Genomic DNA, 57,318 nt, shown 5'->3' with positions numbered 1-57,318 from the left:
GTCGTCGGCGCGGTGCTCAACTGCCTCGGCACCGGCATGCTGTTGCCCTCGCTGCTGACCATCGCGATGTCCAGGCTCAGCTACGCCGACCGGGGCCGCGGCACCGGACTGTGGACGGCCGCCTTCTTCGCGGGCGAGTTCATCAGCCCGCTCGTCCTGATCGGCCTGGAATCGGCCACCGGCAGCATGGCCCACGCCGTCGGTCTCCTCGGTCTCGCCTCGGCCCTGGTCGCCGGCGGGCTGCTGCTCGGCCGTCGCCGGTAACCGCTGTCCGGACTCCGAGGGGGATCCGGCGGGCCCACGCCGCCCGCCCGTCGCCAAGCTCGTCTCGATGCCTCCTGTCGGACGTCAGCCGGCCTGGACCAGGTGCTCGGGGTTGGGATGGGCGGTGAAGGTCGGGCTGCTGACCCCACCGTCGAAGTCTCATTCTCCGTAGGTCTCCAGGGAGTCGGTGTCGATCCGCGTGGGGCGGGCGTCCTCCTTCAGGACCAGGAGCTTCCCGGCGTGCAAGGCGACGCTGGTGTTCACCGCCCCCCGGCTCTTGCCCGCCACGGTGACGTGGTCGGTGTAGGGGTTGCGGTAGGCGCCGAACAGCGAACGGGGGGCGGCGCGTTCCAGCTTCAGCTTCTCGGTCCGCACATAGCGGCTGCGGTGGTCGACGTGGCCGTCGGCGAAGGTGAACATGCGCAGCATGCCGTCGCCGTTGCTCGCCGACCTGCTGAGTATCTCCACCGCGAGCGTCACATCGGCACTGCACACCCTGGAACGGGCCGGCCTCCTCACTAGGACGCCCCAGCCCGACGACGGACGCATGCTCGTCGTCGCCCTCACCGAGCAAGGCGAGACCGTCATCGACGAGTTCTTGCACTGGTGGACCGCGCATCGCCAGAAGAGCTGGCTGGAGCACCTGCCCCCCGAGGAGGAGCTCACCCTCGCGCGTCTGCTCGCCAAGGTCTCCCGGCATCAGCCCCAGCCGCTCACCGAACGCCAGCGACGGCTGATTCCGCCGCACTGACGCCCTCAGCGCGGGGCGCCCGGCCGCCGGGAGTGCCTCGCTGGGCGGCGGGAGCCGGACACCGCACGTCAGCGGGCCACCGCACCACTCCCCCGCTCCCCCACTCCGCCGCCGTCGCGGATCCGGCGGAATCCCAGCTGTCGAGCGGCGTGAGCGCCGCCGCGAAGGAATCGGCGAGCGGTGCGTTCAGGACGCCAATGGGTCGGACGGCCGATGAGGCGCGAGAGATCGCCGGTGCGGACGGCCAACTCGCCCTGACCCACCACGTCGCCTCGGAGAAGGGGGAACTGATCCACAGCGAGGACGTGCCGGACGCCTGTGCGTCGCTCAAGCACGACTTCGCCCTCACCGAGCGGTACGTGGTCTTCGTCGAGGGAACGGTGACCTTCGACCCCACCGAGACCTCGGGCATCCCCTACGCCTGGAAGGACGAACAGCCCGCCCGGATCGGTGTGCTGTCGCGTCGTGCTGGAGGGGCCCACCGTGGACCGGGAGGGCTTCCGGCGGTCCTGGAACTGGTGGGTGGGCGCACCGGGGCGCGGAGCCACCCCCAACTCCCGTTCCTTCAACCGGCAATGGGCGAACGGATCGTCGACGACCTGGTCGTGGAGTTTCCCACCATCAACGAGGAACTCACCGGCCGCAGGCACCGCTACCAGTACGCGATCTCCTTCCCGGACGACCGAGGTGCCGGGAACTTCGGCGTCGTCAAGTACGACCGGACCACCGGAACCCGCTCCCTTCTGAACGTCGGCGACGGGCGGCTGCCCAGCGAGGCGGTCTTCGTACCCGCCGAGCACGGCACCTCGGAGGACGACGGCTATCTGCTGACCGTCGTGAGCGACCTGCACGCGGACACCGCCCAGCTCCTCGTCCTGGACGCCACCGACATCAGGGCCGCGCCCGTCGCCACCGTGCACCTGCCGCGCCGGGTCGCCGCCGGAATCCACGGTTCCTGGATCCCGGACCAGGACTGACGCCTCGTAGAACCCAGCCGACACCACCTGAAGAGAAGGAAACCGTGAAGGACATCGACCGCTCGGCCCCCGTCGTCGAGCTGACCACCACCATCGAGGCCGCCCCCGCAACCCTCTGGGCCCTGCACACCGACGTCAATGCCTGGCCGAGCTGGAACGCGGGTATTGAACCGCCCCGGTTCGAATGGAGACTCGATTTCATGAAGGGATCGAGTCGTGGCACGACCTTCCCGTTACCCGCTCGAGCTCCGCCGTCGCGCGGTGCGCATGGTCGCCGAAGTAGGCGACGACTACCCGAACGAGACGGCCACCCTGCAGGCGGTGGCCGAGAAGCTCGGCATCGGCTCCCGCGAGACGCTGCGGAACTGGGTGAAGCAGCACGAGATCGACGCGGGGACACGTCCGGGGACGACGACGGAGGAGTCCGCCCAGCTCAAGGCGTTGAAGAAGGAGAACGCCGAACTGAAGCGGGCCAACGAGATCCTGAAGGCCGCGGCGAGTTTCTTCGCGGCCGAGCTCGACCGGCCACACACACGCTCGTAGCGTTCATCGACGAGCACCGGGACCGTTTCGGCGGCGTCGAGCCGATCTGCAGGACGCTCACCGAGCACGACTGCAAGATCGCCCCTTCCACCTACTACGCCCACCACAGACGGCGGAGCACGCCGTCGGCCAGGACCGTGCGGGACGCCGAACTGAAGGAACAGATCAGCGAGGTCTTCGAGGCCAACTACCACGTCTACGGGGCGAGGAAGATCTGGCGTGAGCTGAACCGGCAGGGACGCCGCGTGGCCCGCTGCACCGTCGAACGCCTGATGCGTGAACTCGGCATCACTGGGGCGGTCCGTGGTAAACGCGTGATCACTACGCTGCCCGGCGGGCAGGCCGAACGGGCGCCGGACCTGCTGGACCGCGACTTCGTCGCTGCCGCCCCGAACCACTGCTGGGTCGCGGACTTCACCCACGTGAAGACCTGGGCCGGTGTTGTCTATGTCGCCTTCCTCGTGGACACGTTCTCCCGCCGGATCGTCGGCTGGTCCGCGGCCACCGTGAAGGAAACGGTCTTCGTCCTGGACGCTGTGGAGATGGCGATCTGGCAGCGCGACCGCGACCAACACCCAGTTCAGCCAGGCGAGTTGATCCACCACTCGGATGCCGGGTCGCAATACACGAGTTTCCGGCTCGCCGAGCACCTGGACGCCCCCGGCATCGCCGCCTCGATCGGATCGGTCGGCGACGCCTACGACAATGCCCTGATGGAGAGCACGATCGGCCTGTACAAGACCGAGCTCATCAAGCCCCGACGGCCCTGGAAGTCGCTCTCCCAGGTCGGGTCGAGTTGGCCACCGCAGAGTGGGTCGACTGGTACAACCACCGCCGACTCCACGGTGAGATAGGGCACGTTCCGCCCGTCGAGTACGAAGCCAACCACTACATGGAATCCACGAAACCCCAGGTCACAACCATAATCTGAGATCTCTATCGAACCCGGGGCGGTTCAACGCGCGGTGGCGCTGTTCCCCGACGTCGCATATCTGGCCGAGGTAGGCGAGCCGATCAGCGGGATCATGGCCATGTCCGGCATGGAGAGCAGACACCGGCGGTTCGTGATCGGCGGCCGGCCGGTGGCGACCGGAGTGCTGAGCGTCGGCGACGCCTGGGCGACCACCAACCCACTCTTCGGCCTGGGCATGTCGATGGGCGCCCTGCACGCCACCGCCCTGCGTGACCTCCTGCGCACGTCGGGCCCCGACGAGCCGGCGAAACTCGCCCTGCGGTTCGACGAGTTCACCCGGACCTCCCTGGCCCCGGTCCAGCAGGCCCTGGCCGACTGGGACCGGCACCGGCTCGCCGAGATCGACGCCGCCATACGCGACGTCCCGATCCCGTACGAGACCGACGACCGCGACTGGCACTTCAGGAGGGCGCTGGACACCGCCAAGCTGCGGGATCCCGAGCTGCTGCGGGCCTTCGCGGACACCGGCTCGCTGCTGGCGACCGCCGAGGAGACGTTCACCGACCCCGGCCTGGCGGAAAAGGTCGCCGAACTCGGCCGCAAGGCGCCGCACTACTCCGACCCGGGCCCCTCACGCGCGGAACTCCTCACCGCGATCGCCGGCCCGGTCACGTGAGCCCCTGAGGGCCGGGCCGGCGCCCGCCGGTGGACGCCGGCCCGAGTACTGCTCAAACCGGTCCTCTTCGACATCGCCAGACCCTGGCCCCGAGGTCATGCCGATGTCTTGCGATGCGCTGCGCTGCGCGGCCGTCGGTGGAAGACCAGGCTCGCGAACTAGGCCCTGTCTGGAATTCGAATCACGAGTGTGGTGCGATGCTGCGGAGCCAGAGCATCGCACCACACAGGTGCAGTCCGGCCTCGTAGCTCTCCGGGGTCTTGTCGTACCGGGTAGCGATACCGCGCCAGTTCCGCAGCCGGTTGATGCACCGTTCCACGGTGTTGCGCTCTTTGTAGAGTGTCGCGTCGTGCGAGACTGGCCGCCCGCCGGCCCTGCCACGCTTCTTGCGGTTCGCAGCCTGGTCGGCCTTCTCCGGGATCACGGCTCGGATCCCGCGTTGTCGCAGGTAGCGGCGGTTGCGTCGGGACGAGTACGCCTTGTCCGCGGCCACTGCATCCGGCCGGGTCCGCGGGCGCCCGACCGGGCCGCGCACTTTCACCCGTTCCAGGACCGGGGCGAACTGCGGACTGTCGCCGGCCTGCCCGGGCGTGAGGACGAACGCAAGCGGGCGACAGCGTCGGTCGTCCGCCACATGGATCTTGCTCGTCAGTCCGCCCCGGGAACGCCCCAGCTCGGCGGCTTTCAAGCGGGCCCGGTGTCGTCGGTGGACCCGTCGCCGCTCGACGCGCGCCTCGTCCTCGGCCTGTCCGTCCTGCGTTCTTTGCTCCTTGTCCTCGCCCCCTTTTCGGCCTCGACGGCCATTTCCAAGGCCGCCAACTGCTCGGGGTCCAGGGCCATCCCGGCGGCGTGGTGGTGGGCCCGGGCGGTCGCAGAGTCCACGCTGACCAGGCCCAGATCAGCCTGGCCGCGGGCAGCGGCCTCGGCGATCACTGTGTGCATCAGGTCCTGGAAGACGCCACGCGTCGCCCAGATCCGGAAGCGGTCGTACGCGCTCTGCCAGGGCCCGAACTCGGTCGGCAGGTCACGCCAGGGGCTACCGGTCCGGAACCGCCACATCACCGCGTTGAAATGTTTCCGCAGGTCGGGGATGGGCCCAACCGCGGCAATCGGGAGATGGGGCTCGATCAGGGCCCACTGCTCATCGGTGAGATCGCCTCGCGCCATGACTGACGGCCTATCAAGACCGAGCCCCCGCGCGCAGGCGATCTACCGAACTCCTGATCCGAGCTCCAGACAGGACCTAGGGGACGTCCGATGGGTTGCCTGACCGCGCTGTTGGGCGGCACTGCCCGCACGGCCATCCTGAGTGGTGGTGACCTTGAACAACCCCCGCCAAACTCCCTCTTGGATGAGTCTCTAATCGTCGCGGAGCCTCAGCAGGCCATCGCATATGGTGGTCGAGCTGAGGTGCCCGCCGACTGGTCGACCACCTTCGTGGAAGGTGATCGACTGTTGAGGCCGACGTTTCCTGTTCAGGTGCTTCTTGTGATCTTGTCTTTAGTATCGGCGCTGCTGGTCGCGGTGGTAGCGGGCGTGCTTTCACACGCGGCAGGGGTCCAGGCGGCCGGTGCGGTGCTTTACAGCGGCAGCGCGTTCACCGCCTGGATGACGTTGTGCGTCACCGTGCTGACCGCGCTCGGCTTGCTCGGGGCCCCGGGAGAGAGCGGGCATCCGCACAGTCCCGGCGAGTGAGAGCTACCCGGCGTTCAGGAATGTAGGACGGATGCTGCGCGGCGCTCTCCGCGAGGACGTCTGGCCGGCGGCCGACCCCCAGAACGTGAGCGCCCGCGCCGGCGAACATGGCTGCGGTCGCGCGTCCGATCCCCGATCCGGCTCCGGTCACGATCACGACTTGATCGGCGAAGTGACTGTTCATCGGCTCTGGTACGGACACAGCACACCCCAGTGTTCGATGTTCGTCGAATATCGATTGACGTTGCATGTGGGTACGAGAGACCCCCAACACCCCGACCCCGGCGACATCACACTCATCCGCGTGCTCGCCGCGCTCAGCGACCCGATCCGGCTCGGTCTCCTGCGGCTACTGGCCGATGGCCAGAACGTGGCTGGGGGAACTGCGGACACGCGTTGGTAAATCCACCTTGAGTCACCATCTGAAAGTCCTGCGGGACGCGGGCATCACCCGCACCCGTCAGGAAGGCACCCGCTGCTTCGTCCAACTGCGCCGTACCGACCTTGACACCCGGTTCCCACACCTGATGGCAGCACTGCTCTCCGTGGCGGCCGCCGACCGTATCGGCGAAGACGTCACCGCGACCAAGTGATGGTCATCCGGGGCCGACCACTCAGTTCCCATCATTCGGTTCGGGTCGCAAGGTCGTGGCCGCCCCGGGGGCCATGTCCTCGGGGGCCGACGCCGCAGAACCCTCGTGCCGCGGCGGAGCGATCACGAGACGGGACGGTGCGGGGACGAACGACGCCTGGGATGCCGGGGCTTTCTCGCGGCCCCCGTTGGCGATGACGACGGCGATGTAGGGCAGGCCGATACCAAGGACCAGCGCGACAAGCGCAACGGGCCGTTCGACGTTCCACAGAGTGGCAGCCAGGATCACCGACACCGTACGCACCGACATGGCAATGACGTAGCGTCGCTGCCGACCGCGGACGTCCTCGTTCAGCCCCTTCCGCGCCGCGGTGATCCGGAAGACCTGGACGTTGTTCTGCTTGCTGATCACGCTTCATCGCCTGCCTGTCTTGGCACTTCCTGGTCACTGGATCCTGTGCTGCGCACGCTGGGTTGAGCTTCCTGTCGACGAGGACATACCTGCTGTACGTATTGACAGCATCGCCGCCGCATCTGTGACAGCGGTCCCCGCGAAGGCCCTCGTCACATGCGGACGAGCTGTCCGGTCGGCGTGCTGTGAAGGCGCAGGTACTCGTCGTCACCAGGGGCGGGCCGGGTTGACCGAACTCGCCGTCCCCTCCGCGATGGGCAGCAGAGACAGGAGTTGCAGGTTGGTGTGGCTCTCCGTGCCCGGTACCGCTGTGTAGACGACGAGCCGCTGCGACTGCTCCGGGTCCACGAGCGTCTGGCAGTGCAGTTCAAGCGCCCCGACCTGTGAGTGCAGAAAGCGTTTGGAGGCGCAGTGGGGCCCCAGGACAAGGTGCTCGTGCCACAGGCCGACGAATTCGGGGCTCTCCTGGTTGAGTGCGTCAACCAGCTTCGCGGCACGGGAGTCTTCGCCGTCGTGTGTATAAGCGACGTGGAGGTCCGCTGCCATCAGACGGCTCTGTGCGGCGTGATCGCTCTCGGGATGTACGAGCCGGGAGGCCGGGTCGGTGAACCAGCGGTAGTGGGCGCTGCGCGCCAAGCCCGTGTAGGCGGTCTCGTTGCCCAGGAGCGCAACCGCGGGCCGTGTTTGCTTCAGGGTTTCGCCAAGGTGGTTCATCACCTGGGCGGGGGTGTCTTCCAGACGGTCCAGGATGCGCATGATTCCTGGACTGATGTGGTCACCGCGCCGCACCCGGCGAGGTGCGGTGTGGCCGGCGATCCAAAACAGATGGTCTCGCTCTTCCAACGACAGATGCAGACCTCGGGCTATTGCGGCAAGCACCTGTTCAGACGGGTGAGGACCCCGCGGTTGTTCGAGCCGGCTGTAGTAGTCGACTGATATGTCGCCCAGGGCCGCGACTTCCTCGCGGCGCAGTCCACCCGTGCGCCTGCGACGTCCACGGGGCAGACCCACGTCCTCAGGCTGCAGTGCCTCTCGGCGCGCCCGCAGGAACGCCGCCAGTGCTGCTCGGTCTGCCATAGCTTCCCCTTCTCATTCACACGGTGCCATGCCGACTTCGACGAGTGTGTCGGCGCCGGGGGGCTGGGGGGCCGGGGGCCGGGGGCGAGCCGGCCTGAATGGATCCGGTGCGTGGAAGGCGGCTGCGGCCGGCGGGTGGGGTGCCGCGTGCCGAGCCGGTTCGCGGCGGCTTCCACGGTCTGCGCTAGCAGGACGGCAATGGTCATCGGCCCGACACCGCCGGGATCCGGAGTGAAGGAGCATCCCGGCCGGTTTGCCGGGAATCGCGCTGCGACCCACCACGACTGCATGCTTGCCGGCGAGGCCGACGTCGTACGCCTGCCCACCTCTGCCCGGTGACGTCAGTGCACGTCAACATTCCTGACGCATCCACACGCCAGATGCCTCCCGAACTCGCAGACCGGTACTGCTGCTGGAAGCGAACGAAGCCGCCGCCAGCATGATCACCGAAGGACGACCTTGCTGGCGGCAGTCGGACATCGTTGTGTCACGCGGTCAAAATTTCCGCAAACACAGACTAGTGCCGCATCAGGCATCGTTCGCCCTGTTGTGACGCGCCGTCCGGGTGTCGGTCCGGGCGGCGCGGACACGCCATGCTGTCCTCGTGGCAGAACGAGTACAGGTTCGGGAGATCGATGACGACGAGGGCCGGCGGCTGCTGCGGATCATCCGCAGAGGCACCGGGTCGGTGGTGACCTGGCGGCGGGCCCAGATGATCCTGCTGTCCGCGCAGGGCATGCCCGTGGCGAGGATCGCCGAAGTGTCGTTCACCAGCGACGACCGGGTCCGCGATGTGATCCACAACTTCAACACCGATGGCTTCGACTCCCTCTACCCCAAGTACAAGGGCGGCCGGCCGAAGACCTTCACGCTGCCCGAGCGCCGCGAGATCAAGAAGATCGCCAAGTCCAAGCCCACCGAGCACGACCTGCCGTTTTCCACCTGGAGCCTGACCAAGCTGGCGGACTTCCTGGTCGCCGAGGGGGTGGTCGACGACATCAGCCACGAGGGCCTGCGCATCCTGCTCCGCGAGGAAGGCGTCTCCTTTCAACGCCTGAAGACCTGGAAGACCTCCCGAGACCCGGACTACGCCGCCAAGAAGGCCCGCGTCGAGCACCTCTACGCGATCGCCGACGGCGAGGTGATACCCGAGGACGACGAGCCCGAAGTGGTCTTCTGCATGGACGAGTTCGGTCCGCTCAACCTGATGCCCCACCCCGGCCGGCAGTGGGCCGAGCGCGGCGGCAGGCACAAGGACCCCGACCGCGACCCCCGCCGCAGACGCCGGGCCACCTACAACCGCTACGGCGGAGTACGGCACCTGTTCGCCGCCCTGGACCTGGCCAAAGACAAGCTCTACGGCCACATCAAGCCGATCAAGAGGCGGACGCAGTTCCTGGAGTTCTGCCGCTACCTGCGCACCCTCTACCCGGTCGACGTCCGCATCGCGATCGTCTGTGACAACTTCTCCCCGCACCTGACCACGAAGAAATGCCAGCGGGTCGGCACCTGGGCGGCCGCGAACAACGTCGAAATCGCCTACACCCCGACCAACAGCTCCTGGCTCAACCGCATCGAAGCCCAGTTCACCGCCCTGCGCTACTTCACCCTCGACGGCACCGACCACGCCACCCACAAGGAACAGGGCAGCATGATCCGCCGCTACATCATCTGGCGAAACCACCACGCCGACGACCAGCGCCTACGCGCCGTCGTCGACAGGGCGAACGTTGCCTGACGCGGCACTAGTTGTCTTCCCAGTGCCGTGTGGCGGTGGTCGCGGTGACGTCATTGGCGTAGACGAGTGCCACGCGGTGGTTGTACTGGATGGTGTACATCTTCTTGCTGCCGATGACGACCGTTCCGGATGAGGCGAAGTAGTCGTCGGTGGCTGTCGCCGGCTGGGTGGCGACGTAGGCCTGGCCCGCCGGAACCGAGTACATGCTCAACGGTGCTTGCGTCGACGCGCCCAGGCCGGCGGGGTACTCGGACTTGTCCGGGTAGCTGGATCCGTAGACGGCCACGGGTGTGGTGCCTGCGGGCTCGATGATCTTCACGCCGTAGACGGGCCGGGTGTTTTTGCCTGCGGGGTTGTGGAACCAGACCTTGGCGCCGCTGTACCAGACGGCAGTCCAGTCGCCCTGAACCTCGGCGACGACGAACTGCTGGCCGGCCTGTGCGGTGCTGCCCCAGTCGTTGATTCGATTCGTGCCGGCAGCGGTCCCGTGGATCGCCTGGTCACCGAAGAGAGGTGCCTCCGCGTCGGGAGCGGTGCGCAGGTACACGAAGTTCGACGCCTGCTGCTTGTCTGTGCAGGATGTCGTGGCGCCCGTCGGATCGTCGGACGGGCAGACCTGGACCGTCTGCACATTGTCGTCGAAGGGCGGGTCGATGGATACGACCGAGCCCTCGGACGGGACGCTGTGCAGTCCACTGATGGGACGGCCGAGCAGACGCATGAAGTGGTCCCAGTCCCAGCCGTTGCCCGGATCCCAGTGCATGCCGGACACCAGCGAGGAGTTCGGCCCGGCAACGTTGTCGTGGCCCACGATGTGCTGACGGTCCAGGGGGATGTCGAAACGGTCCGCAAGGTACGTCACGAGGTCAGCCGTGGCCTGGTACTGCGCCTCGGTGTACCAGGTCGCGCCCTGCACGGCGTATCCCTCATGCTCGATACCGATGGAGTGCAGGTTCGTGGAGTAGTTGCCCGCGTGGAAGGCGATGTTCTTCGTGGGCACCATCTGCGTCACCGCACCGTCCGAGGACCGCATCACATAGTGCGTCGAGGCGACGTTCTTCGGGTCTGCGAGTCCCGCGACCCCGGAGTCGTAGGAGCCCTCCAGGTCGTGAATGACGATGGTGTCGATCCGTATGCCGTTGGCGGGCCGGTTCGAGACCTGGCCGCCGGCCGGAGAGCCGGCGACAAAGGTGCAGGCCACCGTCGACGGACATTCGGTGTCGGCGTCTGTCGTGGCCTTGAGCCGCAACTGGTCGATCTGCGCATCTGCAGTCCGCACCGAAGGGCTGGCTTTCAGCCGGACCTGCTGACCGTCGTCGGTGACACGGGCAGCTCCGTTGCGGATGGTGCCGTAGACGCGGTTCGCGAAGCGAACGGCCCCCTGCCTCTGGGGCGACTGGCTGTAGCGGGCCACGGCGCCGTACCACTGCGACGGGTCTGCCGGCGTGCCGTCAGTTACCTGCTTCGCATAGGAGGCAAGTAGCGCCGCACCGCCTCGAATGTTCTCTGCGGGGTCCTTCCGCAGTGTCTCCGGGCTCTGTCCGGTGAGTTTCGCGGCAGCCTGCAGCGTGTGCAGGGCCGGATTCGAGGCGAGGGAGGCAAGGTCACTGCGTCCCGCGGCACCCGCGTCACCTCCGGCGAGCATGGCCGGGGTGACGTCGGTGAGGTGCATGGGCCCAAAGCCGCCGTCGGTGCTGGGCTGTGCGCCGTGTGACTGCCACCCTGACTCCTGGTAGGCCACGCCGAGCAGGACGCTGACGGGAACGTGGTACTCAGCGGCTGCCGCCATGAAGTCCTGCTGCCGGGAGTCGCCGTGGGAGTCGCCGGCACCCTCGGCCAGCGCAGTGAACGGCAGCGTAGCAAGGCTCCCTGCTACCAGCGCGCCGATCGCAAGGGCGACCGAGGGACGGAGCCGCACTCTTCTCTTGTGCAAGATGCTGATCCTTATGCGGTTGAAAACCTGTCGAAGAAGTCACCGCCGGGCGGTCGAGCAGCCCAATCGCTGGAACGGTCCGGAGGCGCCGATGCCAACATGACAGGCCAGCCAGGCGAGTTGTGACACCGATGCTACGGATCGGAACGCCTTGCGGTGCCGGGACTTCGACCCGCCGACCCAGCAGCACAGATGGCCGGCCACCCCTCAGCGATCGGGCCAGTCGGGGCGATCACTTCCCCTCCGGCGGATGCTGTACTGCTGCAGCAGTGTGTCCGCCGCAACCAGCGCCTGCTCGGCGGTGCGCACTCCGGTCATGACACACAGCGTGTACTTCGCGTCCTCCAGAGCCCGGCTGGTCCGGCCCGTGGGACAGACGTCGTACTCGATCCGCGCTTGCGCGAACCGGGCAAGCGCAATACGCACTTCCTTCTCCACAGGAACGATCACTGCGGTTCCCTCTCCCTCTTGCAGCACAATCCTTCAGGCACCCTTATTCCTCCGGCATGTTGGCCAACCGCACGCCAACTCCCCAACAGAGGGCGCAAAAATGGAGCCTGCCTTCACACGCACTGATTCGGCGAGACGGCGGCTCACTTGGCCGCCCTCACACAAGGACCACCCAGAGCACCTGTTTGTGACACCACGGCGGGAGGAACGAACTTTCACGCGCTGACCGCTCGCCAACACAGTGTCACACCTGGGACAGGCACTCGGTCTCTATGGTCGGGCTGCACCGGCCGGAGCTCAAAGTCCCTTCCTGGCCACGGATTTACTGTGGCACGACCGATACTCGACGGCAGAGACACACGGGACAACATCTCATGGTGCGTTTCATGGATAAATCAAAGGTCCAATCCAGGCGCGGGACTTTCGCGAGACGCATCTGGTTCCAGAGGCTGCCCGACCAGCCGACGATAACGACCCCCCACCTCCGGCACTCCGAGGCCTTCCTCAACGCCGAACGTGCACGCCTTGCCGCCCAGCCGGGTCTTGGATTTGCCGGGCTACTGGTAGTCGTTCCACTGGCCGCACTGCTCGCCTTCGGACCGGACGGCGCCGAGAGCGCAGTGGTCATCCTCTCGCCACTGATGACGTTCGCACTGCCGGTTCTCTCCATGGTCGCGTTCTGGTGGGAGGACTGGCCGGGTTCGACCCTGCGCCCTGGTTGGTCGGCCCTTGTGGACACGCTTCTCATTGCAGCGGCGGGTGTGGCCCTGGCGGCCGTCGGCCAGATGATCGTGGGCCATTTCGACGTGTCCGGTCTCTTCGACTCCACCCCGGAACTCGGCAGCGCACCGTTGTACCCCGCCGCAATACCGCTGGGACTCACGGTCTTCACCGCGATGCTGCAACTCACCCTCGTGGGCGAGGGCTGGCCGTTCAAACGACTGCCCAGGCTGGTCGCGGGTTTCGCAGCGCTGGCACTCTCCTGGGGACTGGCTCTCCTCGTGCAATACACGGCGTACAAATTTCACGCGCCGACGGGCTCCGGCCTGATCAGTCAGGATGGTCCCTTCTCGCACGAGGACCTCAGTGCCGTGTTCGCACTGTGCGGGGCGTGGCAGGTTTGTTCTTCATCGTTTGGCGTGGCTGGCCGTTGAACAAATTCGACCGGCGATGGCTTCGGATCACTCTGAGGAATCTGCTCGTTTTCGCCGGAACGGCGTTCAGCTTCGCACTGCTCGACGGTTTGTTCGGCGTGGCGGCACGTACCATCCTTGCCACCGTTACCATTTTCAGCGCAGCCGCGCTGCTGGTGGCCATGCTCTTCGAGGGAGCCTTCCGCTCCCGGATGTCCGCGGCGTGGGAGCGTGCGACGACTCTCTTTGTCTCGGTGATTGTGGGTGCCGGGCTCTTCGGCGGGCTGATCACCTTGCGGGCACGCTCACCTGAACAACCTCGAGCGCCGAGGGATGGGTGTCGCATGTCTGCGTGAACGCCCTGGGCGCGGGCGTGCTTTTGCATGTGGGTGTCAGCCGCCGTTGGCCTCTGAAGGGTACGACTGCGCCTGTGCAGTGACCGGCTGCACAGAACCGCAGCTCACCGTGACATCATCGTTTCGGCCTTGATCGACTACGGTGTTGTTATGCTCCCGTACGGGGGTCAAGGTGAGCGGACAGGGTCGTATGCAACTGCGCGGTCGGCACCGCGAGTGCAATGCGCTTGAAGAGCTGGCGTCGAAAGTCGAGGCCGGACAGAGCTCAGCTCTTGTCCTACGCGGTGAGGCCGGCATAGGAAAGTCCGCTCTGCTCGATCATCTGGCCGGGCACGTCGCCGGATACCGCGTCGCCCGCAGTGCGGGTGCCGAGTCGGAGATGGAACTGCCGTTCGCAGGCCTGCACCAGTTGTGCGCGCCGTTCCTCGGTCACGCCGACTCCCTTCCGCTCCCGCAGCGAGAAGCGCTGACCACGGCGTTCGGGGTCAGCACCGGCCCACCACCGGACCGGTTCCTGGTCGGTCTCGCCGTGCTCGGACTGCTGACCGAGGTGGCCGCCGAAAAGCCGCTGTTCTGCCTGGTGGACGACGCGCAGTGGCTCGACCGGGTATCCGCACAGACTCTGGCCTTCGTGACACGGCGGATGCTCGCCGAACCCCTCGCACTGGTGTTCGCCACGCGTGAACTGAAGGCACGCGACGAGTTCGCCGGACTGCCTGAACTGACGATCGACGGCCTCGACAACAGCGACGCCCTCGTGCTTCTGGCTTCGGAGGCCGGCGGTCTCCTGGACGAACGAGTCCGCGACCGAATCCTCGCAGAAGCCCGCGGCAACCCCCTCGCGCTTCTGGAACTTCCGCACAGCCGGGAAGAGACGGAACCCCTTGACGGTTTCGGCCTGCCGGACCCCGGACCGGTGACCGGCCGCATCGAGCGGAGCTACCTCGAGCGGGTCCGCTCGCTCCCGCCCGCGACGCAGCGACTGCTGCTGGCAGCCGCCGCCGAACCGATCGGGGACGTGACACTCCTCAGACGCGCAGCGGCGCTCCTGGACATCGATCCTGAAGCGGCAGGCCCGGCAGTGGCAGCGGGGCTGTTCGACATCGGCGCTCTGGTGCGTTTCAAGCATCCGCTTCTGCGCTCGGCAATCTACCGGTCGGCCGATCTCGCGGAGCTGCGAGAGATCCACCGCGTCCTGGCAGCGGTGACCGACCCCGGCCACGATCCCGACCGTCGTGCATGGCACCTGGCACGATCAACGGTGCGGCCCGACGAGGAGATCGCCGCCGAACTGGAGTCATCCGCCGTGCGGGCGCAGGCGCGCGGCGGCACCGCCGCGGCCGCGGCGTTTCTCGCACACGCGGCTGTATTGACTCCGCAGCCACAACGGAAAGCGACGCGTGCCCTCGCGGCAGCGCAAGCGAAGCTTCGGGCCGGTGCACCAGCCGCGGCGCGTGATCTGCTGTCCCTCGCCGAGAGCGGGGTCCTGGACGAGATCGGTCACGCTCGCGTGCACCTCACCCACGCTCAGATCGCCTTCGTCGGCAGCCGCGGCGCCGAAGCGCTCCCCCTCCTGCTGGCCGCCGCGCAGCGCTTGGTCCCGCTCGACGTCGGCCTGGCTCGCGAGACGTTTCTGGACACCGTGTCAGCAGCCATGTTCGCAGGTCGCCTCGCTGTTGGGGCTACGGTGCGAGAGGTGGCGGAAGCAGCGCACAGGACGTCACCGTCCGGCACACGGCTGTCACGCAATGCCGACCTTCTCATGGACGCCTTGGCCCCCCGGTTCACCAGTGGGTACCGTGCCGCCGTCGCCGGCGCGCGTGACGCGGTGACCGGGCTCCGTCAGGAGACCGACCCCGAGCAGGTCCTGCGCTGGTCATGGTTGGGCGGCGCCCTCGCTGCCGATATGTGGGACGACGAAGGTTGGACTGAGCTGGCGACACGCCACGTGCAGACCACCCGCACCGTCGGCGCGCTGACAGAGTTGCCCCTCGCGCTCCACTCACGGTCAGTCGTCCACACGTTCGCCGGTGAACTGGACGCGGCGGAACTACTCATCGCGGAGAGCCTCAGTGTCCAGGAGGCCGCCGGCAGCAACAGCTTCACGCCCTACGGAACGATTACCCTCGCCGCCTGGCAAGGAAGGGAACGCGAGGCCGTAACGCTTATCAGGGCCAGCCAGGACGAGGCCATCAATCGCGGTGAAGGCGCCGGCCTGTCCGTCGGCCATCGGGCCGCAGCAGTGCTCTACAACGGTTTGGGCCGATACGAGGAGGCATTCGACTCCGCCCGTCAGGCGAGCGCGCACCCGCAGGATGTCGCCGTATACAACTGGGGATTGACTGAACTGGTGGAGGCCGCAGTTCGCAGCGGTCACCGTGAGGCGGCCGAGGCCGCACTGGCCGAACTGACCCGGGCCACCGAAGCCGCGGGCACGGCCTGGGCCTTGGGGGTTCAGGCACGCTCGCAGGCTCTGCTCGGCCAGGAGGACTCTGCCGAAGAGCTCTACCGCGAGGCTATCGAGCGACTCGGACGTACTCGGGTCAGGACGGATCTGGCACGGGCACACCTGGTGTACGGCGAATGGCTGCGCCGGCAGAACCGCCGCGTCGACGCCCGCGAACAACTTCGCGTGGCGCACACCCTCTTCAGTCAGTTCGGCGCCGGCGCGTTCGCCGAGCGCTCCGTCCGTGAACTACGGGCCGCCGGCGAGACCGTGACCCGGCGGACCGGTGCCGCCCCGGCGACGCTGACCCCCCAGGAAGCGCAGATCGCGCAGCTGGCCCGTGCGGGGCTCACCAACACCGAGATCGGCGCACAGCTGTTCCTCAGCCCGCACACCGTGGAATGGCACCTGCGCAAGGTGTACGCCAAACTCAACATCACTTCTCGCCGGCTCCTGCCCAGGGCGCTCTGACCGATTGACGGACCGCCCCAGGGGCTCTCCACGAGGTGACCACGGAGACACCTACGGCCTGTCAAGGGCGCGACCAGGTACCTCTCTGCGTGAACCTGATGTCAGCCGCCCTTCAAGGGGGAAATCGCTGACTCAGTCCGGTCGACACTGCAAACGCCCCGGGTCTCTAAGAAAAGGGACGGTAATCAATCCATGGGGTAGACCAGAAACGGCGCCGATGAGTCCGACCACGTTCTTACGCCGCCCGCGCCCCGGCCGGCCTCGCGGCTCGAACTGTCGGGCCGGTCTCCGACAGGAGGACCCGCTCCAGGCGGTCCAGGTCGCCTCCCTGTGCCGCCGCGAGGAAGGCCTGCACAAGACAGCGATGGCTGATGGAGTCCACCGGTTGCCGGTGACGCTTCGCACCCAGTCGCCGTTGTGCGCGAGTGACCTGCTGCCTGGCGTTGGCGACGCTGAGATGCAGAAGGCCGGCAATCCGCTCGTACGGATAACCGAACCCCTCCCGGAGGACGAACGCTGTGCGCTGCGGAGGTGTCAACGTCTCCAGAAGCAGCGAGACCGCTCGCTCCACGGTGTCTTGCTGCTCGGCTGCTGATTCCGGGCTGGGGCCCGGGTCCAACGCCTCCGGAAGCCAAGGGGTGGCACTGCGTTCCCGGCGTCTGTAAGCCGATTGAACCGAGTTGATCGCCAACCTGACGGTGATCGTCCGCAACAGCGCCTGAGGGGATCGTACGGACGTTCGATCGGTGCGCTGCAGTCGCAGCCATACCTCCTGGACCACCTCTTCGGCCTCGTTCTCGTTGTCGAGGATGCGATGGGCGATCTTGAGGAGTGCCGGCCGATTCCGCAGGTATATGGACGCCGCATCCTCCAGATCGTCAATGGTCGAGGGCGATGCGTGGCCCCCGTCCATCGGCAAGCGTCTGGCTTCGAGCAGGTACCTGTCCATGGTCGGATCCTCCGCTGGGTGGGTCAGCAACCTGGAAATTCGAGCTGCGACCAACCTCGCGCCGACACGGCGTAGCCCGCGCCTTCAAGACTCCGTGGGACCCCGTGGGGGACTGCGTGGTGATGCCGTGGTGGGTCCGTGGCCACCCCGCTCGGCCTGGGCTTGGACAGGCCCTACGCCGAGCGCGGGCGACGTGTCGAACACGGTCAACGTGTGGCCGTCAGACCTTCCGGCCGCACCGAAGAGATCTCTTTGCGGGAGGAGATACCCAATTTCGCGAACACCTTGCGCAAATGCCAATCGACCGTATGAGGACTGAGGAACAGTCGGGCGCCGATCTCCGGGTTGGTGAAACCCTCCTTGGCAAGCCGCGCGATCTCGACTTCTTTTGGCGTGAGGATCGCCGCCGCGACTGAGGCTCGTTTGCGCACCTTCGCTCCCGCCGCCTGGAGCTCACGTCGTGCGCGCTCCGCGAATGCCTCGGCGCCCGCCTCGCTGAGCATCTCGTGCGCTTCGCTCAGCCGTTCACGAGCGTCCGCCGGTCGGCCTTCACTTCGCAGCCATTCACCGTACCTGAGTCGGGCGCGGGCGCTGTCCATCCGGGTCTGCGTCCTGTCGAGCAGCTCGATGGCTTCTCGGTGCAGATCCTCGGCTGCCCCTCCGTCGCTCACCAGGGCACGGGTAGCGGCCGAAATACCGAGTGCCCAGGTGGTTTTGCTGGCCTGGGCCATCTCTTCGATCATCCGCGCGGCTTCGGCCGCCCTGGTTGTTCGCCCCGACCGTACGGCGGCTTCGACGAATTCCACCCTGGACTGGAGGGACAAGCCGAGTTCCTGCGGGTTCTCGCATCCACGTTCTGCGCACGCGTAGGCCTCTTCGTATCGCCCAAGGCCGTTGTAGAGCACCGCCAAGGCCCATTGCGTGGCTGTCGTCACCTTCCCCTCGTCCTGCAGGAGACGGTCTTGCGTGAGCGCTTCGATCGCCTGATGGGTCGTGGACTCCCGCCCCTTGAAAGGTTCCAGAACCAGTGCGCCGTAGTGCGCGAAGAAAGTGCTGCCCGTCGCCTCACCGATCGCGTTCGCCTCCGCGACAAGGGAATCGGCGCCCCGCAGGTCGCCGGCGAATGCCCGATTCGACAGACGGAGCAGGAGGGATGACGGCAGAAAAGCGAGGGCTCCTGTGTCGCGGCCCATGTCGACCAGCCGGGCGGAGAGCTCTGACCAGGCGTCGAAGTCCCACGTCGTGTGTGCCATACGGCACACGAGCGGGAGCCACCCAAGACCGTCCTCCGGCGCGACCTCCTCCGTGCGGAAGGCGGCCACAGCCTCCATGAGAACCGGCGCACCAGCGGCGTAACCTTCGGTGATCACCCGTGCGACACCCTGCAAGAGGAGATCCTCACGGGTCGCGGGGTGAGTCAAGGACGGTGCGCTCAGCACCGCTTCTGCAACGTCGCGGACGCCCCCCGCGGCCAGTCGGCCTGCGGTCAATGCCGCGTAGAGGGCGTCCCGGTAGGTCTCACGGGCGAGCTTGGCGTCGAATGACTGGAGCCGCTCGGCAGCTTTGAGCAGCAGCGGTAGTCCGGCACTGGCACTTTGGGAGACGGAGATGATCTGCCCGCGGAGCAGCATGGCTTGCGCGGACCTGACGTCGTCGAGGCGGCTCAGTTCCGCCGCGTCGACCAGTTCCCGCGCAACGTCGAAAGCGCCTGCTCGATACTTGGCCTGCGCCGCAGCCAACGCCCGGGGCCCCCAGCGTGCGGGGTCCGAGGTCAGTTCGGTGGCTCGCTGGAGGAAAGCTGCCGCCGTGGCGATTCCGCCGCGCAGTTGCGCGCGCCCGGCCGATCTCTCCAATTCGGCGGCCACGGCTTCGTCCGGCCCCGTCGTCGCGCTCGCCAGGTGCCAGACACGGCGTTCCGGATCGAATTGCGCGTCGATCGAGTCCGCCAGGGCCTTGTGGACCCGTCGCCGTTGTTCGAAGTCGGCGGCGCGATACGCCGCAGACCGAACCAACGGGTGGCGGAAGCGAACCCACGTACCGAATGAGATGAGTCCGGACGTTTCGGCGCTGGCCTCGGCAGTGCTCACAGCGATTCCGAGACGTTCAGCAGCCCGCCGCAGCAAGGCCACATCACCGACCGGCTCTGCAGCGGCGATGAGCAGCAGTTGTCGCGTTTCCGCCGGGAGCGACTGGACGCGACGGAGGAAACCGTTCTCGATCTGGCTGGACAGTGGGCGGCGCTCGAGCCCTGCGAGCCCTCCTGCCAATTCGACTGCGGTCAGGCCCCTCGGCAGTTCCAGAAGTGCCAGCGGATTGCCGCGCGTTTCGGCCACGATGCGGTCCCGCACGCGCCGGTCGAGGGGGCCGGTGATCACCGTTTCGAGGAGCCTGCGGGAATCACTGTCGCTCAACCCGCGCACGTGAAGCTCTCGCAGGTCGGTGAAAGCCTCGCGAGGGCCGGACTCACGGACGGCGAGAACGAGCAGAACCGATTCGGCAAGCAGCCGACGAGCGACGAACTCCAGCGTCTGGGCCGACACGCGGTCCAGCCATTGCGCGTCATCCACGAGACAGACGAGCGGCTCGTCACCGACGGCGCCGGCAAGCAGACTGAGAGTCGCCAGCCCCACCAGAAAACGATCAGGCGCATCACCGGCCTGCATCCCGAAAGCCGTGCGCAGCGCGTTCTGCTGCGGTTCAGGAAGATCATCGAGGTGGGACAACAGCGGAGCGCAGAGTTGGTGCAGTCCAGCGTAGGAGAGCTCCATTTCGGACTGGACGCCGGCCGCCCGGACGACGCGGCAACGGATGGCACGCTCGATCAGGTAGTTCAGCAGTTCGGTCTTCCCGATGCCTGCCTCACCACGCACCACCAGGACCCCGCTCTGCCCGGCCCTGGCTTCTGCCAAGAGGTGGTCGAGATATCGGCACTCGTTCCGGCGCCCGACGACCCCGGCCCGCGCTCCGTCTCTCCCCATGGCAGCCTCCCGGCTGTCACCATACCCTCGGCCTCGTGTACACGCTGTCTCAAAATCTATCCCTACTCACACGACAGGACCACGAGTGTTCGCGAGCCGTATCCATCAGCCCTGGCCTGTAGCCCCCTGCTTCGATCGGCTCGCCTCCGCTGTCAGCAGTGCTCGCCGGAGCGCAGGGCGCGCAGCGAGCGAGGGCACGATCAGGGTGCTTCCGAGCCGCGGCCGGCGGGAGGCCGGCGGTCGACTACCGACCCCTGCGTCTCCCGAGAACTCGGCAAGGCCGCAGAACAGCATCCGCGGCCCTGCGGCCGCCCTCCGCCACAAGAGCCGAAACCAGAACACTACTGGTCAGCCGTGAGTGGACCTCGGCAGTGGGACACCATCGACGTACAGGTCGACATGCTCGTTGTAGAACGCAGTCAGCCCCGCGATGCGGTTGGCGTGAATGGTCGGAAAGTCGTAGCCCCAGGCGATGTCCTCATGGGAGGCTCTGTCGCTGTCGAAGGACCAGTAACTGCTCGTCGTCCCCTTGTAGGGACATCGGGTCACGCTGTCTGAATGCCGCAGTCGGGTCCAGTCGACGCAGTTGCGATCAAGGTAGTAACGGGTGGGGAGGCCCGTTTCGAACAGTTTCACACAATTGGGGGCCTCCGCCAGCACCACACCATCCAGCTCCACCCGAACGCTGCTGGTGGAACGCAGGGCGTCCACACGGGAGTAGGGGCTCCTGGGATGAACGAAGACGGGCTCGTCTTCCTCGAACCACGCGTCCAGGGCCTCCCACTCGAAGCGTACGGTGTCATGCAAGGGTCCCGGGGCGCCCTCGCCCCAGAGCCAGGCCGCGCCTGCGCGGACGTGAGGGCCTACCCGCAGAGTGTGTCGGTGCGCCGGTCCGGCACCGAGCTGTTCCGTGTGGTCGTCGTCTTGGAGAACACCGTCCACAAGGTCCTCGATCGGGATGCTGAACTGAGGGTAGGCCTGCCATTCCCACACGTACAGGGCGCGGCGGGTATCGAAGGCGACGCGGCCACCGATCGTGCCGCGGATACGGCGGGGCACGGGCTCGACGTGCCCGATCGGAACGATCAGGCTTGGATGCAGAACACTCTCGGTTGCCATGGTGATCACCTTGATTGATTCGTTGGCTGTGCGCCCTCCGGAGAAAGGGCCACACATCCACTCAGTTGATGCTCTGGGGTGGGCCTGGTGGTGCGTCACCAGGTTGTTGTCACATGGTGTCCCCAGCTCGATGCAATCTGCTGGGTCACGTTTGCGGAGTCGAGGTCAGGCGGTGGGTCGCGGGGCGCGGAGGTGGGCGCGCTGCTTGAGTTCCTCGTCGTCGACGAGTTCGAGCATGGGCTTGCCCGGCGCGCACATCATGGTGACCACGAACTCGGTCGTCTCGTCGGCCAGGGCGTTGCCGTCCTGGTAATGGATCGCGTCACCGCCCGGCTCCCAGAACGTGCCGCCCGCCTCGACGACACGCTCCGGCTCCCCCTCCAGCTCGAAACGGACCGCACCCTTGGTGACGTACCCGAACGCCGGACCGGAGTGACGATGCGGCGGAGTGCCCGGGTCCCCGGGCTCCCAGTGCACATGAATGGTCATGGCCGAGGCACCCTCGGGAACGGTGATCGGCGCGGCATCCTGAAGCAGCTTCGCCGCCCTGGTCCAACTCGGCCCGTCCTCGCCGCCATCCCCATGACCGTGCCCATGCCCGTGATGTCCGTTATCCGACACTGAGAAACACCCTCCAGTATGTCCACGAGCGGACGCCATGCCGTCCGCCCCAAGCGTGACCGCATAGTCCTCGCGACAACGGCTCGTATATCCAGACCGAGCGATGCCCAGATCTGTGACAGCGGAGCCGACGGGCTCCAGCCGATCGCGGGCTCGACGTCAGAACGCGCATCGGCGTTGCAGAGCACCGCTTGGCTCTTCGGAGGTGGAAGGCGTCCGACGGCCAGTTCAATGTCACAACTGCGGGACGTGATTGGTCTTCACAAGTATGAGTCAAGCCTTGCAGTCGAAGACCGACATTGATGAGCCCGTCACCTTGATCAAGAACTACACAGTGCCAGCGGGGGAAGCCGAGTACTTCATCGACGTGTACCGGGAGAACGCCCGGATCATGTCGACCCAACCTGGTTTTCTTCGCTCCCGCCTGCACAGGGCGCTCGTCGACGCGCCGGAGGTGCGGTTCGTGCACATCGCCGAATGGAGTTCGGGCACCGCGCTCGACAGAGCCACCGCCAACCCCGAGTGGCTCGCCTCGCTACGGCGTATGTTCGACGATCCCGGTCTTCACATCACCTCAGAACCCGTCGGCTATCGCGTCGTGGTCGAACTTCAACCCTCCTGACTTCGGCCGCAGGGCGGTGAGTTGAGCCAGTCGTAACCATTCAAGGGTCGACGGGGCTCGGCCACCGCCAGCCGGCGCCCTTCCACGGCGTCGTCACGCACACGATGGTGTCTCGAGACCGGGCCGCCGCTCATCCCAGTGCGGGGACTTGTTCCTCGTCCGGTTGAGGGGCCGCGCCGTACGTGCTCCCCCGGAGATAGCGGAGCAGGTCTTCGTCGGTGTCCCCCGCGTCGAGTTCCCGCACGGCCTCCTCGACCGCCTGGTGGAGGAGCGGCGAACCCACCCTCAGTACGTCGTGTGCGACGGCGGTGAGTTCGGTTTCGACGCTCCGACGGTCGTGCAGCGAGGTGTGCGTGGTGATCAGGCCGCGGTCCCGCAGACGCGCCACGAGACGGCTGGTGGCGGACTGGCTCAGCCCTATCCCGTTGGCCAGGTCGTTGAGGTACAGCAAGCCCGTCCCCGCCCGCGTGCCCTCCCACAAGGCGCGAAGGGCGTAGAACTCGCTGACCCCCAGGCCCAGATGTTGATGAAGGTGTCGCTCGATCCGGGTTTCGATCCGGCGATGGACAAGGGTCAGTGTGTTCCACTGCGTGATCAACGTGGCATCGTCACTCATCGGGGATGGCCTCCATGCTGTCCGCAGCGCCCGACCGCTTCTGCCGGAACGACGTCCCAGCAGGAGGAAGCGACGTTGAGCCGCCGCCGCTTGCCTATACCGAGTAGACAGGCCAGCGGCCATCGTTGTGACAGCCATGTTCCCTATGCCGCTTGTCTGGCCGATGGGTGACCCGGACGAAGCGATCGAGGAGCCGGCGGCAGGCGGTGCACGTGGCCGTCGGGGGCCAGCAGTTGTATGAGGCCTCCCAGGTCACCGGTGTCGGCCGCGGTCCGGAAAGCGGCGACGAGGCGACGGTGCGACTCAGCAGGGACCGGTCGCTCGCGGCCGGATTCCAGGCGGACTTGCGCGCGGTGGACCATTACCCGTGCGTTCGGGGCGCTGATCCGAAGCAACCTCGCAAGATCGGCATAGGCGTAGTCGAAGCTCTTCCGCAGTAGGTAGGCGGCCAGACCGTCCGGCGTCAGCCTCGCCATGAGCAGGGCCAATGCCGCCTCGACGGTCGCGGCTTGCTCAGCGCGCAGCACGGGATCCTGGGCGGTCCGGTCGCCGAGGTCGACCAGCTGCGACTCGGCCGGGATTTCGTGGCGGTGCCACGCGGACTGAATCACGTTGATCGCCAGACGAGTCGTTGCCGTGGTCAGGAACGCGGCCGGATTCTCGATCGACGGGCGGTGGGTGAGCTGCCAGCGCAGCCACACCTCCTGGACCACGTCCTCGGCTCCCGAGACGTCGCCGAGGATTTGGTAGGCGATGCGGAACAGCCGAGTCCGCTGGGCGAGAAAGTCGTCGAGGGCAAGGTCCAGGTCGTCGTCCTCGGCTGACTGGGCGACAGGCGGTTCGGCGAGCGTCGTCGCCTCCGTGCTGGGCGCGGACATCGAGGACTCCTCTTCGTGGGCGGCGCCCATCGAGGGCATTGGTTCCACCCTCGGTCCGCAGCACTGCTCACCGCGCCCTTGGTGCCCGTGGTCGAGTCCGTAGGGACCCCATGGGGTCCCCTGGGGAAACCGGAGGACTCGGGACAACCCCGGGGCCCGCGACCTCAGCCGGTTTGCGCCGCGCTCACGTCTGTCGTGTCCCTGGCCGGGGCGCTCGCGAGGGCAGCCGACAGCGCGCGACGTGAGTTGATCCCGAGCTTCGTGTACACCTTCCGCAGGTGCCACTCCACGGTGTGTGGGCTGATGAACAGCTCCGCGCCGATCTTCGCGTTCGTCATGCCGCGGGCGGCGAGAGTCGCGATCTGCGACTCCTGTGGGGTCAGGGCGCTCGCCGGCTTGGTTTCCCGCGCCCGGACGTGCTCGCCGGTGGCGATCAGCTCGCGGCGGGCCCGCTCGGCGAACGCGTTCGCCCGCATTCCGTCGAACATCTCGTGCGCCGTGCGAAGGTGCTCTCGGGCCAGCGAACGGCGGCGGGTCCGGCGCAGCCACTCGCCGTACAGCAGGTGGGTGCGTGCCAACTCCACCTTCACGGCCACGCGGTCGCGGCCGAGCTCCTCGATCGCGATCCGGTACAGACCATCGGCCTCGTCCCCGTCGGTGAGGAGAGCATGGCTGCGTGCGGTGACGCCACGGGCCCAGCCGGTATCGGCGGCGCGGGTGAGTTCGACCAGCCGGGCAAGCGAGGCACGGGCCTGGCCGAGCTCGCCGCACCGGGTCGCGGCCTCGACGTGTTCGACCAGCGACAGGCCGGTGAAGTTGAACCCGTCGTGGTCGATGCCCGAGCGAGCGGCCACCAGAGCCTGGTCGTAGCGCGCCAGGCCGTTGAACAGCACGCCTTGGACGTAGCCCGAGACGCCCAGGAGGCCCACCTCGCCGTGCAGTGAGGCGGTCGCCTTGGCGTCTTCGATGAGGCTGATGGCAGCGTCCTCGTCGCCTCGCCACCCAGACAGAACAAGCGTCGCGTATTTGTGCGGGGCGTGGCCCGTCGCGGCGGCGAGCACGTCGGCTTCGTCCATCATCCGGGCCGCCTCGGCGAAGTCGCCGGTGTGGATGTGCACCCCGCCTGCGTAGACCAGTGCCGGTGGCAGCGCGCCGAGCGCTCCGATGTCACGAGCCAGGCGCACCGCTCGAGTCGCGAGCATGTCCCACGCGGTCAGGTCCCAGGCGTGGTGAATGAACGCCTCCAGTGCGACCGGGGCCAGGAGAAGCCAACGCATCGTCGCCTCCCGGGTGCCGACGTCCTCGTGTACAAGAGGTTCCAGCGCGCGGCGCAGCGCCGCTCCACCGGTCTCGTAATCGCCTGTGAGGAGCGTGGCTACACCGTCCAGGAGCAGGTCGGCGGCCTCGGAGCCCGAGGAGGGTGCCCCGGACCCGCGGGCCGCGATCGCCGCGGCGCGGGCGCCCGTCGGACCGTGGACCCTGCCTGCGAAGATGGTCGCGCTGATCGCCTCGAGGTAGGTCTCCCGTGCCAGTGGCGAGTCGGCGGCAGCAAACTGTGCGGCGGCGTCAAGGAGCAGAGGTGCCGCCTCGTCGCTGCGGTGGCGGGCGAAGAGGATCCTGGCACGCAGGCGCGCCAGGCGGGCGCGGTCCAAGGGGCTGAGGGGACACATTTCGGCCAGCGTCGCCAGTTCCGTGGCGCGGTCGGGTGCGGCGGCCGAGAAGTACGCCTCGGCGGCCGCGAGGGCTCGGCGGCCCCGCTGCCAGAGGTCTGGCGTCACCTCGGCCGCGCGCTCCAGAAGTACCGCCTCGGCGGCCATGCCGCCGCGCTGCCGCGCTCGGCCGGCGGCCTGCTCCAGCCCCGCGGCGACCTCCTCGTCCGGCCCGTCGGCGGCCTGCGCGGCATGCCAGGCGCGCCGGTCGGGATCCAGGACCGGGTCCGTGGCCGCGGCCAACGCCCGGTGCACCGCTCGGCGTTCTTCGGCGTCGGCTCGGTGGTAGACCGCCGAACGCACCAGCGGGTGTCGAAACCGAACGGACTCACCGAACTCGATCAGGCCGGCCGCCTTGGCCGGTGCGGCATCGGGAGTGATCTTCAGAGAGGCGGCTGCGCGGACCAGCAGGCGCGCGTCACCGACCGGTTCCGCCGCGGCGATCAGGAGCAGTGTCCGGGTCTCCGGGGGCAGCGAAGCGAGGCGGCTGGCGAAGTCGCGTTCGACGCGGCTCACGACCGGCCCCTGGACAATCGGGGAACTCGACGAGTCCAGGCCGTAGGCCAGCTCCGCAGCACTGCGGCCGCGGGAGAACTCGAGCAGCGCGAGCGGGTTGCCGTGCATCTCGGCCACGAACCGGTCCCGGATCCGCTTCTCCAGCCGTCCACCGACGGCGGCTTCCAGGAGCTCTCCGGCCGCGGCGGTGTCGAGACCGGCGAGCCGTAGCGCCGGCAGACCGCTGAGTGCGGCCTGCCCTTCGGGGTCGCGTACCGCGAAGGCCATCGCGACCGCCTCGGCGAGCAGTCGCCGGGCCACGAACTCCAGGGTCTGCAGGGACACTTGGTCCAGCCACTGAGCGTCGTCGACCAGGACGAGCACCGGTCGGGTCTCCGAGGCCCGGGTGAGCAGCGTAAGCACGGCGAGGCCGACCAGGAAGCGGTCGGGCGGGTCGCCGGCCGCCATCCCGAACGCTACCCGGAGGGCGTCGCGCTGGGGCCCCGGTAGCTCTTCGAGTTCGTCCAGGAACGGCGCACACAGCTGGTGCAGGCTCGCGTACGGCAGTTCCATGTCGGCCTCGATGCCGCGCGCCCAGGTCACCTTCACCCGTGACGCCTGCGCGGCCACGTACTCGAGGAGCACCGACTTTCCGATGCCGGCTTCGCCGCGGACCACCATTACTCGGGAGTCACCTTCGCGCAAGCCGACCAGCAGGTCGTCGAGCGCCGCACACTCCCGATGCCGCCCGACCAGGTCGGGAAGGGGGCTGGCGATCATGCGACGCGGCTCCTTCGAGGAATCCGGGGGAGACATACACAACGTTTGTTCGGAACGATCCTTGCAACGATACCTAGGGGGGTCCCCGCCGCGTGTGCCGGATTGCTGTGATTGACTCCACGCCAAGAAATTTCCTGATGCTGTCACACATGGTGCCACTATCCGGTCGACCACTGCCCATGATGTCGTCCAACCGCTGTCGCAGGAGGTCCCATGTCTTCGCTCGGTCACCAGCTCGCCACGTCCGTCCTCGTGGTGGGGGCGGGCAAGTCAGGCCTCCGAGCGGCCATCGAGGTCGCCGAGGCCGGTGTCGCGGTCATCGCGGTACTCAAGCGCCCGGCTGACGATATCCACACTGTTACTGGATTCAGTGGTTCTGAGGGAGTACCCGCGATCCCTGGTGCCGGCCCCGGGCGCAGTGACGCGTGGGAGCGGCATGCGGCCGACACGTTGCGTGAGGGCCACTTGCTGGCCGACCCGCGCACCGCCCAGGTCGTGGCCCACTACGCCGCTCAGGGATTCCATGACATGGGGCGCTACGGCATGCGTTTCGACCGACAAGGCGACGGCGGGCCCGCCCGGCGGCAGCTTGGCGACGGCAGGTACCACCGCGCCGCGTTCACCGGCGAGTACACCGGCCTCGAGGTGCAGCGAGCGCTCCGCGACCGCGCCAAGCAGCTCGCCATTCCCGTTCTGCCGGGCGTGTATGTCACCCGGCTGCTGGTCGACGACGGGGCGGTGTTCGGTGCCTACGGATTCGACGTCGTCGATGGCTCGCGCTACCTCGTGCACGCCGATGCGGTGATCCTGGCGACCGGAGGGCACACGCGCGTCTGGCGGTGTACGTCCTCGCGTCGCAACGAAAACACCGGCGACTCCTTCCGCCTCGCCGTCGAAGCCGGTGCCCGGTTGCGCGACCCCGAGCTGGTGCAGTTTCACCCCGCCGGGCTGATCGCGCCGGAGAACGCAGCCGGCATGCTCGTCAGCGAGGCGGCACGCGGCGAGGGAGGGGTCCTGCTCAACAACCTCGGTGAGCGGTTCATGAAGCGCTACGACGCCGAGCGCATGGAGCTCTCCAGCCGGGACAGGGTCGCGCTGGCGTCCTACACCGAGATCAGGGAGGGACGCGGCACTCAGGCCGGCGGTGTCTGGCTCGACCTGTCCCACCTGCCGCGCGAGACGGTCCTGACGCGGCTGCCGCGGGTGCACCAGACCCTGTTGGACGTGCAGATGCTCGACATCACCCGCGACCCGATCGAGGTCGCGCCGACCGCCCAGTACTCCTTGGGCGGCGTCTGGGTCCGGCCCGAGGACCACAGCACGGATGTCAACGGGCTCTTTGTGATCGGAGAGGCGGCCAGTGGTCTGCATGGCGCGAACCGGTTGGAGGAGAACTCGCTGATCGAACTACTCGTCTACGGCCGGATCACCGGCCGGGCCGCCGCGGAGTACTCGGCCGGGCTTACCAGCCAGCAGCGGTCGCCGGCAGCGATTCGCGCCGCGGAGGCGGACGTGAGCCGGCTTCTGGCCGCCGACGGCGACCAGAGCGTCCGCGCGTTGCAACGGTCGGTGCGCCACCTGATGACGGAGCGCGCCGGTGTCGTGCGGGACGGGGCCGGGCTCACCGCCGGACTCGCCGGACTCGACGAGATCGAGGCCCGCATGGCGGACGTGGGTGTGCACATCGACGTCGGCGGCTTCCAGGACCTCGCGTACGCCTATGACCTCAGGTCCACCGTTCTCGCCGCTCGCGCGACACTTGAGTGCGCCCTGGAACGGCGGGAAACGCGGGGCTGTCACCACCGGTCCGACTACCCCGATGTCGACCCGGACCTGAAGGTCAACATGGTGTGGTCCCCGACGACCGGGGTGCGCCGCGAACCCGTCCCGCCCATCCCCACCCACATCGCTGAGCTGATGTACGACGTCTCGGCCGATGCCGAGTTGCTCGGATAAGAGCCGGTCATGAGGGCCGCTGCCATCGGGTCCTCGTCGAGTTCACTGGTGCCGCCGTGCACCAGGTCCCGGGCCGGTCACGTGCGTGGCGGCATACGACCGGGCCGGCGGCGCGGTCCAGAAGTGTCGGGCGGATCGGGACGTGACGGGCAGGGCGCGCAGGGTGGAGGGCACCAGGCGCGGCACGTGCGGCATGCAGGCCGGTCCTCACCGCACCACAATCTCGCCGTACCTACGGCAGCACCGCCGTCGCCAGGTTCGGCGACGGCGGTGCTGCCGTAGGGGTTTGGCGCGTCTGCACTCGACGTCCAGAGGATCTGCCGCGCTGGGTCAGGCGGTGGGTCGCGGGGCGCGGAGGTGGGCGCGCTGCTTGAGTTCCTCTTCGTCGACGAGTTCGAGCATGGGCTTGCCCGGCGCGCACATCATGGTGACCACGAACTCGGTCGCCTCGTCGGCCAGGGCGTTGCCGTCCTGGTAATGGATGGCGTCACCGCCCGGCTCCCAGAACGTGCCGCCCGCCTCGACGACACGCTCCGGCTCCCCCTCCAGCTCGAAACGGACTGCACCCTTGGTGACGTACCCGAACGCCGGACCGGAGTGACGATGCGGCGGAGTGCCCGGGTCCCCAGGCTCCCAGTGCACATGAATGGTCATGGCCGAGGCACCCTCGGGAACGGTGATCGGCGCGGCATCCTGAAGCAGCTTCGCCGCCCTGGTCCAACTCGGCCCGTCCTCGCCGCCATCCCCATGACCGTGCCCATGCCCGTGATGTCCGTTATCCGACATTGTGTCGCACCTTCCGTGATGTCCACCATGTCGTGAGGCTGTGAAGTAGCCGAAGACATGGTTGTGAAAGTTGGTTGCTCATCCCGTTGTTCCATATGACCGGGGACGCGGCAGATCTGTGACAGCCGGGAAGGGGGCCGACGTCACGGCTTCCCGGGACCCGGTGATGTCACAGAACGGACGTCTTCCCTGTCTTAACCAACGGTCGGTCGGCGATGCGCTTTCCCGCCGGCAGTGGCATTCGACGGTTCTGACCAGCCGGTGACGCGAGTGGGCAGCATCGGCATCACGCCCATCACCCCTGCACCCGAAATGGGAAACCCGTGAACAACGAAGAAGTGTCACACGTCAGCCAGGCAACAGCAGCACGGATCGAAACGCTCGACAGCCTTCGCGAGCACCTTCAATGGGCGATCGAACTGGAACACGCCACCCTGCCGCCCTATCTCTGCGCTCTCTACTCCCTCGACCCGCAGCGCAACCCGGACGCCGCCCAAGCAGTCGGCAGCGTCTTCGTCGAGGAGATGATCCACCTGGCACTGGCGGCGAACCTGCTCAACGCGGTCGGCGGGGAGCCTCGGCTGGATCCGGCGACGCTGCTGCAGCGTCATCCTCGCCCTCTCCCCCATGGCGACCGTTCCCTGCGGTTGTCGCTCGTTCCGTTCGGGACGGAGGCCCTCGAGATGTTCCTCCGTCTGGAACAGCCGGCGGCGCCCAGCGCTCCGCCGGAAGGTGACGACTACGAGACGATCGGTCAGTTCTATGACGCGATCGAAGAAGGGCTGCGTCACCTGTGCGCTGAACTCGGGGAGACAGAAGTCTTCTGCGGTGACGGGGCGCGCCAGGTGACAGCTGGTCCCTTCGCCCATACCGGTGGCACCTTGACCGCGGTCACGGACCTCGCTTCCGCGCTCGCGGCTCTGGAGGAAATCGTCGAACAAGGTGAGGGGACGGCGCGTGGCGAGGTCTGGGACGGCGACCGGGACATCTTCCATCCCGACCGCGATGAGGTCTCTCATTACTACCGGTTCCAGGAACTGAAGCTCGGACGCCGCTACCTGCGCGGTGACACACCGCAGTCCGGACCCACGGGTGAGGCCGTCGTGATCGACTCGGACGGCGTCCTGCCGATGCGCCCCAACCCCCTGCTGGCAGACCATCCCCTGGGCAGCCCCATCCGGAAAGCTCAGGAGAAGTTCAACCGGACGTACTGCCAACTGCTCCAGCAGCTCGAACAGGCTTTCAATGGCAGTCCGCAGCTGCTCGGAGCCGCAACGGGCACGATGTACGCACTCAAGGCGGAGGCGCAGAATCTGATGACGATGCCCGACGGAGACGACACGACGGCCGGCCCGACATTCGAGTACGTCGAAACCCAGTCCTGAGACTGAGAGATCTGACTGCTGCCGCGTTCCGGGAGTAGGCGAACCGCATCCGACTGAGCGCCTGCTCCCGGACTCCGTAACGGCCGCAGGGCTCGCCGGGCGTCTCGGACATCACTCGGCCGCTTCACGATGCCGATCTGTTCCTGGACATCTCGGCCACCCTGCGCGCCGGATGCTCGTTCACCGACCGGTCGCCAGGGGCCGCTCCAAGCTCGCGAGATAGTCGTCGAACGTCAACGGGCCCTCGTCGTAGTCCCCGTGAGGCAGCAGGCCCCCTCCCGACATGGCTTTGCCGACCTTGCCCGGGAGCGACACAGGAACGACGATCCGGTGCCGGCCCTGGGCGCGCACGATACGGCGCGCCATGTCCACCATGCCCAGTTGCTGGGGTCCGGCGATTTCCCGTGCCATTCCCGCAGGGGCCTGGGTCACGTGGTCGACGAGCCTTTCTGCTACATCTTGGGCGGCGACGGGTCGAGTCAGCATGTTCGGCATCAGGACCACCGGTGACCGGTTGTCCAGCAGCGGCTCGGGGAACTCGAAGAACTGGGTGGCGCGGAGCACGGTCCATGGCAGATCTCCGTCGCGGACCAGTTCCTCCTGCGCGCGTTTGCCCATGTAGTACCCGAAGTCCACCTCGTCACTGCCGACGATCGACAGGGTGATCACATGCTTGATCCCCGTTCGCCGGGCGACGGAGAGCAGATTGCCGGTGGTCCGGGAGAAGAAGTCGACTGCGACCTTCGCTCTCGTCGTGACGACATTCGCAACGTTGATCACCACGTCACAGCCGGACAGTCGGTCCTGCAATCCGATGCCGGTGGACAGATCCACGCCCTGCGAGCGGGCGAGGGTCACTGGCTGATGTCCCGCCGCTCGCAGCTCGGCTACGACGAACTTCCCGACCAGGCCGGTTCCTCCGGCGACAGCGACCTGCATGCGCTTCCTCCTCGTACCCGTCGGTGGTTCCGACTCCGTTCCTACAGACGCCCTATAGACAAGGCAGACGCTGGCCCTGTGACAGGGCATGACTCGAGGCCGAGGTATACCCGGCCGGTACGACCAGGTGGCCGATCGCATGCGCGACCGGCCACCCGACAGCGCCGTACTCAGGGAGCCGTCCGCTCAGGCGGTCGCCTGCGCCGCCTCGTTGATCAGGCGGGCGACATCACCGGGGTGCGAGACACTGACCGCGTGGGAGGCGTTGAGGCTCACAAAGGTGGCCTTCGCACGCTCAGCCATGAAGGTCTGCGCCTGCGGCGGAATGTTCCGGTCCTCGGTGGCCACGAGAACCCATGCCGGAAGGTCCTTCCACGCAGGGGCTGAGGCGCCCTCTGCCAGCGCGGCATCGGTCACGGGACGTTGGGTGGCGGCCATGACCGCCGCGGTCTCGTCGGGGACGTCGGCGGCGAACTGGTCATGGAACTTGCTCTGCTCGATATAGAGATCCGCGACCTGCCTGCCGTCGGGAAGCCTGACCGGCACCGGGCGCAGCGTCTCTCCGAGAGTGCTGCCGGGGAACTTGCCCGACAGGGTGACCGCGCTCTCCCCCTCGTCGGGCAGGAAGGCCGCGACGTAGACGAGCGCCTTGACGTTGTTCAGTCCCGTCGCGGCGTTGCTGATGACCGACCCGCCGTAGGAGTGGCCGACGAGGACGACCGGGCCGTCGATGGAGGCCACGAGTTGCCTGACGTGATCGGCGTCTCCGGCCAGTCCGCGCAGCGGGTTGCTGGCGGCCACCACCGGGTAGTCGTGGGACTGGAGCCTTTCGACGACGCCGTTCCAGCTGGACGAGTCCGCGAAGGCGCCGTGGACGAGGACAATGGTTGGTTTCAGTGCACTCACGAGAGTGGCCTTTCGTTTGCCGGTGCAGCATGCGCGGCACATCTGGGCTGGCGCATGGGCGTCACCGCCCGATGGGTGTCAGTTGGTTCCCAGGGCCTTTCGCAGAACGTGGATGGCCTGCTCGATCGCCGCGCTCGAGGCCTGGGTTCCGCGGACCGTGTTCAGCATCATGAAGTCGTGCAGGCTGGCGTTGTAGCGGATGCTTGTGGTCGGCACGCCGGCCTGGATGAGCTTGCGGGCGTACGCTTCGCCCTCGTCACGCAGTACGTCGTTCTCGTCGACGATGACGAGCGCCGGCGGTAGGCCCTGGAGGTCTTCCAGTGTGGCGCGCAGGGGTGATGCGGTGATCTGGGCGCGCTCGGCCGGGTCGGTGGTGTAGGCGTCCCAGAACCATTCCATGGCCTTCGCCGTCAGGTGCGGGCCATGGGCGAAGGTCTGGTAGCTCTCGGTGTCCTGGGCCGCGTCGGTGACGGGGTAGTACAGCGACTGGTGCAGGAAGGTCACGTCGCCGCGCTGCTTGGCCATGTGGGTGAGGGCCGCGGTCATGTTGCCGCCGACGGAGTCACCGGCGACGACGAGGCGGGACCCGTCGATGGATTCCTCGCTCCCCTTGGTGGTGATCCACTGGGCGGTGGCGTAGGCCTGCTCGATGGCGACGGGGTACTTCGCCTCAGGTGAACGATCGTATTCGACGAACACCAGGGCCGCCTTCGCCCCCACTGCCAGCTCGCGCACCAGACGGTCGTGTGTACCGGCGTTGCCCAGAATCCAGCCGCCGCCGTGCACGTAGAGGATCACGGGCAGCACGCCGCTGCTGCCGACAGGCTTGACGATGCGCACCTTCACGTCACCCACGTGGGCGGGGACGGTGATCCACTTCTCGTCCACGTCGAGCTTCTCGATGGGCTGGGCCTGCACGTCATCGAGCAGCTTGCGGGCACCGTCGACGCCGAGCTCGTACAGCAGCGGCGGTTTGGCGGTCGCGTCGGCGAACTCCTGCGCGGCGGGCTCGAGAATGATGTCACTCACGGTGTGCTCCTTCAGAGATGGTGGAGTTTCACAGGACTTCCACACCATCAGACCGGGCCAGGAGCCGATGTGTGACACACCAAGGAAAAGGGACCAAGGCGGGCGAATTACGGCGCGGCTGTTCCGTTCACGGGCCTACCTCCGTCCACTGCACTGAAGTCCGGCCGGTGGCCGGCCCTCACTGAACCGGGCGTCGTCGGCGAACGCTGTCACAGATCGAGGGCGGTCCCGGTCAGTGCGTTGTAACGGTCCCACATCCGAGGAGATCCCGTCGTGGACGCACGTATCAACTACTTCGGCAACGCCCTTGCGGGCAAGGTCATGAAGCACCTGAACTCGGCCGCCAGTGTGGTGCACTCGGCACTTCCGGCAGCCACCGTGGAGCTGGTAAACATCCGTGCCAGCCAGATCAACGGCTGCGGTTTCTGCACCGACATGCACACCAAGGACGCCATCGCCGCGGGCGAGGACCAGCAGCGTCTGAACCTCGTGGCCGCGTGGCGTGAGGCCACCGTCTTCACCGACGCCGAGCGTGCGGCGCTGGAGCTGGCCGAGCAGGGCACCCGCACCGCGGACGCCGCGAACGGTGTGTCGGACGAGGCATGGGCGAACGCCGCGAAGCACTACGACGAGGACCAGCTCGCCGCGCTGATCTCTCTGATCGCCGTCATCAACGCCTACAACCGCATCAACATCATCAACCAGCAGCCCGCGGGCGGTTACAAGCCCGGCATGTTCGGCTGAGACGTCCGCTCGGGGCACACCGGGCACCCACCGATGTCGCCCTGGCTCCCCGCATGCCTGCGGGGAGCCAGGGCCGCCCTCACTCGTACCGGAATCCAGAGGACTCTCATGCCAGATCGCCCCGCACTCACCCCTCTGCGACGAGTCAGAACCGACGGGCTGGAGGTCGCCTACCACGAGACGGGACCCGCGGACGGCGACACTGTGCTGCTCCTGCACGGTTTCCCCTACGACATCCACAGCTACGTCGAGGTGGCCCCGCTACTCGCCCAGGACGGTTTCCGGGTCATCGTCCCCTACTTGCGGGGACACGGTCCTACCGCGTTCCTGTCCGAAGCGTCCCCGCGGTCGGGGCAGCAGGCCGCCCTGGGAGCCGACGTCATCGCGCTCATGGACGCTCTGGGCGTCGAGCGGGCTTACGTGGCCGGATACGACTGGGGCGGACGGGCCGCCAACATCGCCGCGGCACTGTGGCCCGAGCGGATCCTGGGACTGGTCTCGGTCAACAGCTATCTCATCCAGGACATCGGCGCGGCGATGACCCCCGTGGCCGCCGAACTGGAAGCCGGTTTCTGGTACTTCTACTACTTCCTCACCGAGCGGGGCGAGGCCGGTCTGGCCGCCGACCCCACGGGTGTCGCCCGGGTCATCTGGAAGCGGAACTCCCCCCGGTGGCCGTTCGTGGAAGAAGATCTGGCGCGGGCCGCGGAGGCCTTCCGGAATCCCGACTACACCGACGTCGTCATCCATTCGTACCGGCACCGGCTCGGCTTCGCGCCGAGCGCCGAGGCGTACGTGGACCTCGAGAGGCGTCTCGCCGAGCTGCCCGCGATCACGGTTCCCACCGTCACCCTCGACGGCCTGGCCGACGGTAACTTCCCGGCGACGGACGGTTCGTCCAGCGCTCACCACTTCACCGGTCCCCGGTTGCACCGGCAGGTGCCGGACGCCGGTCACAATCTCCCGCAGGAACGCCCGGAGTCGTTCGCGGCCGCCGTGCGTGACGTGCGCGCCCTGCGGCAGGAACACGCCGGACGCGACGGCTTCGCCAACTGACGCCGGGACGCGACATGCCTTCATCTCCGTCTCCGGACGATCGGGGTCCCCTCCGTATCGCCAGTGCGCGCGGCCGGTGGACCCTGCTGGCCACCGTTCTGGGATCCAGCGTGGTCATGCTCGGCTCGACCGTCACCAACGTCGCGCTGCCGCACATCGGCGCGGACTTCGACGCCGACCTCGGCGTTCTGCAGTGGACCGCGAACGCCTACATGCTGACTCTGGCGGCCCTGATCCTGCTGGGCGGCTCGCTGGGCGACCGTTTCGGACGGCGTCGCCTCTTCGTCATGGGCAATGTGTGGTTCGCGGTGGCTTCCCTGCTGTGCGGTCTGGCTCCCGACACCACCACGCTGATCACCGCCCGAGCACTGCAGGGCGTCGGCGGCGCCCTGATCACCCCCGGCTCACTGGCGATCATCGAGGCCTCGTTCCACCCGGACGACCGGCCCCGGGCGATCGGCCTGTGGTCGGGATTCGGCGGAATCGGCGCGGCCCTCGGGCCGTTTGTGGGCGGTTGGCTGGTGGACGGCCCCGGCTGGCGCTGGACCTTCCTGCTCAGCGCTGTGCCGGCGCTTCTGTGCCTGCCCGTGGCGCTACGTCATGTCCCGGAGTCCGTGGGCACGCCCCGGCGGGACAGTCCCGCAGTCGGCGCCGGTGGCAGAAAGCGGCTCGGCTTCGACATCCCCGGCGCCGTGCTGGGCGCTGTGACGCTCGCCCTGGCCACCTACGCACTGACCGAGGCCCGGGACGGCGGACCGGTGGTCCTGGCCGCGGCCGTGGGCAGCGCCGTGGCGGCCTTCGCGTTCCTTGTGGTGGAGGGACGCAGCAACGACCCGATGATGCCGTTGTCGATCTTCTCGTCCCGCCAGTTCCGCAGCGTCAACCTGATCACACTGTGCGTGTACGCGGGCACGGGCGGTTTCTTCTTCCTGACCGCTCTGCAGTTGCAGATCGTCGTCGGGTACTCGGCGCTGGCAGCCGGCGCGGCCATGCTGCCCAACACGCTGCTGATGGTGCTGTTCTCGTCCCACTCCGGCATGCTCGCCCAACGGCTGGGGCCGCGGATCCCCCTCACCGTCGGCCCGCTGGTGTGCGGGGCCGGCATGCTGATGATGCTGCGGGTCGGCCCCGGCACGTCCTACCTCCATGACGTCCTGCCCGCCCTGATGGTGATGGGCACCGGCATGGTCATCATGGTCGCCCCGCTGACCGTCACCCTGCTGTCGTCGGTGGAGGCCGCGAACGCCGGGCTGGCAAGTGGCATCAACAACGCCGCGGCCCGCGCCTCCGGCCTGGTCTCCGTGGCAGCGCTGCCGCTGCTGGTGGGGATGGGGCCGGACGCCTACCGATCAGGTGCCGCCTTCGACGCGTCATTCAGCCGGGCCATGCCGCTGTGTGCGGGCCTGTTGGCCATCGGCGCGTTGGTGGCCTTCGGCACGCTGCGGGAAGCCGACACGGCCCGTTATCCACTGCGCGGGCGGGCGCACGGCTGGCTGATGGAGCCCCCGCTGGTGTCCCGGTTCGCCCACCACCACGTCGTTGACTGACGTCTCGTCCAGGAGCGCCAGTGTCACATCGGTGGGTGCTCATCGGTCTCATTGTTGAGAGGACCGCTGTTCAGCGGCCCGCGCCGGCGCGTCACGCGTGCCCGTCGCAGGAAAGGAATCGCGACATGTCGTACCCGTATCCGGAACAGAAGTACTGGGGAGAGGACGGCGAGGTCAGCGCCGTCTACCGGCCTGCCACCACACCGCCGGCCATCGGCGAGAGCGGAACCGGCAAGGACGCCATCCACTATCTCGCGACCACTGACACCACGCGGGGAGAGTTCGGCCTGTACCGGGTGGAGATGAGTCCGAGGGCGGGCGGGCCCAAGAAGCACTTCCACAAGCGGATCTCGGAGTCGTTCTACATCCTGGACGGCACGGTGCGTGTGTTCGACGGTGTGCAGTGGGTCGACACGCGCAAGGGTGATTTCCTGCATGTGCCCCAGGGCGGTCTGCACGCCTTCCGCAACGACTCCGACGCCCCGGCCGACATGCTGCTGCTGTTCACGCCGGGCGCACCACGTGAGGAGTACTTCGAGCAGGTGTCGCAACTGGCGCACGCCTCGGAGGAGGCGCGTGCCGCGTTCTTCGACAGGCACGACTCGTACTTCGTCGAGTAGCAGCGTGCAGCGGCCTCGATCCCGAGTCGGTCACAAGCGGCGACCCCGATCCGCCAATCGCAGCCGGGCGCCTGCAACGGTGTCACACCAGGCGGCCTCGCCCTGTCCAGGTGTGTTGAGGACGGTGGCAGGCTCGGGGTCTTCGAGGATGCGCAGCGGGTCACTGCCCCGGTACCGGAAGAGGTCCAGATGAGAGTCGTCGTGGCAGGTACCGCCGGCCTCCTCACCGCGAGGACCTTCGCCGGGTTCCACGACCACGGGGGGGAGATCGTGCGGTCGCCGTGCCGCCGTATGCCGCTGTTCGGGGTTCTTTAGGCTGTCAGCCCCGAGGAACCGCCGCTCGATGACCTCACCCCATTGAGCTGCCGACCGTCCCGGTCCGGCCCAGTCCAGTGATCACCGACTCGCAGACCCCGTTCGTCAGTGCCGTGCTCGCTGAGCGAACGCTCCTCCCGAGCCCGAGCACGACTTGGACCACCACAGGTTGCCCCAGTAGCTCAACGTGCGTTGCCCCCACCAGGGCGGCGGCATCTGTCGCCGCCCGTGCCTGCCGGCCGGCCGTCTGTGTGACACCGACCCTTTCCGCAGCCGGCATTCCCCTCTTCTCCACGCCGCGACAGGAAGGCTGCCATGAGTGATCCGTCCCGGCCCACTGAGTCCTCTGCGATCAGTGAGCTCGACCAGATACCCGACCGTGACCGCGAGGAGACTGCCGAATGGCAGGCCTCCCTCGACGCTGTGGTGCGGAACGCCGGGCCGGAGCGGGCGGTGTACCTGATGCGACGGGTGCACGAGTTCGCGGCGCGGTCCGCGATGTCCCTGCCGGGGCTACTGTCCTCGGACTACATCAACACCGTCCCGGCCTCCGCGCAGCCGGAGTTCGACGGGGACGTGGAGATGGAATCCAGGATCACCGCGCTCAACCGGTGGAACGCGGCGGCGATGGTCACCCGCGGTTCGCGTCTGGGACTGGGCGGCCACATCTCCACCTACGCGTCTGCGGCCTGGCTCTACGAGATCGGGTTCAACCACTTCTTCCGGGGCAAGGACGGTGACGGCTCGGGCGATCAGCTGTTCCTGCAGGGGCATGCTTCGCCGGGCATCTACGCCCGGGTCTTTCTCGAGGGGCGCCTGAGCACGGAGCAACTGAACGCCTTCCGCAGGGAGGCCGGCGGCCACGGCCTGCCGTCCTACCCGCACCCGCGCCGGCTGCCATGGCTGTGGGAGTTCCCGACGGTGTCCATGGGGCTGGGTCCGCTCGGCGCGATCTACCAGGCTCGGTTCAACCGTTACCTCCAGGCTCGCGGCATCAAGGACACCTCCGCCTCACGGGTGTGGGCGTTCCTGGGCGACGGGGAGATGGACGAGCCGGAGTCGATCGCCGCTCTCACGCTGGCGTCCCGCGAGAGCCTGGACAATCTCACCTTCGTGGTCAACTGCAACCTGCAGCGCCTGGACGGGCCGGTCCGGTCCAACTCCAAGATCGTTCAGGAGTTGGAGGCCCGGTTCCGCGGCAGCGGCTGGAACGTGGTCAAGACCCTGTGGGGCGAAGCCTGGGACCCGCTGTTGAAACAAGACACCACCGGCGACCTGGTGCAGCGCCTGGGCGAGGTGCCCGACGCGCAGATGCAGACACTCGCAGCGCGGGACGCCGCCTACATACGCAAAGACTTCTTCACCGGCGATGCTCTCTCCGCCGTCTCCGCCTCCCTGAGCGACGCCCAGGTCGTCGAGCTGTTCGAGAACTCCCGCGGCGGCCACGAGCCGTTGAAGGTGTACGCCGCCTACCGGGCCGCCGTGGAGCACCGGGGCGCGCCGACGGTGGTCCTCGCCCAGACGGTCAAGGGTCACACCCTCGGCTCGGCGATCGAGTCCCGCAACGCCAACCACCAAATGAAGAAGCTCACGATGGAGCAGTTCCGCGAGATGCGCGACCTGCTGGAGCTCCCCATCCCCGACAGCGCGCTCGCCGGTGAGCAGGTGCCGTTCTGGCACCCGGGGGAGAACTCGCCGGAGGTGCGGTACCTACATGAGCGGCGGGCGGCGCTGGGCGGCCCCCTCCCCGTTCGCCGGGTGATCGCCAAACCGCTGCCGGAACCGTCCGCCAAGCCCTTCGAGGCTCTGGAGAAGGGCTTCGGCCATCAGGAGGTCGCCACCACGATGGCGCTGGTCCGCCTGGTCAAGGACCTGATGCGGGACGAGCGGACCGGGGCGCGCTGGGTGCCGATCATCCCCGACGAGGCTCGTACGTTCGGGATGGAGTCGATGTTCCCGACGGCCGGGATCTACTCACCGCTGGGCCAGAACTACGACCCGGTCGACGCCGACCAACTGCTCTACTACAAGGAGAGCAAGACCGGGCAGCTGATCATCGAGGGCATCACCGAAGCGGGTTCCGTGGCCGAGTTCGCCGCCGCTGCCACCTCGTACGCCACGCACGGTGAGCCGATGATCCCGCTCTACATCTTCTACGCCATGTTCGGATTCCAGCGCACCGGCGACCAGTTCTGGGCGCTCGGCGACCAGATGGGCCGCGGCTTCGTCGTCGGCGGCACCGCCGGACGCACCACCATGACCGGCGAGGGGCTGCAACACGGCGACGGGCACTCGCACTTGCTGGCCTCCACCAACCCGGCGGTGATCAGTTACGACCCGGCGTTCGCCTTCGAGATCGCGGTGATCGTCCGGGACGGTCTGCGCCGGATGTACGGCGAGCAGCCGGAGAACGTCTTCTACTACCTGACCGTGTACAACGAGCCCAAGCACCAGCCGACCATGCCGGCGCTGCCGGGTATCGAGGAGGGCATCGTCCGGGGCATCTACCGGTTCCGGCCCGCCGAGCCCACCGCGACCGGCCCCCGGCTCCAGCTGCTGTCCTCCGGTACGGCCATCCACTGGGCACTCCGAGCGCAGGAACTCCTCGCCTCCGACTGGAACGTACACGCCGACGTGTGGTCGGTGACGTCCTGGACCGAGCTGCGGCGCGACGCGATGAACACCGACGCCGCCCGCATGCGCGGCGAGGAGCGCACCCCGTACGTCACCCGGGCGCTGGCCGGTGCGCCGGGCCCGGTGCTGGCCGTCAGCGACTGGATGCGGCAGGTGCCCGACCAGATCAGCCAGTGGGTCGAGCAGGACTACTACTCCCTGGGCACCGACGGTTTCGGTCTCTCCGACACCCGTGCGGACGTGCGCCGCCACTTCCAGGTGGACGCCGAGTCCATCGTGGTGACGGCGCTGTACCGGCTGGCCAGGACCGGGCAGGTCGCCCCGGAGACCGTCGCGCAGGCCCGCGCGCGCTACGGCCTCGACCAGTGAGCGGCGAGGTGCCGCAACCCGGGCCTGCGCGACACGACGCGCCGCACATGATGCGCCCGGTGCCATGTCACACAAACCTCCCCTGTCCTGTCACTACTGGTACGGAAACCCCAATAATCGAGGAGGAACCATCATGAAGGTCGTAGTTGTCGGCGGAACCGGTCTCATCGGCTCCAAGGTGGTCGGCAAGCTCACCGAGCACGGCCACGAGGCGGTTCCGGCCGCGCCCAACACCGGGGTCAACACTCTGACGGGTGAGGGCCTGACTGAGGTTCTGCAGGGCGCTCAGGTAGTGGTGGACGTGTCCAACTCCCCCTCGTTCGAGGACGACGCGGTCATGGAGTTCTTCCGCACCTCCACCACGGATCTGCTCAAGGCGGAGAAGGAGGCCGGTGTCACGCACCACGTCGCACTGTCCGTGGTGGGCACTGAGCGGCTCCAGGAAAGTGGTTACTTCCGCGCCAAGCAGGCGCAGGAGGAGCTGATCAGGGAGTCCGGAGTTCCGTTCTCCATCGTGCACGCCACCCAGTTCTTCGAGTTCATGAAGGGCATCGCGGACTCCGCCACTCAGGACGACAACACGGTGCACCTTGCCCCCATCGCGATCCAGCCCATCTACTCCGACGACGTCGCCGCCGCGGTCGGCCGCACTGCCGTCGGTGAGCCGGTGGGCGGTGTCGTTGAGGTCGCCGGACCTGACACGTTCCAGCTGGACGAGCTGATCCGTAAGGGCCTGGCCGCCAAGAACGACCCGCGCACGGTCGTCTCCGATCCCAAGGCACCCTACTTCGGGGCCCAGTTGGAGGAGAAGACGCTGCTGCCCGGTCCGGACGCGCGCCTCGGCGAGACGCGATTCAGCGACTGGATCGCGCGGCAGGGGAAGTAGAACCGGGGAACGGCCAGCGATCGGGATCCGCTCCCGCGCGACTGGACCGCACGACGGCCGGTACCGAGACCCTTGTCCGGTACCGGCCGTTGTGGTGTGCCCATCCAGGTCGGAAGGGTCCTCGCCGTCCCCGACCTGTGACGGGGCCCGCTCGCGAAGGGCCGGCACTGGGCACACAGGGGATCGGGACGGACCGTCCGGTCCGTCCCGATCCCCTGACCGACATACGTAAGAGGCGTCAGCGCACCGAGTGCGCAGCGTCCTCGATGACGTCGGTGACCCTTCCGGGCTGCGAGACGCTCACCGCGTGCGAGGAGCGGACCTCCGTGGTGTGGGCGCCTGCCCGCTCGGCCATGAACTCCTGAGCCTCGGCCGGGATGTTGAGGTCCTGCGTGGCAACCAGGACCCAGGAGGGAATGGTCTTCCAGGCCGGCTCGGCCGCACCCTCCGCCAGGGCGGCGTTGGTGACAGGTCGCTGGGTGACGGCCATCAGGTCGGTCTTGTTACGGGGCACGTCGGCGGCGAACTGGTGACGGAACTTGTCGTTCTGGATGTAGAGGTCGGCGCCCTGGGAGCCGTCCGCCTCGGTCAGCGGTACGGAGCGGAGGGCTTCGCCGAGGGTGCTGCCGGGGAACTTGCCCGACAGGTCGGCCGCGCTCTCGCCCTTCTCCGGGAGGAAGGCGGCGAGGTAGACCAGCGCCTTGACGTTCTTGTTGCCGGTGGCCGCGTTGCTGATGACGGAGCCGCCGTAGGAGTGGCCGGCCAGAACGATGGGACCGTCTATGCCCTCCAGGATGTCCTTGAGATAGGCGGAGTCACCGCTCAGGGACCGCAGCGGGTTGGCGACCGCGATGACCGGATAACCGTCGTGGCGAAGCTTCTTGATGACGTCGTTCCAGCTTGTGGAGTCGGCGAAAGCACCGTGGACCAGGACGACGGTGGGCTTGGGACTCCGTACGTGGACACCCTTGTCGGCGGAGGCGGGGGCGACCGCGGTGACCAGCAGGCCCGCAGCGATGCTGGCCCCGGCGACAACGGTGAGCGGGGTACGGGACCGGCGGGCGAGGGATGAGCGGAACATAGGCAGACACCTTTCGAGGTTGCGCAGACGCGCCGACTCCTGGTGGAAGGAGCGCGGCGCTGATGGTCGGCGGCCCACGACAGCCCACTGCTGAGGCGGGGCTGGAGCCGTGTACGGCGGCGCGGTCAGCATCGTTGCTGCGACGCGGAAACCAGGTAGGAGGCGGGCTGCCAACGTGGACGAGCCGGGTGCCAACCGCCGGGCGGGAACGGCCGGTTGACTCGACAGTCCCACTTACCGCCTTTCGCCCTTATGACAGGACGCTCATCGAATGTGTGACATGTGCCCATCGTCGCCGCGGGCTCGAGACGTGCGGGCCCGGCCGGTCCCTGTCCCATACGGGTCGCCACTCAGCCAATCGCGTGTCGGCCCACTGGGGGCATGCACCCGCCCGCATCTCAGGGTCACCCAGCGCGTTCGCAGGCACTTTCCCCCGCGTCACTGCCCGTGTCACATGGTCCATGCCTGTCCGGTCTGCACTGTCGAGAACAGCGTGACCAGAACGTTGGACACGACAGGTCGGGACAGCGCGCTCGGTCCACCGAGGCCGTTCCGGACGTCGGCCGAGACGTCGCGGTGTAGGCGATGGACTGCCGTGTGAGAGGGAAGATGCCGTATGGACCAGGCCGATGACGCGGTGCCGATCGCTGAGATGCTCGACGAGCGGCAGCATCTGCTGGCCGTCGCCTATTGGATGTTGGGCACAGGTCCTGATGCCGACGAAGTCGTCACCGAGACCTACCGTCGGTGGTACGGCCTGTCCGGTCCGGAGAGGGCGCGGATCGCGGAGCCGCTCTCCTGGCTGGTGAAGACGGCAGGCGCCATCTGCCTGACGTGCCTGGCCCTGCCAGAGCGTCGAGGGCCGGGCGCGGCAGGCACAGCCGGTGATACGACAGTGAGGGCTTGTCCGTCTTTGACGGACGAGGTCAGCGAGGTTCTGCTGAACGCGTTGGACTCCCTGTCCCCGGCCGAGCGGGCGGCATTCGTCCTCAATGATGTTTTCGGGATGGCGCCACAAGTGGTCGCCGAGATCGTAGGCCAGACGGAACAGGAATGTACCGAACTCGCCGAACGGGCCCGTCGCACCTTGCGGACCAGGCGTTCGAGTCCCACCATGCCGCATCAGCACGACCGGATGGTCCGGGCGGTCCGTGAGGCCTGCGCCGCGGAGGACTCGGCCCTCCTGTCATCTCTGCTGGCCCCCGACGCCACGGCCTTCTTCGACGGCGGCGGCAAGGTGCGGGCTCTGGACCGGCCGGTCCACGGTGCCCTGAACGTCGCCCGCAGCCTGCTCACTCTGCTCTCCCACCGCCCCCGTACCGCACTGGACCTCCACTCCGTCAACGGCCGGACGGGGATCGTCGTGCGCTACGACGGCCAGGTCGCCGCCGTGATCAGCTTCGACATCGCCGGCCACCACGTCGTCCAGGTCTGGGCCGTTCTGAACCCCGACAAACTGCGCCTCTGGAACCGGCCGGATGCCTCTCGCGGTGTACCTCGGGTGCCTGGTGTACCCGGTGGGCCTGGCGGCTCGAACGACGTGTCCGCGGCAGACCGGGACTACGGCCTGTTGTGAAAGTGCTGGTCACAGCCACTCGTTGAGGACTGCGACCAGCACGGTTGCCTCGTAGCGGACAGCGAGCTTGATGCCGGCGCCGCCAGTCAGGCCGAACTCAGCCGCCGCACCGGCATCTACCGCACCGACATGGTCTCTGTCCTCAACGAGCTCGCCGACACCGAATGCATCCGCCGCGAACCCGATCCCACCGACCGCCGCCGCAACGTCATCACCCTTACCCCCACCGGCCGCCGCCGCCTAGAGCGCCTCGATACGCTCATCGCCGACGCCCAGCGCGAAATCCTCGCCCCCCTCACCCCCGTCCAGCAGGACGAACTAACCCGCCTGCTCACCGTCCTGACCGAGCACCACCACCCCCCGCACCCCCGCCCGCGCGACGCGCAGTAGCCCATCTACCCACGCCTCCCGAGCCTCGCCCCCAGTTCGGAAAGCGGATAGCTTCTCAGTGGGCGAGATGAGTTGACCGGTTGCTCGTGTCTGCCAGGAGCGGGTCCTCCAGCGACACCGCGGGGACGTCGAGCTGCCGCGCTTGCCCGCGGAACCGCTCGTCCTACCGCCCGTCCTGCTTACCCTGGCCGAGGTGTCGGACCGGGTGAGTGACCCGAGACGAGTGCGAGGCTGCCGCTACCTCCTCGGCGCTCCGCTCACCCTGCGCGCGGTGGCCGTGCTCAGCGGCGCGACGTCGCCTTTGCCATCAACCTCATGCACCGCCAGGCCGGCCGCGAGGCGGAGTACCAGTACTTCGACATCACCAACTGGACCGAAAAGTGGACCATGGGCGGCCATACCGCCCTGATGAGTATCTGGCACAGGCCGTTGCACGCGATGATCGAGGCCTTCACCGGTGCCGGTTTCCGGATCACGGTCATCAGCGAGCCGGAGCCGGATCCAGCCGCCCGCGAGCTGTTCCCCGAAGCCATCGCCGCCAAGCCGCGCTTCCTGTGCTTCCTGTTCTTCGTCCTACAGGCCGACTGGCGCCCGACCGGGACGGTTCACCGGGGAAGACTGCCAAGCAGTCTCCAGATCATGACCGTTGGCGAGGTTCTCGTCTCCGTGCGCAAGTTCGACGGCCGCCCGCATCGGCACCGCCCGATGGCCCGTCTTGGCGAGGACGAGCACGGCGTGCGGCTGGGTGGCGCAGGAGCCGCGGGTCATGCTCTTTCCCCGCGATGCCTGGTGGACCGGGCAGGTCACCATGGTCGACCTGGACTTGATCCGCTGCGTCGCGGCCCGAAACCCGTGGTACACGTGACCACTGGCTACATCGACTCCGATACGGCCGAACAGGCCACTCGTCGCAATGGCGACCAGCCCCCGCTCACCGATCCCCCCGAAGTACACCGGTTCGCTCAGCGGCCGGTACCCGTCACCGGTCAACCCGCCAGGGATGCCAGCCTCTCCGAGATCAGCAACGATCTGTGCGGGCACCTCGGATAGGGCCTCGACGGGCATCAGAGAGCGAACTCAGGCTTCGGCAACTGCGGCAGGGGGCTGGCTCACGAGAGGATCTTCTCCCGCTGGACAGCCCCGTCACCAAGGTCAGCGGCGGTAAAGACGTTCTGCAGCATCAGCCAGCACTGCAGCGGAACGAGAGGTGGCGGTGCCTTCGCCCAGATGCTCAGGCTGCGGCTTCGCCGGGGGTCTCATCCTCTGAGGACTCCTTCGGAAAAAACCACCGGCGAACCAAGGTGTAACCAGGAGGTGAGGTCGTTGCCCGTCAATTCCTTGTACCTCGCCCTGGCCTCATCGCTGGCGTGCTGACCGGCAGGGAGCCTTCGTAGGAATGGGTCGCGGTCATGGTCGCTGGAGGACCGACGAGACTGGTCCGAAGTTTCAGGGGCGGAGAGCGACTCCTGATCCTCCGTGTTCTCGGAACCCCGCCCTCCGGCGAGACTGGCGGCGATGACGGCCAGGGCCACGCTGCCGACCGCACCGCCGACGGCGAGGACCTTCGGCTTGTGCTTCCTGAACAGGTTCTTCGAGGTCTCGACGAAGGTGGTGGGCTCGTCGTTCTCGGGCGTGGAGTCGTTCACGCGCACAGATCTACCGGAACCATCCCCCACTTGTCAGGCGATGACCTCACATCACCCAATCAAGTGCAGTAGCGTCCTGCGGTGATCTCTCTGGGGGAACCTGCGTTCTTCACCCGCCTGCGCGACGCGTGACGGGTACTCATCGCCGGGGCGGGCGGCGGCTTCGACGTGTATGCCGGGCTGCCGCTCGCACTCGCGCTGCGGTCCGCGGGCAAGGAGGTGTACCTCGCCAACCTGTCCTTCGCCGATCTGTACGGCTTGGACCTCGATGTGTGGGTGGACCAGGACGTCGCGGCCGTCGGGCCCGAAACCGCCCTGCGCGGCGACTACTTTCCCGAACGGACGCTCGCCCAGTGGCTCGCGACGCAGGATCTGCCGTCGACCGTGTACGCGTTCCCGAGCATCGGGGTCGGTCCGCTGCGGGCGGCCTACCGGACGCTGATCACCCATCTCGGCGGTGTCGACGCGGTGGTGCTGGTGGACGGCGGGACAGACATCCTGATGCGCGGCGACGAACACGGTCTGGGCACCCCGGAGGAGGACATGGCGAGCCTGGCCGCCGTGAGCAGGCTCGACGAAATCCCGCACCGGCTGGTGGCCTGCCTCGGCTTCGGCGTGGACGCGTATCACGGTGTGAACCACTCGCTCGTACTGGAGAACCTGGCCGCCCTGGACCGGGACGGCGCCTATCTCGGGGCGTTCTCGCTGCTCGGGGCGGCGCGGGAGGGCGCGGGAGGGCGCGCTCTATCTCGACGCGGTGGCGCACGCCCAGCGCCACACCCCGAGCCACCCGAGCATCGTGAACGGATCCGTCGCCGCCGCCGTGCGCGGTGACTTCGGCGATGTCCGGTTCACGGAAAGGACCAAGAACGGCCAGTTGTTCGTCAACCCGCTGATGGCAATGTACTTCTGTGTGGACCTACCTGGACTGGCCCGCCGCAATCTCTACCTTGGTCTGCTGGAACGGACTTCGCTGATGCGGCAGGTGAATTCCGTGATCGAGGAATTCCGCATCACGCTGCCCCGTCAGCGTCCGCCGCGGGCTTTCCCACACTGAGCCTTCCTCCGGCACGGGCGGCCGGGATCCGCCCACCCGCCCTCATCAATCGTCTACACCGACCGGACGATGAGGGTCGGCAATCCCAGGTTTGGACCGCGCTTCACGCCGCTACGACCGCTCAGCTCTTCGGCTGGCACGTCGCGTACGAAGGTTTCCTCGACCGCGATGGCAAGGCATCGGACGCCCCCCACGTCCAACCGCCACGAGCTGACCGGGCAGTCCCCGCTTGGAGAGGTCCTGGCCACCCCCTCCGCCCCGTTGCTGGATGGAATCGCGGTGTGTCTGGTCGACGTGTCCGACGAGTCCGGCGCAGCAGGCTCACCCTGCGCGACGCGGGCCGGTGGGACGCTCCGGCGGTTGACGCCTTCCTCGGCTGGGCCGTCTGGCACCGCGAGCACGCCAAGAATCCCCGACACCGACCCGACGTCATCATCGACGGCAGCTGGCCTCGTATGGCCTGGCACCGTTGGACCGGGTGGACTGCCGACGATCGGCGATGGTGCATCCACCTGCTCGACACCACGGATCAGTCCGTCGCGGAATCCGTGGATCAGGTTGAGCATTGGGTGACCGAACAGCGCGACGTGCTCCGATCCGACCGTCTCACCCTCTCGCGGGCCTGGTCGGATCGGACCGTCACCCGAGCCGACTGCGACTCCTGATCGACTTTCACAACAGGACCTGTTGCACGGCCACACATAGGGGTCGCGGAGCTGCTGTGCACATCGCCCGGTCGGGAACGACCGCGCGCGACCTGCTCTGTTCTTCGGCGAACAGCGTCAAGCCGGCCCCCATCCGAACGGGCAAGACGATGGGATCTTCCCATGGCGGCTTCCGTTCGTTCATTGCCGCCATCAACGCCTACAACCGCTTCGGCGCCGCCCCTCAGCAGCCCACCGGTCCGCCGGCCCGGCAAGTTCGCCCGACCACTCTCCTTCCCGACACGGCGGAGTGTGGCCGACAGTCGCCCTCACTGCCCGCTCCGGAGTTCGGTCTCCTCACTTCGGGTCAGTGGTGACCGTCGTTCCCGTGGTCGCGGGCGTCTCGCCAGCCCCACACTGCGTCTCGACGACGTCATCGTTCTCGGTGCTGCCGCCGCTCACTGCGTCTGACTTCTCGGTGGGGTCGTTCGTGACGTCCCTCTCCTTCTGCCGCCTCTTCAGGGCGAGTTCCCTGGCCATCTTCTCGGAGTGCAGCCTCATCTCAGCCTCTGTCCGGTGCTCGAACATTGTCGCCTCCATGTCAGTTCGTGGGGTGCGGCACGCAGGTGGGCCGCTGGGCCAGTGTGTCCTCGTGCTGCACCCGCAGGTCCGAACGGAACGCGCGAACGGCGGCCGTCACACATTTCTCGGCTCACACAACCGTTGAAGAGATGACCAGGCACCCCAAGCTTGTGTGACACGGCTGGTCACTTTATGTCGGCGAACAAGAAGGATCGACGCTGCCCGTCACCTTCGTCGTAGAGCCCGGTTCGGGCACGTGGCCTTCATGAGGGCTCGGAGGCCGATTGGCCGCTCTGCCGCTTGTCGTCGCGGACCCGCTGACGCACGTGCGTCTCTTGGTGACACCTTGCTGTCCTGGCGGGGTGTGGCCGCAGGCAGCGCAGTGGAACTTTTCCTGAGTGGGGCGGTTCTCCTTGGCTGCATGCCCGCATTCGGGGCAGGGAGGCGTTGCGGGGGCCCCTATGTGTTTGGTCAAGGTCCAAGGCCAGTAGGTTCGTGTGGTCGAGGGCGGGCTGAGCCGGAGGGGTGTGCATGAGTGATAGCCAGGTCACGATCAAGCTCACGAGTGACGAGGCACTGGTGCTGTCGCACTGGCTGGAGAGGCTCCAGATGACGGACCTCAGCCGCGTTGTCGACGATCCGGCGATCTGGGCGCCGATCCATCGGATCGCCGGAACGCTGGACAAGGTGCTTCCTGAGTTGTTCGCGCCTGACTATGACCAGCGGCTTGAGGCCGCTCGTCAGCGGCTTCGGCCGGAGGACTGACCGAGCGGTCTGGACTCCTCAGCTGGCCGCAGCTGTTTGGGGTTCGTAGAAGGTGCCGTCGCGGAGCATGGCGAAGAGGACGTCGGTCCGGCGTCTGGCGAGGCAGAGCAGGGCCTGGGTGTGGTGCTTACCCTTGGCGATCTTCTTGTCGTAGTAGGCCCGGGATGCCGGGTCGCTCAGGGCGGCGAACGCGGAGAGGAAGAAGGCCCGTTTGAGCTGTTTGTTTCCTCTCCTGGAGGGTTGTTCGCCGCGGATCGAGGAGCACGAGCTCCGGGTCGCGGGTGCGAGACCGGCGTAGGCGGCGAGGTGGCCGGCGGTCGGGAAGGTGCTGCCGTCGCCGACCTCGGTCAGGATGCGGGCTCCGGTCCTGACACCGACGCCTGGCATCGACGTCAGGACTTAACGGGGGTAACGGCGATCACTTCCCGTCCGGCGCTTTCAGCCTTGGCGTGCAGGATCGTCGGGAACACCCAACCGGCGTCCATGAACGACGTGTTGAGCCCGGCCTTCGCCCCGGCCCCGTTGGACAGGAACGCGCCCGGCTGACCGGGGTCGGGGCCCGGCCCGAAAGCCGGGGCTCCCCGCGAAGAAAAAGGGATGGATCCCAGGCTCCGGCCCATGTCCGTGAGGCCCCCGAATACGAGGCGTCCAACGTCCAGGTCTCGGATTTCGGGGGCACTCCAGTCGCGGATCAGGCCGATGTCGCCTCGTCTTCGAACTGGATGGCACGGATCTCCCGGCGGGAAGAGATGCTGAGCTTCGAGAACACCTTGCGGAGGTGCCACTCGACTGTGTGCCGGCTGAGGAACAACTGGGCGCCGATCTCGGGGTTCGTGAGCCCTTGGCCGGCGAGTCGGGCGATCTGCGCCTCCTGCGAGGTGAGAGCCGTGGGCGTCGCGACCGCGTGGGTGCGGACCTTCGCCCCCGTCGCCTGCAACTCGCCTCGCGCGCGTTCGGCGAACGCCTCCGCCCCGAACTGGCTGAACATCTCATGTGCGACGTCCAGTTGGGCACGGGCATCAGAGCGGCGGTTCTCGCGGCGCAACCACTCCCCGTACAGCAGATGCGCACGGGCGAGTTCCATGCGGACCCGGGTCCGTGCGAGCCGCTCGATCGCCTCACGGTAGAGCCGCTCCGCGGAGTCGCCCTCGCTGAGCAGCGCCCGCGAGCGCGCTTCCACACCCAGCGCCCAGTCGGTGCCGCTGGCTCGCGTCGCCTCCGAGAGCCGCTCCAGCGCGCCGGTGGCCGACTCAGGTGAGCCGCTCCGTACGGCCGCCTCGATCAGCTCGACCAGGCCCCATCGGGGCGAGGCGAACTCCCGCTGCTCGGCCGCTGCCTCCCGGGCCGCGGCCAGCGCCTGCGCGTACTGGCCGAGCCCGTTGCAGAGCACCGCCTCGTACCAGCGTGTGACGGTGACACTGGCCCCCTGGCCCCGCGGCACCGCCTCGGCCAGGGCCGCGTCGATCAACGTACGGGCCTCTCCCTCACGACCACGCCAGACGGCCAGACCGAGGGGGCCCACACGTCCCGGGTTGCTGTTGCCGGTTGCCGCGCACACCGCCTCGATCTCCTCGATCAGCGACTCGGCCGCCGCCAGTTCCCCGGCGATGAGGTGCACGAACGCGCGGGAGTCGAGCGCGTCGGGGAGAGCGCTGAGGGCTCCGGCCTCGCGGGTGACCGTCACATGACGGGTCGCGGCCGCGTGCCAGCGCTCGTCGTCCCACAGCTCCGAGGCGATGACGGACGCGAGCCAAAGCCGGCGCAGCTGCTCCTGTACGGGGAGTCGCTCGTCGCAGAGTGCTTCGAGTGCGTGCTCCATCATCGACGCCGAGGCTGGGTAACCGTCGGCGACTCGCACGGCGAGGGCGTCCAGCACCAGGTCGGACACCTGTGGCTGCCGTGCCGGCGGGGCCTCACGGGCGGCCTCGGCCACCTCCAGCAGCCCTGGGCCGCGCGCCAGGCGGCCGGCGAATATTGCCGCCGCCATGGCGTCCAGGTAGGTCTCACGAGAGAGTGCGACATCGTCCAGCCGGCCGAACCGGCGAGCGGCGGCGAGCAGCAGCTGCGGGGCTTCGCCGCCGCGGTTCTGGGCGAACGCCATCCCGGCGCGCAGCACCTCGATCCGCGCTCGGCCCAGTTCGTCGAGGGGTCCGGCCGCCGCCGTGGCGAGGAGGGTGGCGGCCGGCTCGAACGCCCCGGCGTGGAGTTTCGCCTGTGCTGCGTCCATGGCGCGCTGTGCGCGTCGCGCGGGGTCCTGTGTCAGCGCGGTCGCACGGTGGAGGAAGGCGGCGGCCGCGGCGATGCCGCCGCGTGCGTGGGCCCGGCCCGCGGAGCGCTCCAGTGCGGTGGCCACTGTCTCGTCGGGCCCCGAGGCCGCGTCGGCCAGGTGCCAGGCCCGGCGGTCGGGGTCGAGCCGGGCATCGGTGACGTCGGCCAGCGCCCTGTGCCCCTCTCGACGTTCGCTCGGGCCCGCCGCTCGATAGGCCGCCGAGCGCACCAGCGGGTGCCGGAACCGCACCCGGGTGCCGAGTGTGATCAGGTCTGCCGCGCCTTCGTGCGACACGGCGGTGTCGGCGTCGATCCCGAGGCGGCCGGCCGCACGCCTCAGCAGTGTCACGTCGCCCAGCGGTTCCGCGGCGGCGATGAACAACAGGCGTCGGGTCTCGGACGGAAGCTCCTGAATGCGGCGGAGGAACCCCTGCTCGATCTGGCTCGACAACGGCAACGCGTCCGGACGCCCGAACCCTCCGGCCATCTCCGCCGTGGTCAACCCGCGCGGCAGCTCGAGCAGGGCCAGCGGGTTGCCGCGTGACTCGGCGACTATGCGGTCGCGCACCCGTTCATCCAGCGGACCGGTGACGACCGAGTCGAGCAGTGTCCGGGAGTCACGCTCGGTCAGTCCCGTGAGGGACAGCTCGGGAAGGCTGCCGAGCGTATGGCCGGCACTGGGTTCACGGACGGCGAAGACGAGCACAACCGATTCTGCGAGCAGTCGGCGGGCCACGAACTCCAAGGTCAGCGCGGACGCCTTGTCCAGCCACTGCGCGTCGTCGACAATGCAGACCAGCGGCTGGTCACCGCCGGCGTCCGCGATGAGACTCAGTGTGGCCAGACCGACGAGGAACCGGTCGGGCGCGGCGCCGGCGCGCACACCGAAAGCCGTGCCGAGCGCATCACGCTGAGGCTCGGGCAGCTGGTCGAGCCCGCTGAGCAGGGGAGCGCAGAGCTGGTGCAGGCCGGCGTAGGAGAGTTCCATCTCGGACTGGACGCCGGCCGCTCTGATGGTGCGACATCCGGTGGTACGACCGAGGAGATGTCTCAGCAGCTCGGTCTTGCCGATCCCGGGCTCACCGCGCAGGACCAGGACACCGCTGCGCCCGGTTCTGGCACCTGCCACGAGATCGTCGAGGGCCTTGCATTCGCTCTCCCTGCCGAGAAGCCCGGCCCGTGCACCGCGGCTCGCCATGGCAGCTCCCTTGTCAGGAATGTTCGCTGAGTATGGTAATCCGTCCGCTGATCGCCGTGCCCGTGGTCGACCGTGACGAGTCGGCTCGCCTGCGGGCCCGCAGAACGACTGAGCAGGCTCGCCCGCCCTGTGACGGTGCTGGTCAGGGCGGTTCCCCCACGGACTTTGAGCGCGCAAGGCGAGGGCGAAACGGGACGCCCGCTGGTCCTCGTCGATTTCAGGCAGACGCGTTTCTCCCCGCCCGGGCAGCCAAGAGTCGAACAGGCGGGTGGACTACGTGTTGTCAACCGGCGTCGGCGCCTGACGAGTCGCTCGCAGGGTGTCCGTCCTGGAGTGCGGCGAGCGCCGCAGCGAGCTTGCCCCGGCTGGTGATGCCGAGGCGGGGATAGATGCGGTACAGGTGGGCTCCGACGGTGCGGTGCGAGATGAACAGGCGCTGGCCGATCTCCCGGTTGCTCAGTCCCCGCGACGCGAGCACGGCGATCTGCATCTCCTGGGCCGACAGCCGGTCGCTGGTGTTCGCCTGCCGCCGGCCGCTCGACTCGCCGGCGGCACGCAACTGCTCGCGAGCCATCTCGGCCCAGGGCCGCGCGCCGACCCGGTCGAACTCGTCGCGGGCGCTGCGCAGCGGGTTGCGGGCTTCGACGTTGTGCCGTTGGCGACGCAGCCGACGGCCGTGGTGCAGGTGCAGCCGGGCCCGCGCCAGGGCCCAGCCGGCGGGCAACGCGGCCAGTGCCGCGGTGTAGTGCTCCTCCGCCGTGTCGTCCGGCGCCAGCACCGCCTCGGTGTAGACGTGGGCCACCACCATCATTTCCGAGGGCAGTCGGGTGGCCAGCTCGGGGAGTCCGTCCAGTAGTTCCCGGGCCCGCTGCACGGTGCCCGCGGCCACTGCGGCGTCCGCCAGGTCCGGTGCGAGCAGCCAGCGGCTGACCGAGTGGTAGTGCGGGTCCGTCGGATCGAACGCGCGCGCGAGTGCGTCGTACGCCTCGGCCGCGCGGCCGTCGAAGAGCGCGAGCAGGCCCTCCACCTGCTGCGCCATGACGGCGGCGAAAGGCATGCCGGGGAACAACCGGTGGGCCCGCAGCTCGCCGAGCATCCGCTCCGCGGCCTCGGTCTCCCCGCGCAGCGCCGCCACCAGACTCCCTGTCGCCTTCACCCCCAGCCAGACGATCCACTCCCCGGTCTCCTCGGCCAGCGCGAGTCCCTCGCCGGACTCCTCGCGAGCCCGATCGAGCTGACCGAGGTACACCCGCGGCCAACTGCCCGCAAGTGACCGGGCGAGCAGCCCGAGCCTGCCCTGCAACCGCCACGCCGCGGCCGCCAGTGACAGGTACCGGGCGGCGAGGGTGGCGTCGCCCATGACCATCGCGCCGCTGCCGAGGAAATGCATGATCCGGCCGTCCAGGCGGTCCGGCCGGAGGCTGCCGAGCCGTGCGATCACCTCGGCGCCGTACCGGAACGGTTCGGTGTATGCCCGTACCGTCAGCACGACGGGAGCGTCCGGGTCGGGGCTCCATCGGTCCAGCTCGGCCGCGGCCAGCGTGCGCACCCGTGCGTCGCCGTCCTGGAAGAAGCACCGGGCGGCCGCCCGCCACAGCAGGTTCTCGGCGACCTGCACGCCGCCTGCGTCGAACGCGCCGGCCGCTGTGGTCACCATGTCCTCGATCCGGCGGTGCGGCTCGTCGGGTTCGAACGCCGCCTTGTCGGAGACGACCATGAGGCGGGCCCGCTCCAGCGGGCCGAGTTCGCTCATGTCGGCCCGGTCCAGCAACAGCTGGGTGTGAACCCGGTCATTGATCTCGCTGGCCGACTCGACCGCCCGGACCAGAATTTCGGTCCTGCGGCGCGGGTCCTGGACGAGCTCGGCCGCCTGGCGCAGGGCCGGCACGGCGGAGGCCACCTTGCCCCGGGCCAGCGCGGTGTCGGCGAAACGTTCCAGCCTGGCGGCGAGTTCCTCGTCCGGGCCGAGCGTCGCGGCCGCCAGGTGGAGGAGCTGGCGCTCGGGGGTGTCGGCCATGGCCACGGCGATGGCGCGGTGGGTGGCCAGCCGGTCGGCGACCGTGGCACGGGTGTAGATCGCCGAGCGCATCAGCGGATGCCGGAACTCGAGGCTACGGCCCACCAGAATGACCAGGCCCGCGTCGACCGCCTCCTGTACGGCGTCCACGGAAACCGTCGTGCCCGTCAGACGACTCGACACGTCCAGCAGCCGGTTCAGTGGTGCGCTGGGCTCGGTGGCCAGGGCCAACAGGAGCGTTCGGCACTCCGGGCTCGCCGAGTCCGTACGCGCGGCGAACGCGTCCTCCAGCCGCCGGGTCAGCGGCAGATCGTCCAGCTGCGGTGCGAGGTCCTGCACCGTCTTGGGCAGCTCGACCAGGGCCAGCGGGTTGCCCGCGGCGCGCTCCAGGATGAGGGCCCGCAGCGGCGCCGACAGGTCCGGTGCACCCGCGTCGAGCAGATCGGCGGCGGCGGACGGGTCGAGCGGTTGCAGATGGAGGTCCGGCTGCGCGCTCGGGGCGTAGGAGTCGGGAGAGTGAACCCGGGACGCCGCCACGACCAGTACGGGAAGATCGCGGGTGCGCCGGACGACGAATCTGAGGACGTCCCGGCTCGGCGAATCGATCCACTGCAGGTCATCGACGAGCAACAGGAGCGGTTGCCGGTCGGCCTCGTCGGTGAGCAGTTCGAGCACGGCGAGCGCGACCCGGAAGATATGGGGTTCCGTCTGGGTGGCGCTGAAGGCGTCGACCAGCGCGGTGCGGTGCGGAGACGGCAGCTTCCCGATGCCGTCGGCGGCCGGTTGCAGCAGCAGTTGCAGAGCCGCGAACGGCAGCCACAGCTCGGTCTCCACACCGGCTGCGCTCAGCACCTTGAAACCGCCCTCAGTGCCCTCGGCACCGACCGAGCGCAGCAGAGCCGACTTACCGACACCGGCGGTGCCGTGGATCAACAGCGCACTGCCGCGTCCGTTCGCCGCGTCCGCCAGCAGCCCGCGCAGGATTCGCAGCTCCGCGTCCCGGCCGATCATCGCGCGGGGGCTCGGTTCGGCCGCTGGAGGGCCCCGGCTGCTGTGCTGAACATGTGCGGCTTCCTCAGTGCAGGGAGTCACGTCGCACCACATCCTAACCGTGGCCCTCTACACCCTCGGCGCGATCGCACCATCGGTAGAACGACTCAACTCCCGCTGCGCCGCGGCGCCGAGGCCCGGATCCGAAGGCGGTCACCCGACAGAACCGGCCGAGCCGGTGGGCCCGGCCGGTTCCGCGTTCACCGCGCGCCCCGGGACGACTCCAGCAGGGCGAACCCCCGTTCCACGATGGGTTCGGCGACGAGTTCCTGTGGCAGAGAGGGCACGGCCGGCGGCGGCCCGATGCGGATGAGCGTCTCCCGTGTCTCCTCGGTCAGACCTCCCCAGATCCCGTGCCGCTCCCGGTGGTCGAGCGCATACCGGCGGCACGGCATCCGCACCGGGCACCGATCGCAGATCATCAGCGCCCGTCGGACGGTCGCCAGGTCGCCCGGAGGGGGGAAGAAGGTCTCGATGTCGGCACCTCGGCAGGCCGCGGCCGGCGACCAGCCCGCCGCCGGGCGGACGGGCAGGACACCGTTGTTCATCAGGGGGGTACGAGACGCTGTCATCCCATCTCCTCCAGCTTCTTGCCGTTGGTCTCGCGCACCCTGACGGCGACGAAGACGAACGAGAGCACGGCGAAGGCCGCGTAGATCGCGTAGGTGGACGACAGGT

Annotated in this window: 47 protein-coding genes and 6 pseudogenes (2 of these 53 cut by a window edge); 26 read left to right on the top strand and 27 right to left on the bottom strand. The window is 68.1% G+C overall.

Going from position 1 to position 57,318, the window contains the following annotated elements:
• Positions 1–264: the 3' portion of an MFS transporter gene (locus QFZ76_RS48595; protein WP_307679674.1), read on the top strand. Its footprint begins 942 nt before the window's first position; the window shows 264 of its 1,206 coding nt (coding positions 943–1,206); its start codon lies beyond the left edge, outside the window; the stop codon is at positions 262–264.
• Between the two features lie 159 nt (positions 265–423).
• On the opposite strand, the gene QFZ76_RS48590 is transcribed toward QFZ76_RS48595, so the two are convergent.
• On the bottom strand, positions 424–693 hold the full coding sequence (locus QFZ76_RS48590; protein WP_307679673.1) for a carotenoid oxygenase family protein: 270 nt from the start codon (positions 691–693) through the stop codon (positions 424–426).
• Between QFZ76_RS48590 and QFZ76_RS48585 the strand changes: the two genes are divergently transcribed.
• The 4 genes and pseudogenes from QFZ76_RS48585 (at position 683) to QFZ76_RS48570 (ending at position 4,124) form a co-directional block, all read left to right on the top strand.
• Positions 683–1,015, top strand: a complete 333-nt coding sequence (locus QFZ76_RS48585) for a MarR family winged helix-turn-helix transcriptional regulator (protein WP_307679672.1) — start codon at positions 683–685, stop codon at positions 1,013–1,015. The genes QFZ76_RS48590 and QFZ76_RS48585 overlap by 11 nt on opposite strands.
• Positions 1,016–1,212: 197 nt before the next feature.
• The gene (locus QFZ76_RS48580) at positions 1,213–1,992 is read left to right on the top strand and encodes a carotenoid oxygenase family protein (RefSeq protein WP_307679671.1); all 780 of its coding nucleotides are present in this window, start codon (positions 1,213–1,215) and stop codon (positions 1,990–1,992) included.
• A gap of 267 nt (positions 1,993–2,259) precedes the next feature.
• A pseudogene (locus QFZ76_RS48575) lies at positions 2,260–3,466 on the top strand (IS3 family transposase).
• 34 nt (positions 3,467–3,500) lie between these two features.
• A complete protein-coding gene (locus QFZ76_RS48570) occupies positions 3,501–4,124 on the top strand; it encodes a hypothetical protein (protein ID WP_307679670.1) in 624 nt (207 codons plus the stop codon).
• A 181-nt stretch (positions 4,125–4,305) separates the two neighbouring features.
• Here the strand turns inward: QFZ76_RS48570 and QFZ76_RS48565 are convergent.
• A protein-coding gene (locus QFZ76_RS48565; RefSeq protein ID WP_373464335.1) for an IS5 family transposase occupies positions 4,306–5,291 on the bottom strand; the annotation gives its coding sequence in 2 pieces (ribosomal slippage) (positions 4,306–4,881 and positions 4,884–5,291; 984 coding nt in all).
• A 90-nt stretch (positions 5,292–5,381) separates the two neighbouring features.
• Between QFZ76_RS48565 and QFZ76_RS48560 the strand changes: the two genes are divergently transcribed.
• Entirely contained in the window at positions 5,382–5,819 is a 438-nt protein-coding gene (locus tag QFZ76_RS48560; RefSeq protein WP_307680400.1) for a hypothetical protein, read from the top strand.
• Here QFZ76_RS48560 and QFZ76_RS52085 read toward each other — a convergent pair.
• A complete protein-coding gene (locus QFZ76_RS52085; RefSeq protein WP_373464579.1) occupies positions 5,746–5,928 on the bottom strand; it encodes a hypothetical protein in 183 nt (60 codons plus the stop codon). The two genes, QFZ76_RS48560 and QFZ76_RS52085, sit on opposite strands and share 74 nt — an antisense overlap.
• On the opposite strand from QFZ76_RS52085, the gene QFZ76_RS52080 reads away from it, so the two are divergent.
• Positions 5,851–6,222: a hypothetical protein gene (locus QFZ76_RS52080; protein WP_373464586.1), complete on the top strand. Its 372-nt coding sequence runs from the start codon at positions 5,851–5,853 to the stop codon at positions 6,220–6,222. The genes QFZ76_RS52085 and QFZ76_RS52080 overlap by 78 nt on opposite strands.
• A gap of 7 nt (positions 6,223–6,229) precedes the next feature.
• Positions 6,230–6,412 (top strand): helix-turn-helix domain-containing protein, encoded by a 183-nt coding sequence (locus QFZ76_RS48550; protein WP_307679669.1) that lies wholly within the window; start codon positions 6,230–6,232, stop codon positions 6,410–6,412.
• Between the two features lie 21 nt (positions 6,413–6,433).
• Here QFZ76_RS48550 and QFZ76_RS48545 read toward each other — a convergent pair whose 3' ends face one another.
• The 3 genes and pseudogenes from QFZ76_RS48545 to QFZ76_RS52075 form a co-directional block, all read right to left on the bottom strand.
• Complete coding sequence (locus QFZ76_RS48545; protein ID WP_307680359.1) at positions 6,434–6,820, bottom strand: DUF3099 domain-containing protein; 387 nt, start codon at positions 6,818–6,820, stop codon at positions 6,434–6,436.
• Positions 6,821–7,030: 210 nt separating this feature from the next.
• Positions 7,031–7,900: a helix-turn-helix transcriptional regulator gene (locus QFZ76_RS48540; protein ID WP_307679668.1), complete on the bottom strand. Its 870-nt coding sequence runs from the start codon at positions 7,898–7,900 to the stop codon at positions 7,031–7,033.
• 146 nt (positions 7,901–8,046) lie between these two features.
• Positions 8,047–8,133, bottom strand: a pseudogene (locus tag QFZ76_RS52075) (bifunctional 5,10-methylene-tetrahydrofolate dehydrogenase/5,10-methylene-tetrahydrofolate cyclohydrolase); the annotation flags it as partial.
• Positions 8,134–8,504: 371 nt separating this feature from the next.
• Here QFZ76_RS52075 and QFZ76_RS48530 point away from each other — a divergent pair.
• On the top strand, positions 8,505–9,638 hold the full coding sequence (locus QFZ76_RS48530; RefSeq protein ID WP_307672181.1) for an IS630 family transposase: 1,134 nt from the start codon (positions 8,505–8,507) through the stop codon (positions 9,636–9,638).
• A gap of 7 nt (positions 9,639–9,645) precedes the next feature.
• Here the strand turns inward: QFZ76_RS48530 and QFZ76_RS48525 are convergent, their stop codons facing one another.
• On the bottom strand, positions 9,646–11,571 hold the full coding sequence (locus QFZ76_RS48525) for an N-acetylmuramoyl-L-alanine amidase (RefSeq protein WP_307679667.1): 1,926 nt from the start codon (positions 11,569–11,571) through the stop codon (positions 9,646–9,648).
• A 207-nt stretch (positions 11,572–11,778) separates the two neighbouring features.
• Complete coding sequence (locus QFZ76_RS48520) at positions 11,779–12,021, bottom strand: DUF5133 domain-containing protein (RefSeq protein WP_307679666.1); 243 nt, start codon at positions 12,019–12,021, stop codon at positions 11,779–11,781.
• A gap of 374 nt (positions 12,022–12,395) precedes the next feature.
• Here QFZ76_RS48520 and QFZ76_RS48515 point away from each other — a divergent pair, with 374 nt between their 5' ends.
• The 3 genes from QFZ76_RS48515 to QFZ76_RS48505 all read left to right on the top strand — a co-directional run bounded on the left by QFZ76_RS48515 (position 12,396) and on the right by QFZ76_RS48505 (position 16,427).
• Positions 12,396–13,175 (top strand): hypothetical protein, encoded by a 780-nt coding sequence (locus tag QFZ76_RS48515; RefSeq protein ID WP_307679665.1) that lies wholly within the window; start codon positions 12,396–12,398, stop codon positions 13,173–13,175.
• Positions 13,133–13,510: a hypothetical protein gene (locus QFZ76_RS48510; protein WP_307679664.1), complete on the top strand. Its 378-nt coding sequence runs from the start codon at positions 13,133–13,135 to the stop codon at positions 13,508–13,510. The genes QFZ76_RS48515 and QFZ76_RS48510 overlap by 43 nt, the downstream gene beginning before the upstream one ends.
• A 190-nt stretch (positions 13,511–13,700) precedes the next feature.
• Positions 13,701–16,427: an AAA family ATPase gene (locus QFZ76_RS48505; protein WP_307679663.1), complete on the top strand. Its 2,727-nt coding sequence runs from the start codon at positions 13,701–13,703 to the stop codon at positions 16,425–16,427.
• A gap of 235 nt (positions 16,428–16,662) precedes the next feature.
• Here the strand turns inward: QFZ76_RS48505 and QFZ76_RS48500 are convergent, their stop codons facing one another.
• The 4 genes from QFZ76_RS48500 to QFZ76_RS48485 all read right to left on the bottom strand — a co-directional run bounded on the left by QFZ76_RS48500 (position 16,663) and on the right by QFZ76_RS48485 (position 22,094).
• A complete protein-coding gene (locus QFZ76_RS48500; RefSeq protein ID WP_307679662.1) occupies positions 16,663–17,376 on the bottom strand; it encodes a sigma-70 family RNA polymerase sigma factor in 714 nt (237 codons plus the stop codon).
• 206 nt (positions 17,377–17,582) lie between these two features.
• Entirely contained in the window at positions 17,583–20,354 is a 2,772-nt protein-coding gene (locus tag QFZ76_RS48495; RefSeq protein WP_307679661.1) for a LuxR family transcriptional regulator, read from the bottom strand.
• A gap of 348 nt (positions 20,355–20,702) precedes the next feature.
• Positions 20,703–21,473 carry a DUF427 domain-containing protein gene (locus tag QFZ76_RS48490; protein WP_307680358.1) on the bottom strand — a complete coding sequence of 257 codons (771 nt, stop codon included), beginning with the start codon at positions 21,471–21,473 and terminating at the stop codon, positions 20,703–20,705.
• A gap of 165 nt (positions 21,474–21,638) precedes the next feature.
• Positions 21,639–22,094: a cupin domain-containing protein gene (locus QFZ76_RS48485; protein WP_307679660.1), complete on the bottom strand. Its 456-nt coding sequence runs from the start codon at positions 22,092–22,094 to the stop codon at positions 21,639–21,641.
• A 280-nt stretch (positions 22,095–22,374) separates the two neighbouring features.
• On the opposite strand from QFZ76_RS48485, the gene QFZ76_RS48480 reads away from it, so the two are divergent.
• Entirely contained in the window at positions 22,375–22,716 is a 342-nt protein-coding gene (locus tag QFZ76_RS48480; RefSeq protein ID WP_307679659.1) for an antibiotic biosynthesis monooxygenase family protein, read from the top strand.
• Between the two features lie 130 nt (positions 22,717–22,846).
• On the opposite strand, the gene QFZ76_RS48475 is transcribed toward QFZ76_RS48480, so the two are convergent.
• From QFZ76_RS48475 to QFZ76_RS48465, 3 genes are all read right to left on the bottom strand, one after another.
• The gene (locus QFZ76_RS48475; protein WP_099938085.1) at positions 22,847–23,332 is read right to left on the bottom strand and encodes a MarR family winged helix-turn-helix transcriptional regulator; all 486 of its coding nucleotides are present in this window, start codon (positions 23,330–23,332) and stop codon (positions 22,847–22,849) included.
• Between the two features lie 143 nt (positions 23,333–23,475).
• The gene (locus QFZ76_RS48470; protein WP_307679658.1) at positions 23,476–24,210 is read right to left on the bottom strand and encodes a sigma factor; all 735 of its coding nucleotides are present in this window, start codon (positions 24,208–24,210) and stop codon (positions 23,476–23,478) included.
• A gap of 164 nt (positions 24,211–24,374) precedes the next feature.
• Positions 24,375–27,194, bottom strand: coding sequence for a LuxR family transcriptional regulator (locus QFZ76_RS48465; protein WP_307679657.1), 2,820 nt, complete (start codon positions 27,192–27,194; stop codon positions 24,375–24,377).
• Positions 27,195–27,407: 213 nt separating this feature from the next.
• On the opposite strand from QFZ76_RS48465, the gene QFZ76_RS48460 reads away from it, so the two are divergent.
• Positions 27,408–29,150 carry an FAD-binding protein gene (locus QFZ76_RS48460; protein WP_307679656.1) on the top strand — a complete coding sequence of 581 codons (1,743 nt, stop codon included), beginning with the start codon at positions 27,408–27,410 and terminating at the stop codon, positions 29,148–29,150.
• 330 nt (positions 29,151–29,480) lie between these two features.
• Here the strand turns inward: QFZ76_RS48460 and QFZ76_RS48455 are convergent, their stop codons facing one another.
• Positions 29,481–29,936: a cupin domain-containing protein gene (locus tag QFZ76_RS48455; protein ID WP_307679655.1), complete on the bottom strand. Its 456-nt coding sequence runs from the start codon at positions 29,934–29,936 to the stop codon at positions 29,481–29,483.
• Positions 29,937–30,259: 323 nt separating this feature from the next.
• Here QFZ76_RS48455 and QFZ76_RS48450 point away from each other — a divergent pair, with 323 nt between their 5' ends.
• Positions 30,260–31,321 carry a ferritin-like protein gene (locus QFZ76_RS48450; protein WP_307679654.1) on the top strand — a complete coding sequence of 354 codons (1,062 nt, stop codon included), beginning with the start codon at positions 30,260–30,262 and terminating at the stop codon, positions 31,319–31,321.
• Positions 31,322–31,501: 180 nt separating this feature from the next.
• Here QFZ76_RS48450 and QFZ76_RS48445 read toward each other — a convergent pair whose 3' ends face one another.
• The 3 genes from QFZ76_RS48445 to QFZ76_RS48435 all read right to left on the bottom strand — a co-directional run bounded on the left by QFZ76_RS48445 (position 31,502) and on the right by QFZ76_RS48435 (position 34,195).
• On the bottom strand, positions 31,502–32,260 hold the full coding sequence (locus QFZ76_RS48445) for an SDR family oxidoreductase (protein WP_307679653.1): 759 nt from the start codon (positions 32,258–32,260) through the stop codon (positions 31,502–31,504).
• 186 nt (positions 32,261–32,446) lie between these two features.
• Positions 32,447–33,166, bottom strand: coding sequence for an alpha/beta fold hydrolase (locus QFZ76_RS48440; protein WP_307679652.1), 720 nt, complete (start codon positions 33,164–33,166; stop codon positions 32,447–32,449).
• Between the two features lie 78 nt (positions 33,167–33,244).
• A complete protein-coding gene (locus QFZ76_RS48435) occupies positions 33,245–34,195 on the bottom strand; it encodes an alpha/beta hydrolase (RefSeq protein ID WP_307679651.1) in 951 nt (316 codons plus the stop codon).
• A 273-nt stretch (positions 34,196–34,468) separates the two neighbouring features.
• Here QFZ76_RS48435 and QFZ76_RS48430 point away from each other — a divergent pair, with 273 nt between their 5' ends.
• The 6 genes from QFZ76_RS48430 (at position 34,469) to QFZ76_RS48405 (ending at position 42,366) form a co-directional block, all read left to right on the top strand.
• The gene (locus QFZ76_RS48430; protein ID WP_307679650.1) at positions 34,469–34,939 is read left to right on the top strand and encodes a carboxymuconolactone decarboxylase family protein; all 471 of its coding nucleotides are present in this window, start codon (positions 34,469–34,471) and stop codon (positions 34,937–34,939) included.
• Positions 34,940–35,047: 108 nt separating this feature from the next.
• Positions 35,048–35,995: an alpha/beta fold hydrolase gene (locus tag QFZ76_RS48425; RefSeq protein WP_307679649.1), complete on the top strand. Its 948-nt coding sequence runs from the start codon at positions 35,048–35,050 to the stop codon at positions 35,993–35,995.
• 14 nt (positions 35,996–36,009) lie between these two features.
• Positions 36,010–37,542 (top strand): MFS transporter, encoded by a 1,533-nt coding sequence (locus QFZ76_RS48420; RefSeq protein ID WP_307679648.1) that lies wholly within the window; start codon positions 36,010–36,012, stop codon positions 37,540–37,542.
• 125 nt (positions 37,543–37,667) lie between these two features.
• Positions 37,668–38,162, top strand: coding sequence for a cupin domain-containing protein (locus tag QFZ76_RS48415; RefSeq protein WP_307679647.1), 495 nt, complete (start codon positions 37,668–37,670; stop codon positions 38,160–38,162).
• A 630-nt stretch (positions 38,163–38,792) separates the two neighbouring features.
• Entirely contained in the window at positions 38,793–41,480 is a 2,688-nt protein-coding gene (gene aceE, locus QFZ76_RS48410; RefSeq protein ID WP_307679646.1) for a pyruvate dehydrogenase (acetyl-transferring), homodimeric type, read from the top strand.
• Positions 41,481–41,613: 133 nt separating this feature from the next.
• On the top strand, positions 41,614–42,366 hold the full coding sequence (locus QFZ76_RS48405) for an SDR family oxidoreductase (protein WP_307679645.1): 753 nt from the start codon (positions 41,614–41,616) through the stop codon (positions 42,364–42,366).
• Between the two features lie 238 nt (positions 42,367–42,604).
• Here QFZ76_RS48405 and QFZ76_RS48400 read toward each other — a convergent pair whose 3' ends face one another.
• Complete coding sequence (locus tag QFZ76_RS48400; RefSeq protein WP_307679644.1) at positions 42,605–43,447, bottom strand: alpha/beta fold hydrolase; 843 nt, start codon at positions 43,445–43,447, stop codon at positions 42,605–42,607.
• A gap of 616 nt (positions 43,448–44,063) precedes the next feature.
• Here QFZ76_RS48400 and QFZ76_RS48395 point away from each other — a divergent pair.
• The 3 genes and pseudogenes from QFZ76_RS48395 to QFZ76_RS48385 form a co-directional block, all read left to right on the top strand.
• Positions 44,064–45,023 carry a sigma factor-like helix-turn-helix DNA-binding protein gene (locus QFZ76_RS48395; protein WP_307679643.1) on the top strand — a complete coding sequence of 320 codons (960 nt, stop codon included), beginning with the start codon at positions 44,064–44,066 and terminating at the stop codon, positions 45,021–45,023.
• Positions 45,024–45,110: 87 nt separating this feature from the next.
• Positions 45,111–45,413, top strand: a pseudogene (locus QFZ76_RS48390) (MarR family winged helix-turn-helix transcriptional regulator); the annotation flags it as partial.
• Positions 45,414–45,704: 291 nt separating this feature from the next.
• Positions 45,705–45,998: pseudogene (locus QFZ76_RS48385) on the top strand (SAM-dependent methyltransferase); the annotation flags it as partial.
• Between the two features lie 671 nt (positions 45,999–46,669).
• Here QFZ76_RS48385 and QFZ76_RS48380 read toward each other — a convergent pair.
• A complete protein-coding gene (locus QFZ76_RS48380) occupies positions 46,670–47,059 on the bottom strand; it encodes a hypothetical protein (RefSeq protein WP_307679642.1) in 390 nt (129 codons plus the stop codon).
• A gap of 141 nt (positions 47,060–47,200) precedes the next feature.
• On the opposite strand from QFZ76_RS48380, the pseudogene QFZ76_RS48375 reads away from it, so the two are divergent.
• Positions 47,201–48,116, top strand: a pseudogene (locus QFZ76_RS48375) (DUF1152 domain-containing protein).
• Between the two features lie 1,001 nt (positions 48,117–49,117).
• Here the strand turns inward: QFZ76_RS48375 and QFZ76_RS48370 are convergent.
• A complete protein-coding gene (locus tag QFZ76_RS48370; RefSeq protein ID WP_307679641.1) occupies positions 49,118–49,348 on the bottom strand; it encodes a hypothetical protein in 231 nt (76 codons plus the stop codon).
• A 525-nt stretch (positions 49,349–49,873) separates the two neighbouring features.
• Here QFZ76_RS48370 and QFZ76_RS48365 point away from each other — a divergent pair.
• The gene (locus QFZ76_RS48365; protein ID WP_307679640.1) at positions 49,874–50,107 is read left to right on the top strand and encodes a hypothetical protein; all 234 of its coding nucleotides are present in this window, start codon (positions 49,874–49,876) and stop codon (positions 50,105–50,107) included.
• An 18-nt stretch (positions 50,108–50,125) separates the two neighbouring features.
• Here QFZ76_RS48365 and QFZ76_RS48360 read toward each other — a convergent pair.
• The 5 genes and pseudogenes from QFZ76_RS48360 to QFZ76_RS48335 all read right to left on the bottom strand — a co-directional run.
• Positions 50,126–50,506: pseudogene (locus tag QFZ76_RS48360) on the bottom strand (transposase); the annotation flags it as partial.
• 292 nt (positions 50,507–50,798) lie between these two features.
• On the bottom strand, positions 50,799–53,573 hold the full coding sequence (locus QFZ76_RS48350) for a LuxR family transcriptional regulator (protein ID WP_307679639.1): 2,775 nt from the start codon (positions 53,571–53,573) through the stop codon (positions 50,799–50,801).
• A gap of 283 nt (positions 53,574–53,856) precedes the next feature.
• On the bottom strand, positions 53,857–56,601 hold the full coding sequence (locus QFZ76_RS48345; protein ID WP_307679638.1) for an AAA family ATPase: 2,745 nt from the start codon (positions 56,599–56,601) through the stop codon (positions 53,857–53,859).
• Between the two features lie 239 nt (positions 56,602–56,840).
• Complete coding sequence (locus QFZ76_RS48340; protein WP_307679637.1) at positions 56,841–57,212, bottom strand: WhiB family transcriptional regulator; 372 nt, start codon at positions 57,210–57,212, stop codon at positions 56,841–56,843.
• Positions 57,209–57,318 carry the end of a sugar porter family MFS transporter gene (locus tag QFZ76_RS48335; protein WP_307679636.1) on the bottom strand. 1,324 nt of this gene lie beyond the right edge of the window, so the window shows 110 of its 1,434 coding nt (coding positions 1,325–1,434); its start codon lies beyond the right edge, outside the window; it ends in the stop codon at positions 57,209–57,211. The genes QFZ76_RS48340 and QFZ76_RS48335 overlap by 4 nt, the downstream gene beginning before the upstream one ends.

Origin of the sequence: Streptomyces sp. V4I2 (genome assembly GCF_030817655.1) — a bacterium.
Classification (GTDB): domain Bacteria; phylum Actinomycetota; class Actinomycetes; order Streptomycetales; family Streptomycetaceae; genus Streptomyces; species Streptomyces plumbiresistens.
The sequence above is the reverse complement of the archived record's forward strand: the minus strand, read 5'-3'. Positions and strand labels throughout refer to the sequence as shown.

What these genes read in the sequence shown, in the direction of transcription:
- QFZ76_RS48585 (WP_307679672.1), top strand. Translation starts at nt 683, where the DNA reads ATGCGCAGCATGCCGTCGCCGTTGCTCGCCGACCTGCTGAGTATCTCC.
- QFZ76_RS48590 (WP_307679673.1), bottom strand. Translation starts at nt 693, where the DNA reads ATGCTGCGCATGTTCACCTTCGCCGACGGCCACGTCGACCACCGCAGC.
- QFZ76_RS48580 (WP_307679671.1), top strand. Translation starts at nt 1,213, where the DNA reads ATGGGTCGGACGGCCGATGAGGCGCGAGAGATCGCCGGTGCGGACGGC.
- QFZ76_RS48560 (WP_307680400.1), top strand. Translation starts at nt 5,382, where the DNA reads ATGGGTTGCCTGACCGCGCTGTTGGGCGGCACTGCCCGCACGGCCATC.
- QFZ76_RS52080 (WP_373464586.1), top strand. Translation starts at nt 5,851, where the DNA reads ATGCTGCGCGGCGCTCTCCGCGAGGACGTCTGGCCGGCGGCCGACCCC.
- QFZ76_RS52085 (WP_373464579.1), bottom strand. Translation starts at nt 5,928, where the DNA reads ATGTTCGCCGGCGCGGGCGCTCACGTTCTGGGGGTCGGCCGCCGGCCA.
- QFZ76_RS48540 (WP_307679668.1), bottom strand. Translation starts at nt 7,900, where the DNA reads ATGGCAGACCGAGCAGCACTGGCGGCGTTCCTGCGGGCGCGCCGAGAG.
- QFZ76_RS48515 (WP_307679665.1), top strand. Translation starts at nt 12,396, where the DNA reads ATGGTGCGTTTCATGGATAAATCAAAGGTCCAATCCAGGCGCGGGACT.
- QFZ76_RS48505 (WP_307679663.1), top strand. Translation starts at nt 13,701, where the DNA reads ATGCAACTGCGCGGTCGGCACCGCGAGTGCAATGCGCTTGAAGAGCTG.
- QFZ76_RS48500 (WP_307679662.1), bottom strand. Translation starts at nt 17,376, where the DNA reads ATGGACAGGTACCTGCTCGAAGCCAGACGCTTGCCGATGGACGGGGGC.
- QFZ76_RS48495 (WP_307679661.1), bottom strand. Translation starts at nt 20,354, where the DNA reads ATGGGGAGAGACGGAGCGCGGGCCGGGGTCGTCGGGCGCCGGAACGAG.
- QFZ76_RS48490 (WP_307680358.1), bottom strand. Translation starts at nt 21,473, where the DNA reads ATGGCAACCGAGAGTGTTCTGCATCCAAGCCTGATCGTTCCGATCGGG.
- QFZ76_RS48475 (WP_099938085.1), bottom strand. Translation starts at nt 23,332, where the DNA reads ATGAGTGACGATGCCACGTTGATCACGCAGTGGAACACACTGACCCTT.
- QFZ76_RS48470 (WP_307679658.1), bottom strand. Translation starts at nt 24,210, where the DNA reads ATGTCCGCGCCCAGCACGGAGGCGACGACGCTCGCCGAACCGCCTGTC.
- QFZ76_RS48465 (WP_307679657.1), bottom strand. Translation starts at nt 27,194, where the DNA reads ATGATCGCCAGCCCCCTTCCCGACCTGGTCGGGCGGCATCGGGAGTGT.
- QFZ76_RS48460 (WP_307679656.1), top strand. Translation starts at nt 27,408, where the DNA reads ATGTCTTCGCTCGGTCACCAGCTCGCCACGTCCGTCCTCGTGGTGGGG.
- QFZ76_RS48455 (WP_307679655.1), bottom strand. Translation starts at nt 29,936, where the DNA reads ATGTCGGATAACGGACATCACGGGCATGGGCACGGTCATGGGGATGGC.
- QFZ76_RS48445 (WP_307679653.1), bottom strand. Translation starts at nt 32,260, where the DNA reads ATGCAGGTCGCTGTCGCCGGAGGAACCGGCCTGGTCGGGAAGTTCGTC.
- QFZ76_RS48425 (WP_307679649.1), top strand. Translation starts at nt 35,048, where the DNA reads ATGCCAGATCGCCCCGCACTCACCCCTCTGCGACGAGTCAGAACCGAC.
- QFZ76_RS48420 (WP_307679648.1), top strand. Translation starts at nt 36,010, where the DNA reads ATGCCTTCATCTCCGTCTCCGGACGATCGGGGTCCCCTCCGTATCGCC.
- QFZ76_RS48415 (WP_307679647.1), top strand. Translation starts at nt 37,668, where the DNA reads ATGTCGTACCCGTATCCGGAACAGAAGTACTGGGGAGAGGACGGCGAG.
- aceE (WP_307679646.1), top strand. Translation starts at nt 38,793, where the DNA reads ATGAGTGATCCGTCCCGGCCCACTGAGTCCTCTGCGATCAGTGAGCTC.
- QFZ76_RS48405 (WP_307679645.1), top strand. Translation starts at nt 41,614, where the DNA reads ATGAAGGTCGTAGTTGTCGGCGGAACCGGTCTCATCGGCTCCAAGGTG.
- QFZ76_RS48400 (WP_307679644.1), bottom strand. Translation starts at nt 43,447, where the DNA reads ATGTTCCGCTCATCCCTCGCCCGCCGGTCCCGTACCCCGCTCACCGTT.
- QFZ76_RS48395 (WP_307679643.1), top strand. Translation starts at nt 44,064, where the DNA reads ATGGACCAGGCCGATGACGCGGTGCCGATCGCTGAGATGCTCGACGAG.
- QFZ76_RS48370 (WP_307679641.1), bottom strand. Translation starts at nt 49,348, where the DNA reads ATGTTCGAGCACCGGACAGAGGCTGAGATGAGGCTGCACTCCGAGAAG.
- QFZ76_RS48365 (WP_307679640.1), top strand. Translation starts at nt 49,874, where the DNA reads ATGAGTGATAGCCAGGTCACGATCAAGCTCACGAGTGACGAGGCACTG.
- QFZ76_RS48350 (WP_307679639.1), bottom strand. Translation starts at nt 53,573, where the DNA reads ATGGCGAGCCGCGGTGCACGGGCCGGGCTTCTCGGCAGGGAGAGCGAA.
- QFZ76_RS48345 (WP_307679638.1), bottom strand. Translation starts at nt 56,601, where the DNA reads ATGATCGGCCGGGACGCGGAGCTGCGAATCCTGCGCGGGCTGCTGGCG.
- QFZ76_RS48340 (WP_307679637.1), bottom strand. Translation starts at nt 57,212, where the DNA reads ATGACAGCGTCTCGTACCCCCCTGATGAACAACGGTGTCCTGCCCGTC.